Annotated in this window: 45 protein-coding genes and 1 pseudogene (1 of these 46 only partly in view); 32 read left to right on the top strand and 14 right to left on the bottom strand. The window is 44.8% G+C overall.

Features of this window, described 5'->3' with window-relative positions; all coding sequences use genetic code 11:
• A protein-coding gene (locus L4C34_RS12460; RefSeq protein ID WP_428789663.1) for a DUF7793 family protein crosses the window boundary here: on the bottom strand, window positions 1–12 show its beginning. Its footprint begins 399 nt before the window's first position; only the first 12 of its 411 coding nucleotides appear in the window; the start codon lies at window positions 10–12; the stop codon falls past the left edge of the window.
• Between the two features lie 179 nt (window positions 13–191).
• Here L4C34_RS12460 and L4C34_RS12455 point away from each other — a divergent pair, with 179 nt between their 5' ends.
• Together L4C34_RS12455 and L4C34_RS12450 are read left to right on the top strand one after the other, a co-directional pair.
• On the top strand, window positions 192–1,202 hold the full coding sequence (locus tag L4C34_RS12455; protein ID WP_428789662.1) for a methyltransferase: 1,011 nt from the start codon (window positions 192–194) through the stop codon (window positions 1,200–1,202).
• A gap of 134 nt (window positions 1,203–1,336) precedes the next feature.
• Window positions 1,337–2,200 (top strand): AraC family transcriptional regulator, encoded by an 864-nt coding sequence (locus L4C34_RS12450; RefSeq protein ID WP_428789661.1) that lies wholly within the window; start codon window positions 1,337–1,339, stop codon window positions 2,198–2,200.
• Window positions 2,201–2,368: 168 nt separating this feature from the next.
• Here L4C34_RS12450 and L4C34_RS12445 read toward each other — a convergent pair whose 3' ends face one another.
• Window positions 2,369–3,754, bottom strand: a complete 1,386-nt coding sequence (locus L4C34_RS12445; RefSeq protein ID WP_428789660.1) for an MATE family efflux transporter — start codon at window positions 3,752–3,754, stop codon at window positions 2,369–2,371.
• A gap of 480 nt (window positions 3,755–4,234) precedes the next feature.
• Between L4C34_RS12445 and L4C34_RS12440 the strand changes: the two genes are divergently transcribed.
• Window positions 4,235–4,372 carry a hypothetical protein gene (locus L4C34_RS12440; protein ID WP_428789659.1) on the top strand — a complete coding sequence of 46 codons (138 nt, stop codon included), beginning with the start codon at window positions 4,235–4,237 and terminating at the stop codon, window positions 4,370–4,372.
• A gap of 9 nt (window positions 4,373–4,381) precedes the next feature.
• Window positions 4,382–5,251 carry a hypothetical protein gene (locus tag L4C34_RS12435; RefSeq protein ID WP_428789658.1) on the top strand — a complete coding sequence of 290 codons (870 nt, stop codon included), beginning with the start codon at window positions 4,382–4,384 and terminating at the stop codon, window positions 5,249–5,251.
• Between the two features lie 295 nt (window positions 5,252–5,546).
• Here L4C34_RS12435 and L4C34_RS12430 read toward each other — a convergent pair whose 3' ends face one another.
• Together L4C34_RS12430 and L4C34_RS12425 are read right to left on the bottom strand one after the other, a co-directional pair.
• Window positions 5,547–6,359, bottom strand: coding sequence for an alpha/beta fold hydrolase (locus L4C34_RS12430; RefSeq protein WP_428789657.1), 813 nt, complete (start codon window positions 6,357–6,359; stop codon window positions 5,547–5,549).
• Between the two features lie 112 nt (window positions 6,360–6,471).
• On the bottom strand, window positions 6,472–7,857 hold the full coding sequence (locus L4C34_RS12425) for an MFS transporter (RefSeq protein ID WP_428789656.1): 1,386 nt from the start codon (window positions 7,855–7,857) through the stop codon (window positions 6,472–6,474).
• Between the two features lie 272 nt (window positions 7,858–8,129).
• Between L4C34_RS12425 and L4C34_RS12420 the strand changes: the two genes are divergently transcribed.
• Complete coding sequence (locus L4C34_RS12420; RefSeq protein ID WP_428789655.1) at window positions 8,130–8,555, top strand: GNAT family N-acetyltransferase; 426 nt, start codon at window positions 8,130–8,132, stop codon at window positions 8,553–8,555.
• A 61-nt stretch (window positions 8,556–8,616) separates the two neighbouring features.
• Here the strand turns inward: L4C34_RS12420 and L4C34_RS12415 are convergent, their stop codons facing one another.
• Window positions 8,617–10,383, bottom strand: a complete 1,767-nt coding sequence (locus tag L4C34_RS12415) for a hypothetical protein (RefSeq protein WP_428789654.1) — start codon at window positions 10,381–10,383, stop codon at window positions 8,617–8,619.
• A gap of 1,351 nt (window positions 10,384–11,734) precedes the next feature.
• Here L4C34_RS12415 and L4C34_RS12410 point away from each other — a divergent pair.
• From L4C34_RS12410 to L4C34_RS12320, 19 genes and pseudogenes are all read left to right on the top strand, one after another.
• Entirely contained in the window at window positions 11,735–12,109 is a 375-nt protein-coding gene (locus tag L4C34_RS12410) for an NADH-quinone oxidoreductase subunit A (RefSeq protein ID WP_428789653.1), read from the top strand.
• Window positions 12,106–12,657 (top strand): NADH-quinone oxidoreductase subunit B, encoded by a 552-nt coding sequence (locus L4C34_RS12405; protein ID WP_428789652.1) that lies wholly within the window; start codon window positions 12,106–12,108, stop codon window positions 12,655–12,657. Before L4C34_RS12410 ends, L4C34_RS12405 begins: the two co-directional genes overlap by 4 nt.
• A complete protein-coding gene (nuoD, locus tag L4C34_RS12400) occupies window positions 12,658–14,355 on the top strand; it encodes an NADH dehydrogenase (quinone) subunit D (RefSeq protein ID WP_428789651.1) in 1,698 nt (565 codons plus the stop codon). It begins immediately after the preceding gene.
• A 116-nt stretch (window positions 14,356–14,471) separates the two neighbouring features.
• Window positions 14,472–15,041: an NADH-quinone oxidoreductase subunit NuoE gene (gene nuoE, locus L4C34_RS12395; protein WP_428789650.1), complete on the top strand. Its 570-nt coding sequence runs from the start codon at window positions 14,472–14,474 to the stop codon at window positions 15,039–15,041.
• The gene (gene nuoF, locus L4C34_RS12390) at window positions 15,041–16,324 is read left to right on the top strand and encodes an NADH-quinone oxidoreductase subunit NuoF (RefSeq protein ID WP_428789649.1); all 1,284 of its coding nucleotides are present in this window, start codon (window positions 15,041–15,043) and stop codon (window positions 16,322–16,324) included. The genes nuoE and nuoF overlap by 1 nt, the downstream gene beginning before the upstream one ends.
• Window positions 16,325–16,326: 2 nt before the next feature.
• Window positions 16,327–18,693: an NADH-quinone oxidoreductase subunit NuoG gene (gene nuoG, locus L4C34_RS12385; protein ID WP_428789648.1), complete on the top strand. Its 2,367-nt coding sequence runs from the start codon at window positions 16,327–16,329 to the stop codon at window positions 18,691–18,693.
• Window positions 18,693–19,670 carry an NADH-quinone oxidoreductase subunit NuoH gene (gene nuoH / locus L4C34_RS12380; protein ID WP_428789647.1) on the top strand — a complete coding sequence of 326 codons (978 nt, stop codon included), beginning with the start codon at window positions 18,693–18,695 and terminating at the stop codon, window positions 19,668–19,670. The genes nuoG and nuoH overlap by 1 nt, the downstream gene beginning before the upstream one ends.
• A 28-nt stretch (window positions 19,671–19,698) precedes the next feature.
• Window positions 19,699–20,232, top strand: coding sequence for an NADH-quinone oxidoreductase subunit NuoI (gene nuoI, locus L4C34_RS12375; RefSeq protein WP_428789646.1), 534 nt, complete (start codon window positions 19,699–19,701; stop codon window positions 20,230–20,232).
• A gap of 15 nt (window positions 20,233–20,247) precedes the next feature.
• On the top strand, window positions 20,248–20,769 hold the full coding sequence (locus tag L4C34_RS12370) for an NADH-quinone oxidoreductase subunit J family protein (RefSeq protein ID WP_428789645.1): 522 nt from the start codon (window positions 20,248–20,250) through the stop codon (window positions 20,767–20,769).
• Complete coding sequence (nuoK, locus tag L4C34_RS12365) at window positions 20,766–21,089, top strand: NADH-quinone oxidoreductase subunit NuoK (protein WP_428789644.1); 324 nt, start codon at window positions 20,766–20,768, stop codon at window positions 21,087–21,089. The genes L4C34_RS12370 and nuoK overlap by 4 nt, the downstream gene beginning before the upstream one ends.
• The gene (nuoL, locus tag L4C34_RS12360; protein ID WP_428789643.1) at window positions 21,089–22,972 is read left to right on the top strand and encodes an NADH-quinone oxidoreductase subunit L; all 1,884 of its coding nucleotides are present in this window, start codon (window positions 21,089–21,091) and stop codon (window positions 22,970–22,972) included. Before nuoK ends, nuoL begins: the two co-directional genes overlap by 1 nt.
• Window positions 22,973–22,989: 17 nt before the next feature.
• Complete coding sequence (locus tag L4C34_RS12355; protein WP_428789642.1) at window positions 22,990–24,507, top strand: complex I subunit 4 family protein; 1,518 nt, start codon at window positions 22,990–22,992, stop codon at window positions 24,505–24,507.
• Window positions 24,494–25,951 (top strand): NADH-quinone oxidoreductase subunit N, encoded by a 1,458-nt coding sequence (locus L4C34_RS12350; protein ID WP_428789641.1) that lies wholly within the window; start codon window positions 24,494–24,496, stop codon window positions 25,949–25,951. Before L4C34_RS12355 ends, L4C34_RS12350 begins: the two co-directional genes overlap by 14 nt.
• A 946-nt stretch (window positions 25,952–26,897) precedes the next feature.
• Window positions 26,898–28,097, top strand: a complete 1,200-nt coding sequence (locus L4C34_RS12345) for a hypothetical protein (protein ID WP_428789640.1) — start codon at window positions 26,898–26,900, stop codon at window positions 28,095–28,097.
• 198 nt (window positions 28,098–28,295) lie between these two features.
• Window positions 28,296–28,391, top strand: a pseudogene (locus tag L4C34_RS12340) (IS1 family transposase); the annotation flags it as partial.
• Between the two features lie 114 nt (window positions 28,392–28,505).
• On the top strand, window positions 28,506–29,234 hold the full coding sequence (locus L4C34_RS12335) for a substrate-binding periplasmic protein (RefSeq protein ID WP_428789639.1): 729 nt from the start codon (window positions 28,506–28,508) through the stop codon (window positions 29,232–29,234).
• Between the two features lie 723 nt (window positions 29,235–29,957).
• Window positions 29,958–32,681 (top strand): glycosyl hydrolase family 18 protein, encoded by a 2,724-nt coding sequence (locus L4C34_RS12330; RefSeq protein ID WP_428789638.1) that lies wholly within the window; start codon window positions 29,958–29,960, stop codon window positions 32,679–32,681.
• Between the two features lie 169 nt (window positions 32,682–32,850).
• Window positions 32,851–33,606: a substrate-binding periplasmic protein gene (locus L4C34_RS12325; RefSeq protein WP_428789637.1), complete on the top strand. Its 756-nt coding sequence runs from the start codon at window positions 32,851–32,853 to the stop codon at window positions 33,604–33,606.
• A 93-nt stretch (window positions 33,607–33,699) separates the two neighbouring features.
• Window positions 33,700–34,089 (top strand): hypothetical protein, encoded by a 390-nt coding sequence (locus L4C34_RS12320; RefSeq protein ID WP_428789636.1) that lies wholly within the window; start codon window positions 33,700–33,702, stop codon window positions 34,087–34,089.
• 422 nt (window positions 34,090–34,511) lie between these two features.
• Here the strand turns inward: L4C34_RS12320 and L4C34_RS12315 are convergent, their stop codons facing one another.
• Window positions 34,512–35,771 (bottom strand): amidohydrolase, encoded by a 1,260-nt coding sequence (locus L4C34_RS12315; RefSeq protein ID WP_428789635.1) that lies wholly within the window; start codon window positions 35,769–35,771, stop codon window positions 34,512–34,514.
• A 127-nt stretch (window positions 35,772–35,898) separates the two neighbouring features.
• Window positions 35,899–37,116: a multidrug effflux MFS transporter gene (locus L4C34_RS12310; protein WP_428789634.1), complete on the bottom strand. Its 1,218-nt coding sequence runs from the start codon at window positions 37,114–37,116 to the stop codon at window positions 35,899–35,901.
• 153 nt (window positions 37,117–37,269) lie between these two features.
• Between L4C34_RS12310 and L4C34_RS12305 the strand changes: the two genes are divergently transcribed.
• The 4 genes from L4C34_RS12305 to L4C34_RS12290 all read left to right on the top strand — a co-directional run bounded on the left by L4C34_RS12305 (window position 37,270) and on the right by L4C34_RS12290 (window position 43,285).
• A complete protein-coding gene (locus L4C34_RS12305) occupies window positions 37,270–38,148 on the top strand; it encodes a LysR family transcriptional regulator (RefSeq protein WP_428789633.1) in 879 nt (292 codons plus the stop codon).
• Window positions 38,149–38,303: 155 nt separating this feature from the next.
• Window positions 38,304–39,437, top strand: a complete 1,134-nt coding sequence (locus L4C34_RS12300; RefSeq protein ID WP_428789632.1) for an exonuclease SbcCD subunit D — start codon at window positions 38,304–38,306, stop codon at window positions 39,435–39,437.
• A gap of 23 nt (window positions 39,438–39,460) precedes the next feature.
• Complete coding sequence (locus L4C34_RS12295) at window positions 39,461–42,523, top strand: SbcC/MukB-like Walker B domain-containing protein (RefSeq protein WP_428789631.1); 3,063 nt, start codon at window positions 39,461–39,463, stop codon at window positions 42,521–42,523.
• A 237-nt stretch (window positions 42,524–42,760) separates the two neighbouring features.
• Window positions 42,761–43,285 carry a hypothetical protein gene (locus L4C34_RS12290; RefSeq protein ID WP_428789630.1) on the top strand — a complete coding sequence of 175 codons (525 nt, stop codon included), beginning with the start codon at window positions 42,761–42,763 and terminating at the stop codon, window positions 43,283–43,285.
• A 122-nt stretch (window positions 43,286–43,407) separates the two neighbouring features.
• On the opposite strand, the gene L4C34_RS12285 is transcribed toward L4C34_RS12290, so the two are convergent.
• Together L4C34_RS12285 and L4C34_RS12280 are read right to left on the bottom strand one after the other, a co-directional pair.
• Window positions 43,408–44,214 (bottom strand): hypothetical protein, encoded by an 807-nt coding sequence (locus L4C34_RS12285; protein ID WP_428789629.1) that lies wholly within the window; start codon window positions 44,212–44,214, stop codon window positions 43,408–43,410.
• Window positions 44,215–44,396: 182 nt separating this feature from the next.
• Window positions 44,397–46,058, bottom strand: coding sequence for an APC family permease (locus tag L4C34_RS12280; protein WP_428789628.1), 1,662 nt, complete (start codon window positions 46,056–46,058; stop codon window positions 44,397–44,399).
• A 1,357-nt stretch (window positions 46,059–47,415) separates the two neighbouring features.
• Between L4C34_RS12280 and L4C34_RS12275 the strand changes: the two genes are divergently transcribed.
• A complete protein-coding gene (locus L4C34_RS12275) occupies window positions 47,416–48,609 on the top strand; it encodes a NupC/NupG family nucleoside CNT transporter (RefSeq protein WP_428789627.1) in 1,194 nt (397 codons plus the stop codon).
• A 90-nt stretch (window positions 48,610–48,699) separates the two neighbouring features.
• Here the strand turns inward: L4C34_RS12275 and L4C34_RS12270 are convergent, their stop codons facing one another.
• Window positions 48,700–49,608: a LysR substrate-binding domain-containing protein gene (locus tag L4C34_RS12270; RefSeq protein WP_428789626.1), complete on the bottom strand. Its 909-nt coding sequence runs from the start codon at window positions 49,606–49,608 to the stop codon at window positions 48,700–48,702.
• 115 nt (window positions 49,609–49,723) lie between these two features.
• Between L4C34_RS12270 and L4C34_RS12265 the strand changes: the two genes are divergently transcribed.
• Entirely contained in the window at window positions 49,724–50,122 is a 399-nt protein-coding gene (locus L4C34_RS12265) for a GNAT family N-acetyltransferase (RefSeq protein ID WP_428789625.1), read from the top strand.
• 63 nt (window positions 50,123–50,185) lie between these two features.
• Here the strand turns inward: L4C34_RS12265 and putP are convergent, their stop codons facing one another.
• Complete coding sequence (gene putP, locus L4C34_RS12260; protein WP_428789624.1) at window positions 50,186–51,673, bottom strand: sodium/proline symporter PutP; 1,488 nt, start codon at window positions 51,671–51,673, stop codon at window positions 50,186–50,188.
• A gap of 717 nt (window positions 51,674–52,390) precedes the next feature.
• Between putP and L4C34_RS12255 the strand changes: the two genes are divergently transcribed.
• Window positions 52,391–53,176 (top strand): SDR family NAD(P)-dependent oxidoreductase, encoded by a 786-nt coding sequence (locus tag L4C34_RS12255; protein WP_428789623.1) that lies wholly within the window; start codon window positions 52,391–52,393, stop codon window positions 53,174–53,176.
• 78 nt (window positions 53,177–53,254) lie between these two features.
• Here L4C34_RS12255 and L4C34_RS12250 read toward each other — a convergent pair whose 3' ends face one another.
• Entirely contained in the window at window positions 53,255–53,884 is a 630-nt protein-coding gene (locus L4C34_RS12250; protein ID WP_428789622.1) for a LysE family translocator, read from the bottom strand.
• 183 nt (window positions 53,885–54,067) lie between these two features.
• Complete coding sequence (locus tag L4C34_RS12245; RefSeq protein WP_428789621.1) at window positions 54,068–54,976, bottom strand: LysR family transcriptional regulator; 909 nt, start codon at window positions 54,974–54,976, stop codon at window positions 54,068–54,070.
• Window positions 54,977–55,086: 110 nt separating this feature from the next.
• Here L4C34_RS12245 and L4C34_RS12240 point away from each other — a divergent pair, with 110 nt between their 5' ends.
• On the top strand, window positions 55,087–56,316 hold the full coding sequence (locus L4C34_RS12240; RefSeq protein WP_428789620.1) for an MFS transporter: 1,230 nt from the start codon (window positions 55,087–55,089) through the stop codon (window positions 56,314–56,316).
• 127 nt (window positions 56,317–56,443) lie between these two features.
• Here the strand turns inward: L4C34_RS12240 and L4C34_RS12235 are convergent, their stop codons facing one another.
• Window positions 56,444–57,403 carry a TerC/Alx family metal homeostasis membrane protein gene (locus tag L4C34_RS12235; protein ID WP_428789619.1) on the bottom strand — a complete coding sequence of 320 codons (960 nt, stop codon included), beginning with the start codon at window positions 57,401–57,403 and terminating at the stop codon, window positions 56,444–56,446.
• Between the last annotated feature and the right edge of the window lie 268 nt (window positions 57,404–57,671).

The raw sequence follows: 57,671 nt of genomic DNA, 5'->3' as shown, positions 1-57,671 counted from the left end.
GATTATGTGCATGATATAACTACCCAGTTAAATATTGGCATTGGATAAAAGCAAGTCGATGTGTCTCACAGTAGCTTGCTTTAATTGATGCAGTAATGGTAGTTCAATATCTCCGTTTTTTCTCTGTTTGAACGAGTCTAGGGGAGACGAGATTTAGGGAATTAACTGAATCTATACAACAGGCGAAGACTATGTCAATTAGGGATGTTTTATTTGGTTACTACGGCACACAGTGCCTCAATACCGTTGTTGAGTTGGGTGTGGCTGAGTGTCTTGAATCTGGCCCAAAATCTATTGAAGAGCTTTCATTCGCGACAAACGCCAATACGGATAAGCTCTATCGGGTACTGCGTTATCTGTCAGCAGCGGGTTTGTTCTATGAACAAGAAGCAAAAGTGTTTGAATTGAATCAAGAGTCGAGACAACTGATCGGCTCTACCTCTGGTAACCTGAAAGAGTTTGTCCATTTACATGCGAATTACTTTTATCGTGGGGCGGAGAAAATCGGTGACAGCATGCAGGTAAACACCTCGTCTTTTGAATTGAACTTTGGTGAAAAGGCGGGTCAGTATTTTAAGCGCGATAGAACGGCTGGAAAGATATATAACGATGCAATGAAAGAAAACTCTGAACTCTTTGGGCGATTAATCGCCGAGTTGTACGAGTTTTCTTCCTATAAATGCATTGTAGATGTTGGCGGCGGCCTAGGCAGTTTGCTGGCTAATATTTTGAAAAAGAGTCGAGATTCAGCCGGAGTAAACTTTGATATACCTGAGTTACAGAGCCAGTCGGAAACCTATTTGCAGGCGTCAGGCCTATCTTCTCGCTGCCAGTATATACCCGGTGACTTCTACACTTCTATCCCCCAAGACGGCGATATCTATTTAATGAAGGCGATACTGCATGGCAAGACTGATGATGCTGCTCTTTTGCTGCTTAAAAACTGCAAGCAAGTATTAAAAGACAATGCCAAGCTGTTAATCATAGAGCATATAGTTTCAACTGACTCGAAAAGGTACCTTGAGGCATGTGTTAATGATATCAACATGTTGAATGTGACGGCTGGAAAGGTGAGAACATTGGACGAGTTCGAGCAGCTGATCTGTAAGTCAGGTCTAACACTGACTCAAACGATACCCATTTATGATGCACTTTTCTTAATGGAAGTTGAACTGAAAAATGTAGCACCTTCATTAAGATAAATAGTGCCGTGACCGTTAACTCACGTAGTCTTTGTTGCTGAGGTATAACTGGTCATTAACTTAGCAAAAATGGTCAAATGTAGCGGTGGGGTACTGGTATAGACTGCATTTCGTGGTTTGAAGAGGAGAAAGCAATGAACTACGAAGAACGTATTGATGCGGTGGTCGATAGCATCGGGCAGAATCTAGATGAAGAACTGTCTCTTGATGACTTGTGTGAAATCGCATGTTTTTCAAAGTTTCACTTTCACCGAATTTTCACCGCATATACTGGATTATCCCTGCAACAATACATACGTTGGTTGCGATTAAAGCGCGCTGCCCATCAACTGCTTATTGATCAGAAGGCAACGGTTCTCAGTGTCGCGATTACCGCTGGTTTTGAATCGCATGAAGCATTTTCTCGAGTGTTCAAGAAAGTGAGTGGTATGACGCCGAAGCAATTTAGAGCCAATGGTAGCTGGGACTTTTGGGATAAGTCGCCCTATACATTGTGTAAAAGAAGGATTAAGTTCGTGCATGTAACTATTGAAGAAAAAAGCTCTCGCCGTTTAGCCGTTGTTGAACATCGAGGCTCCCCTAAATACGTCGCTCAGAGTGTTAATAAGTTGATAGATTGGGCAAAAAAACAGCCCATTGACCTAAAGCCGTCACCGGGTAATGCCTTTGGATTTGGCTATAGTGACCCCAATACAACAGAGCCTGAAGAGTTTAAGTTTGACCTAGGGAGAGTGGTTCCAGAGAGCTTGCGACTAGATGATTCTAGTATCGTTGAAAAGCGTATCCCAGCAGGAAGATATGCGATATCAGTGCACAAGGGATCTAGAAACAATCTTGGGGACACCATCTACCCAATTTTACGAGAGTGGTTGCCTTCTTCTGGCGAGACCTTGGCAGACTTTCCTTGCTTATTTTGCTATCACAATTTTGATTACGAGGTAGCAGAAACAGAGTTAATTACTGAAATTTGGTTTTTGCTTGAGGCTGAACCTGCGTAGTTTGGCGAGAGCGGGAAGATAAACAAATCCGTGCTGCAGCGTGTGTTAAAACGCAGCAGCCACCGTATATGATTTTATCAAAGTAGCGTGATTCGCCCGAGCGATTGACGATACGTACTCGGCCTCACCCAATATGACTATATTTCTTAGAATCAATCAACTAGGTTACTAAATATTAGAAAAGGCCTCTCTGGCTTTCTGATTAGATAGAGAGGTCATTCTCTGTAGATAGACTTTTCCTAAAATTAGAGTGGTGATCACTATCCCTATAACAAACCCAATCTTTAGGCCTACAGGACCTAAGCTTTCAACAAATCCTAAGATATAAGCTAATGGCAAAGAGATCAACCATAGCGACAGAGTCCCTATAAGCATGGGGGTACGAGAATCTTGAAGGCCACGTAAAGCACCTGATAGTAGGTTTCGTGTTCCATCAATAAACATGGTTATCGTAGTTATGATAAACAGGTCTATAGTCAGATTAATAATCGATCTATTGTCAGAGCTCAACACGTGTAGATAAGCATTAACAAAAAAGCTGGGCTTTATTGAAAATGCTAAACTAAATAGTATAAATATAGCAATCATTAATAATAATGATGATTTTATATAGTTATTAGTTAATTCTGTTTTTCCCTCGCCATGAGACTTGCTTGTTAGAATTGATATGGATTGGGACAGGCTTGCCGTGAAAATTACCGTAATCATTGTATATTGAGAAACAATCTCAGAAGCTGTTAAGGCTACTAATCCAAAGGAACCCATCATGTAGGTTGCTACTGCGAGTGCCCCGATCTCTCCAGATTTTTGAATGCCAATAGGGTATCCTACTTTAACTAATTCTTTGCATTGTTCCCAATCTATCCGTAAGAAGTTAGAATAAACTTTATATCCTTTTATTTCTTCGTTTATATAAATGTAATATAAAATCGTCAAACAACAGAGAGTTTGTGAAATTAGAATTGAACAGCTAACACCGGAAAGTCCCATCGGGGGGGTGTATATGGACCCAGAAATTAGAAAGTAGAATAATCCTATGTTTATAGGGAGTTGTACCAATGATGATATTAATATAAATCTAGGCTTACCAATACCAATGAAAAACTGTAAGAAAGCTACATTAATTAATGCTGGGAACATCATGAGAGAAGAGTAATAAAAGTATCCTTTTGTAATTACCACAATTGATTGTTTTTGACCAACCAACATAAGAAAATCAGGACCAAAATTCAGAAGTAAAGATGAAGGAAAAGCGAAGATAACAGCAAGCCAAAACCCGTTCTTGACCCAAAGTCCAATACTAGGAGGAGACTCCCCGGCTCCTTTTATATGGCTGATTTTTATACCAACCGAACATAGTATTCCAAATGTCAACGTGGTAAAAATTGCGACTGTAACGATTGCTAATGACCCAGCAGCTAGTTGGTTATTCCCCATGCCAGATACGAACAGCACTCCTATGAAATTAGACACCATACCAAGTAAGCTACTTATTACTATAGGTGAGGAGAATTTAATTATAACTTTGGCATCCTGAAATATGGTGTGTTTCATTTTTCCTCTAATGATTATTAACGTCCACTTGTGTTGGTATAGTATGTTCTTGAAAGAAGCAATTCGGATATAAACGTATAACGTTATCTCAATTTGATATTTAAAACAATTAAACTATGTATTAACCTAACAATCGTTCAACTTCTTTACACTACATTGGTGTAACCTGTTTGAAAGGTAGCCACCATTTAACCTTTTACATCTGTATCCTAACGTTACGAACTTTCACTACTACTGGTACATCCTAGCGGCTACACTTGCATTGACAAATCAATTAGCCTTCAATTAATTCCATTCAGATAGCGAATATTATAAATTAGATAAATAAAACCTCGCGAATAATAACATATTATCTAAGGTCTATACGGCAGTATTTAACATTAATAGAAAAGTCAGTTGCATATGTTTCACTTTTAAGATAATTATATGTCCCGTAGTTCCCAAACCCTTAATAATTGAAAGTTTCAGGAGAAAGTGAAAATGGACAATCTAGATAGACTAATTGATGAAGCAATGGTTTTAGTTACTGAAAAAGAAATCAACGACGCCAAAGATAATGCTGATAAAGTAAACAAAAAAATGCAGCCGGATTTTTGGGCTACACCAATTTGTATATAATTAGAAATTATGTACAGACTACTCTCATCACAATCTATTGTTGATAATGTAGTAGTGTTACTTGCTCCTTACCTCGATAACTCAGGTCAGGGGCAAAGTATCCATTCTTTAAAGAAAGCCTACATTTCATTCTTAACCAACCTCAATCACACAGTCCCTAATAAATTAGGCCAATTATTCGAGTTCGACGTTTCTTTTGAAAAATCCATTCATAATTTTTTCAATTATAAAGATGAGAATATTGGTGCGGTCGTACGGAATACTCGTGCCCCAGAACATACAATGTCAGATTTGCATGATCCTGAATCACGCAACAAGCAATTGGAGTCCGCCTATGAAGGGTTTCAATCAATTGACCCTGTTTTTCATTCTTTATTTGGATTAATTATCAATAAAGTCTTGTCAACTTCGAACGAAAATGACCATGCAACAGGATCTGCATCTAACCCAAAGTTTCTTGGTATCGTCACGGTAAGTAAAGACATAGTAGTGACTTCTCAACGAGGAATACGAGAGGTTTTAGTGCATGAATTTACACATAATGCATATTTATTAGATGAGCTTAGGTGGGGGTACTTTAAAGACATGGCCAAAGTTCATAGTAAAGAAAACTATATAAAGTCATCGTTATTTAGTCGAATGCTACCTCTACCCCGAACTTTACATAGCCTACTCGTCGCTTGTGAAATCTTACTCTTAAGGAAGTCACTAAACTATCATCCTGAGCAATTCGATGGTCACCCTATAACTGAGACTATTTTGGAAAAAGCAAAAGTAACCAATAAGTTAATTATAGATAACAAACGCATCTCTAAAAATTTCACGCCACGCGCAATGCAGATCTTATCTTTGTGTGAAGAGACTATATGCAGTTATTAGGCGAGCTTTTCGAAGTCAATATTAGTTTAGTTTGAAATTTGGTCATGGCTTCAACTCATTGAAATGTAGCGTAATACCATGTTTAGGGAATAAACATGGCCAAGTTGAAGTACTCTGCTGATTTTGTGACCAGACTAAACCAGTGATAAAACATGATATAGGCACATTTATTGAACACGAATATGATCTCTAGAAAAGCGCATTAGTGTCACCATTGCTTTACTAGAACGTGAAGATGCAATACATCTGTGCTGCAGCGTGTATTGAAACGCTACAGCACGATTCGCTTTAGTGATTAAGCGTTAACCTTTAGGAAGTCCCGTAGCATTTTGGTCACCAAGGCTGGTTGTTCTAGATTGCTGATATGGCCAGCTTCGGGTATTTGCACCAGTTGACTGCCTGTGATGCAGTCATGCATTAGATACGACTCAAGCACTGGGCGAGGAATATCTTCTTGGCCCACGGCAATCAAGACTGGCAGTGCCAGCTTCTCGACATCTTCAATGATATCTCGGCGGCCAAATATCATGCGGCCAATTCGGGCGACTTCAATGGCATCTTCTCCCTTAATAGCAGCAAGCTGCTGGCGAAAGTTATTGACTAGTTGTGGGGACTTCTCAGCGCCATTTCGAGCAAAGAACAATGGGACGACAGCTTCTAGAATTGGCTCTGGTACGCTTTTCGCCATTGTAATGGTATCCAGCATTCCGAAGTACTTGTCTTTCATTACCTCTGGTTCGAATCCGACAAAGGTATCCATCATGACTAAGCTTTTCACGCGCTCGGGGGCAGCAACAGTAAGCTCTGCTCCCCACATCCCACCAGCAGATAGGCCGACAATCGAAAACTGGTCTACGTCTAAGCTATCCATTAGGGCCAGCATATCTAATGCGACACCCTTTAGATTACGTGTTTTTTCAGGTGCGCAAGAGGATTGGCCGTGTGCCCATAGATCGGGCACAATGCAGCGATAGGACTGGCTCAAGGCTTCGACCTGAGGAGTCCACATTTTGTGATCCCATAAGTAACTGTGACCGAACAGAACCACAGGCCCTTCCCCAACATCTAAGTAGGCCAGTTCGCGACCTTCGATGGAAAATGTCTTCATTTTTAATTCCAATAGCTTGAGTTATAAAATCAAAGATCACTACTACTAACATAAATCGCGATCTGGTGGAGTACATTCCTGCGCAAACAAATGCGTCAATTTGTCTAGATGTTTAGTGCAATTTTACGTCATTGTTGGCTTCGCTAATATGACTCGTGCGCATGCTTAATGCGATAACAACACCGACACTCATTAGTGAAAATAGCAACCAAGCGGCATGGTGGAAGCCTTCTAAAAAGCCACCTTGCGCTGAGCGGGCGAGCAATAAACATAAAGCAGCGCCGAGGTTTCCGCCGAGTTCTTGAATGGTGGAGTAGGTGCCTGTTGCAATACCGGCTTGGTGAACGGAGAGGGTGGAAACAGCAACTGTCGTCGTTGGGCCCCAAACGAGCGCGACAGCAACACCAAAACAAGACATCGCAGCGATGACCATGAGAGGGTTGGCATTGTGTTGTATGTTCACAAGAATGAGTGCGGACAGGGCGGCAAAGACAAAGCCTCCTGCTATCCAATATTTAGCATGATGTATGTTGTATAAACGCGCGACGATTGCAGACAAGAGTATTTGTGGTAGAGGCAAAAAGATCATCACTAACCCAACCTGAACGGCAGTGTAGTGGGCAATGTTTTCTAAAAAGAGTGGCACTAATAAAAAGGCACTCCAAATAAAGAAAATCAGTAAACCACTGTTGATCGATGCCTTGAGAAATAACGGATTACTCAGGAGGTCGGCGCGTAGTATCGGCATTTCAGTGCGTTTTTCTACCCAGAATAGGCTTAAAAAGCTTGCTAGGCTGAATGTTACCGCAAAGCCAATCCATACGTTGGGTAAAGAGCCATATTCAACGATTGAGAGGACTAAGCTACCGACTCCTAGTGTTAGCAATACCGTACCCCAAATATCTAATTTGGCACTTTCTTGCTCATTTTTACTTTCACTGGCGTATTTCGCGACTAAAAAGCTAGAGGTAACGGTCATTGCTAACACAAACCAATAGATAGAACGCCAGCCTAGATACCCAATTAACATGCCACCGACAATCGGACCCGCGGCTAACGAGACACCAATCACGGTAGCCCAAAGGCCGACGGCTTTGCTGCGTTGATGTTCTGGGAACTCCAATGCCATCATGGCCTGAGAGGCCGATAGCATGATGGCATTGCCAAGACCGGTGAGAAACTGCAAGGCAATAATCACGGAGATACTTTGGCTAAAAGCATCACCAATCATCGCCGTTGAAGTGCAAGCCAAGCCGATCATAAAGACTCTTTTCCGGCCAAAAATATCGGAAAGGCGGCCAAAGGTCACTAAAAAGGCGCAGCCAACAATGCCAAAAATATTGATGATCCATTGCGCTTGGATCAAGCTCGCGTGCATTTCTTTAGTGATGGTTGGCAGTGAAACGTTCATCATCGGATAGAAAATACTAATTGCCATAATGCCGATGCAGATGCCAAGAATACTTGGGATATTCAGCGCAGGGTTCACTTTACCCATAATTTGGTTCTCTTCTCTAGATATAGATGATGAAAAATAACGAGCAGGAGTACGTCTCAAGCCCAGTCGTTAGGTTTGGTCGCTATTATACGAGAATCTTGTTAGTACTGTATAGAGGTATGTAATATTAGTGTTTTTTATAACTTGTTGAAATGTAAAGGTTGAGGTATTTTTGATTGTGATTTTATTATTACACAATCAAATTTATGGCGTTAATGACCATTACTAGATACAACTTAGTATTTTTTAGAGCAAGTTTAGGAGCCTAGTTTATGAATAGAGTGAATATCACCCAACCTGCTCCTCCGAGCGAAGATCAACTTGAGCAACTGAAATGTGGCCTCGGTGGCTATAACCGTATCCACACTGGTGAGCTATTTCGTGAAAAAACGTCGACGTTTATTGAAACTGAAGATGGAAAAATATTGGGAGGCTTACGAGCTGAAATAAAATGGGGCTGGCTGTATGTAGATGCGTTATGGATCAGTGAAGAAATCAGAGGTGGAGGGTGGGGGAGTCGATTATTAAAGCAAATGGAAGACTATGCGTTGAGTAAGGATGTGACTAACTTTCACCTAGAAACCACGACTTTTCAGGCACTAGATTTTTATCGCAAGCAAGGGTATTCGGTATTTGGTGAATTGCCTGACATGCCACCGGGTCACACGTCTTACTTCTTAAAGAAGCAAGTGAAGTGATGGAATGGAATAAAAAGAGCGCTTTGGGTAAAGCGCTCTTTTGAAGGTATATCAGGAGTGATTACTTGTTATCTGTCGGAACCACAGCCCAAGCTGCATCCCAAGCGCGGCCTTTTGGATCTAAGGCGTAGGCACCACCTTGTGAACACCAACCGCCTTCGATGCACTGATAGACGTTGGTCTTCTCGCCTACATAAACATAGTCACCTGTTTTGTAGTCAGTTTTACTGGCATCGTAAGGTAGCGCGGTATAATCACCTTGCGCTGTAGACGCGCTAAACTGCGCGCCTGTCGCCTGTTCAACATTACTAATCGCAGCGTTGATAAGTTTGAACATCTTAGTGCGTTGACCAGAATTATTTAGGTCAAACACTTTCTTCGATGGGAAGCCTAACGTTTTCTTCGCTTGTACAAACGCATCGCTCGCTTGAGCAGATGTAATTAATTTAAGATCACCAGTTTTTGCATCTTTGTATGACAACTGCTGGAACGTTTTCACAAATACGGGCTTAAGATCGCCTACGCTGAATTGGACATTGTTCGTTACTTTCAATCCGTAGCTAGACAAGTCTTTTCCGTATACTTGATCTGTGTAGAAAGAGGCTTGACGCGTGTAGCGGTAGTAAGTATCGCCGCCAGTGTCAGTCGTACCGAGTGCTGCGCGATATTCATCTGGTGACAAGCTGTAATCGTTAAGGTGCGCAATGGCATTCTTATCCATATTGTCACAAACATTTAGGTAGCTTTTCAGTGGTGAGCTGTAAGAACCTGCATTGTAGACTACATTCATGACCACATCGGTGAGGCGGTTTGCGTCAGTCTTCGCGATGGAGTCATCCTGCAAGTTGGCAAAACAGACGTTCCAAGCTTGCTGGTTTTCATACCAGTCATTGCTAGCCAGTGTCTGGATTCGATTGACGTCATTAAAGTGGTAAAATGCAGTTGCCATTGGGGCGAAGTAGACATCATCCAATGCACTTGGGCCAGTCTTGTCGTTTTGTGCTAGGGAATCTTGATCATTGATGCTGTAGCCCAGTGTGGTGCGTACGGCGTCGTAGTTGATTAATCCTAGCGCACCGTCGGAGGCTTTGTTGTAAGGGAGGCGTTTGGCGTAATCATTGATCTGATAAGGTCCACCTTGGCCTACCGATAAGTAGATACCTTTAGTGGTTGGATTATTGATGGCCTGAGTCGCGGCATCTGGGTCAAAGTCTTTATTGATCACCGCATCTTCCAGCCCACCTTCTTGCATCAACTGCCCTAAAATCGTGCCGTACAAATAGTCTTTGTTGAATTGCAGTTCTGGGTATTTCTCATGCAGTAGGTGACCGTACATGACACCGCCAATCAGGTTAGACATGATGACAGTATTGGCGTACGGCGTACCGAGGTGGAAAATATCAATAGTGGATTCGCTGTCGCTATATGGGAAGGTCACATGGTGAATAACCGCATCTTTGGTTGGGATGGTTTCACCGCCGCCGCCACCTGAGCTACCTGGTGTGAAATCAACAACGGCGGTGAAGCTTGGCCAATCGGAGCTTGCGACAGTCGGTGAGCTGAGCCCTACAGAGACTGTACTACCGTTAGAGAACGGAGCCTGAGCGGTTTTACCGGCAGGAAGTTGGGTGTCAGAGGCTAATTGGATGGTGTATGACCATAGGTCTTTGACTTGAGGGTCATTAGAGCCGTATGTACAGTAGTAGGCGTTGACACAGCTGGAGGTCGGCGTGAACGTGAGAGTCTTTTCAATCACACCAGTTTGACCAGCGTACGCAGAGGCAGAACAAACGGCGCTGATAAGAGCCGGGAGTATAAGTGCGCGCATAAGAGCTTTTCCTTTTTAATCCTATTTTTTTTATTGAACCAATAGACAGCTCTAAATATTGCTATTTATGACTCCTCATGAATTGCAATTAATTGCATTTATGAGTGTATTGATCATAAAAAAGCAACATTTCCCTTACGGACGGAGCCACGTCCTTCCCTAACGAAAGGGAACAGAATTCCAATCGTTCTATTGATTATCCTGTGATAATTCAAACAGCTGAATGTTTCAATTTGAGTACGCCATTCGAATTAAATATATTTTTGCCGCAACCGATTTCGAAACACAACTGAAAGTTTGTTCATCAAGTAAATTAACATTTAACTGACTGTGTTAATGGTTTAGTGGCGTTACACTTAGCGGTTAAACAATAAAAGCCACTTGTTTTGCATGGTTTTTATTGTTTCTATTATCAGTTACTTATGTGTTTTGTCAGCGTCTGGTTATAGCTTGGTTTGGGTTTGTTATCTTGTAGTACTGAGCCGGAGTTTCTATGGGTTTTAAGCAAAAAATGCCCACAGAATCGATGTATTCTCCGAGCGTTAATTTAGCCTCCGAGGTTAAGGGATAAATTAATGCTCGGTCGATATAAGTGGCGCTTTTTCTCAGTTACTGGCCTGTGGTTGTGCAGATGCATATGCTGGCTTTATGATTGCTTTTTTGTAGGGCAGCTGAAGCTTCTATTTTATTCCTGAAAACATTGATTACTGAGACAGTGTTCACTGGCCCTCTTTCCTCCTTTTTATCGAAAACCTTGCCTATTTAGTGCATAAATTGAGCTGAATTTGCGCATAAATATTGCGAAATCACTAAATCGTTTGCTTATGCATTTTTCGCACGAATCTGTGGCGATTTTATGGCGTATTTATCTTAATAATCGCTTGATTTGTTATTAGGAGTTGTTAGAGTGACACCCGCTCTCTGGTACATTGGTCTGACAATCTGATTACATTTTTGTCACTAGGACTAATAAGTAAGCGAAGGGTGCTTTACATCATATTTCGTTATGAAATTTTTGTGGAGTGGCGCTAAGAACGTGACCGATACCTCGGTTATGCTCTTCCAGAGTACACCGTTTAGGTGTAAGGAGACTGCTAAGGATGTAAATGAAAGGCAAGGAGGTCAGTAATGGTCGACCGACCTTTTATTTTGTTGCAGTTAAACTTAACAGGGTGGGTATAAGACGCTTTCCTTTATATAAGGCAGAGCGCTTTGTGCGTAACCTAGGTTGGTAAAATCAAAAGGAACGCTGGACAAATACGCTTGCGAAACGCGGTGTTTTGTTGAATTCAGTTGTCATCAGACTGAAATAGCGCACTCAATGGACGAGTTATTATTAGGAGTTCAGTAAATGAGTGGCTTTAGTCCCGGCCTGATGATCGGCATCTTTACAGTAATCGTTATTGCTGTGATCGTTGCAATTCTATTTGCAAGCAAACTAGTCGGTGGATTCAACCGACGATATGAAGACGAACAACCTTTCGAATGTGGCCTTCTTCCTTCCGGTACCACCAAGCATAACTTTTCCATTAGTTACTACTTAATCGCTGTCGCGTTTCTTATTTTTGAACTTGAAGCCGCCATCCTTTTAGCGTGGGGTGTGGACTACTGGCAACTTGGTCTTGCTGGTGTCGGTGCTGCCGTGCTTTTCATCGTTATCCTTCTTTTAGGACTTGTATATATGTTGCGTAAAGGCGCATTTAAGCTCGGAGTGTACGAATCATGAGTGACATTATCCCAATTGTAGATCCAGGGACAGAGCAAGTGGATAAGAGCAAAAACTTTATGACTAACATTGTCGGTAAAGTTGATGATCTTATTGCTTACAGTCGTAAACATTCTCTTTGGCCATACAACTTTGGTACATCTTGCTGCTTTGTAGAAATGATGACTGCGGCGACGCCACGTTACGATATGGCGCGTTTTGGTTCAGAGGTTCTTCGTGGTTCACCGCGTCAAAGTGATGTATTGATCACGGCGGGTACTTGCTTTGTGAAAATGGCACCACTGATGAAGCACATCTACGACCAGATGCTGGAGCCAAAATGGGTGATCTCTATGGGATCGTGCTCTAACTCGGGCGGTATGTACGACATCTATAGTGTGGTACAGGGCGTAGATACTATCTTACCTGTGGACGTTTACATTCCGGGTTGCCCACCTCGTCCAGACGCATTGTTAGAAGGCTTGATCATGTTGCAAGACTACGTGAAAGCAAACCCAATTTCTATTCTCGAGAAAAACCGTAAGCCTCTTGGCCTAAGGGTGGAATAAATGAGTTCAGAACTAACACAAATCTTGACCTCTCGCTTTGGCGCAACTTTGCTGCCAAATGCCGTATTGGGTACAGAAAGTCTGCAAGTTGAGTGCGATCAACTGATCGACATGTTGACTTACCTGAAGAAAGAAGCGACGCCTAAGTTTGAAATGCTATTCGACTTGTCGGCGATCGACGAAGCAGAACGTGGTGGTGGCTTAACGGTCGTCTATCACTTGCTGAGTATCTCGGGCAACCAGTTTATTTCTGTTCGTACCCACATTAAGAACGATTCTATTGAAGTACCGACGGCTGTCGGTGTTTGGCCAAATGCAGATTGGTATGAGCGCGAAGTGTACGACATGTTCGGCATTAAGTTCCGCGGTCACCCTGATCTTCGTCGAATCCTTACTTTTGATTTTTGGAAAGGCCACCCGTTGCGTAAGACGTACCCAGCGCGCGCAACGCTAATGGACGAACCGTTTGACCTTGATGGAGAAGACTTCCAACGTGTGATGGAATCTTACGAAATCAAAGGCAAGCAAGAAGACGGCTCTATGGTGCTAAACATTGGTCCGAACCACCCAGGTACGGATGGTGTTATTCGCTTGAAAGTAAAAATGAAAGGCGAGCGCATCGATGAGCTAGACCAAGAGATTGGCTTTCACCATCGCGGAGCTGAGAAGCTTGCGGAGCGTCATACTTTCCACAACTACATCCCATACACTGACCGTATCGATTACCTTGGCGGCGTAGCAGGCGAATTGCCTTACCTACTAGGCTTGGAATCCATGACTGGCATTGAAGTGCCAGAGCGTGCTCAAACGATGCGCGTGATGTTGTGTGAATTTTTCCGAATGTCTAGCCACTTAGTATGGTTCGGTAGTATTACCCACAACCTTGGCGGTATGGCACCGGCGTTTTATGCCTTCACAGAGCGCGAAAAAATCTTTGATGTGATCGAGCTTATCTGTGGTGGTCGTATGCACCCAGCATTCTTCCGTATCGGTGGTGTATCGCAAGACTTGCCACATGGCTGGCGCGAGGCGGTTGATGTCGCGTGTGACGCAATCGAGAAGTTAATTCCGGATCTAGAAAAGCTGACGACCAAATCCTTGATCTTCAAGGCTCGTACCCAAGGTGTTGGTGTATATAGCCAAGAAATGGCGTTGGATTGGGGGTTAACAGGACCGAACCTGCGTGCAACGGGTATCGATTATGATGCACGTAAGAAATTCCCATACATGGGTTACGAAAATTACGATTTCGATGTACCGGTAGGTCAAGACGGCGACGCTTACACGCGTACAGTTTTGCGTATTGCTGAAGTAACGGAAAGCTTGAAGATCATTCGTCAAGCAGCGGATCGCATGCCTGAAGGTCCGATTTTGGCAGATAATGTGCCGAAATACGGCTTCCCGCGTAAAGCGAATGCTCTAAAAGACATCGAAACCTTGATCCACAGCTTCGTGGATACAGGGCGTGGCTTCAACTTCCCCGTTGCAGAAGTATTTGCGGCGACGGAAACGTCGAAAGGCCTAACGTCTTATCACACGGTAAGTACTGGCACAGGCTGTCCGTACCGTGTACGTATTCGTACTCCATCCTTTACTCATTTCCAGTCTGTCAAAGCCGTTTCAAAAGGTGACTTGCTGGGGAACATTATCTGTTTAATCGGTTCAATAGATTACGTATTGGCGGATATCGACCGTTAAACAGTCAATGATCGGCCCAAAGAGGCTGACATGAGACGCTTTTTTTACCGCTGCCATAAGACAGTGGAAAGCAAAGATACTGGTCGATGTAATGTCGGACCAATGTGAGGAAAAAAATGTTAACTGATCAAGAAATCGCGCATTTGGAGGAGCATATTGCTCATTATCCGGAGAAGCGAGCAGGAGCCATCTACTGCTTGTATTTCGTCCAGGATAAATATGGATATATCACCAAAGAGGGTTTAGAAGCTGTTAGTGAACTGACAGAGCTTTCAACGACCCAGCTCGACGAAATTATTACTTTCTACACGCTGCTGCGCCGCCGACCTGTTGGCCGCAACGTAATGCGTGTTTGCGATAGTATCTCTTGTCATACCCGTGGTTCGAAAAAAGTGCTCGAAGCTGCGAAAAAAGCAACGGGTAAAGAACTCGGTGAAATCGCAAACGAAGGCAGCGTGACTGTTCTTCCAAGCATCTGCTTGGGCCTTTGTGATCGTGCTCCAGCAGCGCTTATCAACGATGACCGCGTTGAAGGCGAGCTTACTGAAAGCAAAATGCGCGACATCCTAGCCCAACTTGCGGCAGAAGAGATGGCACTGGCAGAGAAGCCAGATTACCGCAGCATGATCGCAATGCTGACTCCGCAAGATGAGCCTAGTAAGCCATTAGAATCGGAGAAAGCGTAATGGAATTAGTACTGAGCCGTAACTTTCATAACGAAAAACCGCTTGACCTTGCTGGCTATAAAGCGGCAGGTGGATACGCAAGCTTAGATACAATTATTGGTAATCCACGTGAGCCACTATTAGAAGAAATCAAAAACTCCGGCCTACGCGGCTGTGGTGGTGGTGGTTTCCCTACTGGCATGAAATGGGGCTTCCTAGCCAAAGATGCCTCTCACCCAGTTTACCTAGTAGTCAACCTTGATGAATCTGAACCGGGCTCTTTTAAAGACCGTCAGGTTCTATACCGCGACCCGCACACAATTTTAGAAGGCGTGATTGCAAGTAGTTACCTACTTGGCGCAGATAAAGCGTTTGTTTTCATCCGTGGTGAATACCGCGAAGGCGCTCGACTACTTGAAAAAGCAGTCGAAGAAGCACGTGCGGCTGGCATGGTCGGCAAAAACGTAATGGGTACTGGTTGGGACTTCGACGTCGACGTTCACTTGAGTGCAGGCCGTTACATTTGTGGTGAAGAAACAGCACTATTGAACGCACTTGAAGGTTACCGTGCTAACCCTCGTTCTAAGCCACCATTCCCTATCGTGAAAGGTCTTTGGGGCCAACCAACCATCGTGAACAACGTTGAAACGGTTTGTCATATCCCTTGGATCGCCCACAAAGGCGCGGAGTGGTTTAAGTCACAAGGTAAAGGCAAGGCTTCTGGTAGCCATATTTACCAAGTTTCTGGCCCAGTGAAAAAGCCTGGCTTCTTTGAGCTGCCAATGGGCACTACGGCTCGTGAGCTTATTTTTGAACACGCAGGTGGTCTGCTAGATGACCGTGAACTGGTTGGATTCTTGCCAGGCGGTGCGTCGACTCAATTTATGCTGCCTGAGCATTTAGATGTGCCACTTGACTGGGAAGGTCCTGGAACCGTTGGTTCACGCTTGGGTACGGGCGGCATTATCGTTATGGACGATTCTATTTGTCCTATCGATTTTATGATCAACCTAACAGAGTTCTTCGCTCGTGAATCTTGTGGCTACTGCACGCCTTGTCGTGACGGCTTGCCTTACTTGGTTCACGTGATGGAGAAATTTGAAAAAGGTGACGCTAAGCAAGCGGATCTCGATTTGCTTCATGAGTTATGTGAAACCATTTATCCGAATACTTTCTGTGCGTTAGCTCCGGGTGCATTGATGCCGGTTATGGCAGGCCTGAAGCACTTCAAACATGTCTTTGAGTCTCATATTGCGGCGAAATGTTGCGATCATGAGAAGCAATGTGAGTTAGAGGAAGCTTAATCATGGGTACGATTTATATTGATGATAAAGCGGTTGAGTTTAAGCAGGGCGATAACGTTCTAGATGCTGCTCGCCGTGCTGGCATTGAAGCGCCGTACTTTTGCTACCACCCAGCATTAGGTGCAGCAGGTTCATGCCGTATCTGTGCGATGGAAACTGTGCCGCAAAAAGAAGGCGAACGTCCACGCACTGTGATGACTTGTACGATTCCGGCTCAAGACGGCCAGCGTTACAAGTTCCAAAGTGATAAAGCCAAGCAAATCCAAAAAGGTGTGGTTGAGTTCTACATGACGAACCACCCGAACGATTGCCCAGTGTGTGATGAAGGTGGCGACTGTCACTTACAAGACACGACAATCAACGTTGGTCATGCTTACCGTCGTTACGATGGTATGAAGCGCACGATGCCAGACCAATACATGGGTCCATTGGTTTACCAAACCATGAACCGCTGTGTGACTTGCTACCGTTGTGTGCGTTTCTACCAAAACTACGCGCTAGGTGACGATTTTGGCGTAATGGGTTCAAGTAACCATGTCTTGTTCCGCCGTACTGAAGATGGCGCATTCGATAGCCCATTTTCAGGCAACCTAGTCAGCGTTTGTCCAACAGGTGTATTTACCGATAAAGTTTATCGTCGTAAGTACAGCCGTACTTGGATGCTCGAAAAATCCGATTCAATCTGTTCAGGTTGTAGTGTGGGCTGTAGCATCGAAGCGGGTGGCCGCGAAGGTACGCTGCGTCGCGTGGTTCCTTCTGAAAAATCAGAAGTAAACCCATACTTTATCTGTGACCGTGGTCGTTACGGCGCGCACGGCACTGAAGCGAAAGATCGTCCACTGCAAGTGAAAGTTGCTGGCGAAGTAAAAGCCGCTGCGAATCCATCTCAAGTGCTTTCGAAAGCATTGGGTGAAGCGCAAGGCCGTGTCGGTATCCTAGGTTCAGTCGAAGAAGACTTGCTAACCAACGTTGCATTGCGTCAGCTTGCTGGTCAACTTAACGCTCCGTTCTCACCGTTTATCTCAGCAGCTCAAGAAGCGCTAACTAAAGCAGCAGTGGCAGCGAACACCAATGCAGCAAGTGTCGCTGATATCGAAAAAGCAGACTTGGTGCTAGTGGCCGGTGAACTAACTGAACATGCGGCAATGCTTGATTTGGCTGTACGCCAAGTCATCAAAGAGAAACGCCCAGTTTACATCCTTCACTCTACAGGTTCTCACCTAGTGACGGCTTCACGTAAGTTGCAAAAAGGGCACAGCCACGCGGCGAACCCAGCGCAATGGGGTGAGGTCTTGGCTGACGTTAGCCGTGCATGTGCAGGTGAAACAGTCAGTAACGAATGGGCAACTTCTTTCGCTAACGTAGCAAAAGAAGCGAAGAACGTTGTGGTTCTTGGTGTTGCTGAGCTTCTGCATGTTGCGGGTATCAAAGCAATGCAAAACATTGCAACGACTATCGGTGAGCCAGCGAAATTGACATTGGCACTTCCATCAGCGGGTTCAACAGGCGCAGCGCTATTGGCTGAATCTGATTCTTGCCACAACCTGATGGAGCAGCTGAAGCAAGGCAAACTCGATACATTGCTTGTCGTAGGCAGCGACCCATTTGGTGATACGGCTCATGAATGGTCTGCACTGCGTTCAAATGTGAAGCAGCTTATCGTTGCTGATAAGGTGAACACCAAAACGCTGAAAGCAGCGGATATGGTGATTCCTCTTGCTGCATGGCCTGAGCGTAACGGCATGACTATCAACTACGAAGGTCGTCTACAGTCTTTTGCTCGTGCATTTAAACGCGAAGAGCAGCTGTTTAGCGCAGAAGTCTTGATTGAGCAGATGGCCGATGTCGACCAAGCAGAAATCAATGAGTACCTAAGTCAGCTAACGGAGACTCATCCACAAGCGGGTTCTATGGGCGTGCATTTGGATGCGAAAGCAATGGCCGTTTCTCTTTCTGCGAAAGAGCAGCAAGCAGGCTTTGCTTACACTCAACCAACCGCGACTCAAGCGGCACTATCGCGTTGGCACGGTGAAGGTTATGTAGCGAATCACTCAGAATCTTTGGTGTCTTTGAAACCGTCTAACTCTATCCATATCGGTGAAGCAATGGCTAAGCGCCTGAGCATCGCTAACGGCGATCGTATTGCCGTGCAATGTGGTGGTTTGAAAGTAAACCGAGTGGCAATTGTAGATAAGCAAGTGGCTGAACAAACTGTTGCTATGTCTCGTGCGGATCTATGTACGTTGAAGGCAGATATCGGCGCTGCATTGGACGTAACGAAAGCCCCAGATCTGTTTATTGATGCAAGCTTGAAGATGGCTGATGAAGGCAAGACTCAAGACGCTCAAGAATTGGTAGGAGAAGCGTAATGGATGCGTTGAGTTATTGGATTATGGTGGCCATTGGGATGGTAGTAACTATCCTTGGCTTGATCCTTGTTGCGGGCTACACCGTATTGTTTGAGCGTCGCGCTTTGGCGCTCCTTCAAGACCGGTATGGACCAAACCGTGCGGGGCCTTTCGGTATCTTTCAGGCCTTGTGTGATGCAGCAAAATTGTTGACTAAGGAATACTTCCTACCAGGGTTTGTGGACAAGAAGCTTTATGCTTTAGCGCCGATCTTGGTCGTGGTTTCTATTCTTGTGAGTTTTGCGCTACTTCCTATTGGTAAAAATATCTCATGGGCGGGAGACTTTAACATTGGTCTTCTATTCCTAATGGGGTTGAGCTCCATTCACGCTTATGGTGTGTTCCTTGGTGGTTGGGCTTCTAGCTCTAAGTACACTATGTTGGGTGCGATTCGTACCATTGCACAGCTTGTCAGTTACGAGCTAGCAATGGGTGTCGCGTTGCTTGGCGTGGTGATGCTATCAGGTACCTTTAACTTGAGCGAGATTGTCGACAAGCAAACTATTCCTTACATCGTACTCCAACCAGTGGGTTTCTTAGTCTTCCTGATTGCAGGTATTGCTGAGACACACCGTTTGCCATTCGATATGCCAGAAGCTGAGAACGAACTGAATGCAGGTTTTAACACCGAATACGGTGGTATGCCATTCGCAATGTTCTTCTTGGGCGAATACCTAGGTGTCATCCTTGTCGGTGCAATGACCACGACTCTCTACCTTGGTGGCTGGCATGGTCCTTGGGCTGAAACTCATCCTCTAATGGGCGTGTTTTGGTTTGTGTTGAAAACCTTCTTCTTGGTGTTCTTCTTTGTTTGGATGCGCGCAAGTGTGCCACGTACTCGTTACGACCAATTAATGGCGTTTGGTTGGAAATTCCTACTGCCAATTGGTCTAGTGAATATCTTAGTCACCGCTATCGTCGGGGCCTTCTGGATGTGATCCGGGCAAAGTTGAACGAGAGAGAATCATGAAAATATTAAAAATACTCAGTGAAGTTACCGGGGCATTTGGAGCGACAATTAAGCACGCTTGGGCTCCCCGCGATACGGTTTTATACCCAGAGGTAAAACCGGATTTACCAGAGCGCTGGCGTGGACGTATTGTCCTGACCAAAGATCCAACGGGTGATGAGCGTTGTGTAGCCTGTTACTTATGTTCATCTGTGTGCCCATCAAATGCGATTACCATTCAAGGTTCTGAGCGTGAAGATGAGCGTCGTTACGCGAAGAAGTTCCAATTGGACTTCAGCCGTTGCATCTTCTGTGGCATGTGTGAAGAAGCGTGTCCGACTCTATCGATTCAATGTACAACTGATTTTGAAATGGGCAAATACTCCCGCGATAAAATGGTGTACCAGAAAGAAGATCTTCTGATTGATGGGCCGGGCAAACACCCTGACTTTAATTACTACGAGCAAGCTGGCGTAGCGATCAAAGGTAAGGCCATTGGGGATGGTGAGCTTGAAAAGCCACCTATCGACGTCTACACATTGCTGCCGTAAAGGCGAGGTAAATCAATGTTAACCTGGAATATTATATTCTATGCCAGCAGCGTGATTATGCTACTTGCTGCGATTGGCTTGCTATTTGTCAAGGATCCAATGCATGGTGCGGTCTACCTGACCACATCTTTGCTGGCCCTAGCCGTTATCTTTTATTTGCTAGGAGCGCCATTTGTTGCTGCTCTGCAATTAATTTTGTACATCGGCGCAATCATGGTGTTGTTTGTCTTCTTTATTATGCTGAGTCCAGCGAGCGAAAGCTTTCCGATGACGATGAATAAAAGCATCATTTTCCCAGTGATTTTGATGGTTGTCATGCTGGTAGAAGGCCTTATCGTAATGCAGCATTCCTTGACCATAGATTCGGCGAAAACCATTGAAATGATCAGTGCGAAAGCGGTAGGTAAAGATTTGTTCGGCCACTACAAAATGGCGGTTGAATCAATCTCTACCTTGCTACTAGGTGCTTTGGTTGCGGTTATCTACTTAGCTGCGCACGTAAAACCTGAAGCGGATTCAGCGGAGGAACAAGCATGAGTGTGTTTACCGTTTTAACCTTGTCAATGCTGATGTTCGTCATTGGTCTATTGATTGTTTTGGTTCGTCGCCAGCTGCTTTTTGTCTTGATGGGCATTGAAGTGATGCTAAACGGCGTCGCGTTAGCGGCTGTTGGGGCAGGACAATATTGGAACGACCCGACTGGCCAGATCATTGCTCTATTTTTGATGATTGCGGCGGGCTGTGAACTGTCGGTGGTATTGATGCTTTCTATGCTGTCATACCGTCATCTGAAGACGACTCGTATCGATAAGCTTAACCAGCTGAGCGATAAGCTAATTGCGGAGGGTGAGCTGTAATGAATAACTGGTTATGGTTAATCCCAGCAGCTCCTTTGTTGAGCGCTGCGATAATCGTGTTGCTGGGCGGGCGTATGCCTGTGCGTGCCAGCGGTATTTTGGCAGCAACATCTGTCTTTATTTCTGCCATTTTGGTTGGTTTGCTTTGGATCAACAGCGACTTCAACCCTGACTACCACCAAGCTCTTTGGACTTGGATGTCGGTCGGGACATGGAACGTTAAGATTGGATTAAGTGTCGACAAATTGTCTCTTGTGATGATCACAGTGACAACTTGGGTTGGCTTCTTAATTCACTTGTTCTCAGTGCCTTTCATGCGCAAGGACTTCGGTGAGCGTCGTTACTTCTGTTACTTGAACTTGTTCGTTGCAGGCATGTTGATGTTCGTGATGTCTGACAACTTGATCTTGTTGTACACAGGTTGGGAAGTGATGGGCCTATGTTCTTATGGCTTGATTTCTCACTACTACAAGCAAGAGAAAAACGTTTACTCCGGCCGTAAAGCATTCGTGGTGACCCGTATTGGTGATACCTTGCTTGCGATTGGTATCTTGCTAACGTTTGTTGTCTTCAAAACCGTTAACCTGAACGAAATCTTCCATATTGCCACGACGCAGCCAATGGACTTGTGGCTAATTGGCGCAATCTGCTTGCTCTTTATGGCGGGTGGTATGGCCAAGTCGGCACAGTTCCCGTTCCACGTATGGCTACCAGAATCAATGGCAGGCCCGTCAACGGTTTCCGCTCTGATTCACGCGGCGACCATGGTAACGGCTGGTGTGTATCTGATTGCTCGTACACATGTACTGTACAATCTGGTTCCTGATATTGCTTGGTGGGTATCGTTAGTTGGCGCGTTCACAGCGTTCTACGCAGCGACTTGTGCTGTGGCGCAAAACGATGTTAAACGTATCCTTGCTTATTCAACCATCAGCCAAATCGGTTACATGTTTGCCGCGCTGGGTGTCGGTGCTTACGATCTTGCGATTTTCCACGTTGTGGTTCACGCATGCTTTAAAGCGCTGCTGTTCATCAGCTCTGGTGTCATCATTGACATGTTCAACCACGATCACGACATCCGCAAGATGGGTGGTCTAGGCAAGCGCCTACCTTGGTTGAAGTGGACGTATCTAGCCGGTTGTGCAAGTTTGGCCGCACTTCCTCTGATCACTGCAAGTTTCTTCTCGAAAGATGCAATCATTGCAGCGACAGACACTTCGCCACATTACGGTTGGTTGCTAGCAGGTCTTGGCTTAGTTGGCGCATTGTTTACCAGTATCTACAGCTTCCGTATGTACTTCATGGTATTCAACGGCAAAAACCGCACCGAGTTCAGCAAGCCAGCTTACATCAGTGAGAAAGGTCTACCTTGGCAAATGAAAGTGGCCACGGGTATTTTGGCTGTTGGCTCTATCGCGATTGGCTGGATTCAGTTCCCTGCTGATTGGTCATTCGGTCCGCACCTATTCTTCCCTTGGTTAGAGCCACTTCTTGGCAAAGCGCCAGAGTTAAGTTCTTCTATGAGCACAGTGCTTGAAATCCTAGGCTCTGCAATAGCAATTGCGGGTGTTTGGATTGCACACGTGATGGTGAAGAAAGAGCTGAAATCAGGCCGTGGCATTGGTGATAACGCCTTCTTGAATGCTGCATGGCATATCGATGATCTGGCTAAGTTCATCTTCGTTGGAAGTTTTAAAGCACTTACCCGTGTACTTGAAACTGTCATCGAACGCTGGATTCTGAATAAAGCGATGGTTGGTGGTGTGTCTGCACTGCTTTCAAACAGTGGTGAAGTCCTGAGTGAAGGACAAGGCAATCAACTATCACGTTATGTGTTACTGATGATTGTTGGTGCTGTGTTGTTACTGTTTTATGTGGTTTGATCAATATAGGTTTACTTATGCTTAGTTTATTGATTTTCTTCCCGCTGGTCGCTGCGCTGATAATCTGGTTAGGTTGCCAGCGTCAGCCAGCGTTGGCGCGCTCGCTAACGCTGGGTGCAGTGGTTGTCGAAAGTATTATCGTGGCTTGGATGTTCACATCTGGCCATGTACACGGTTTCTCCATGACGGAGCGACTTAACTGGATATCAGATTTTGGCATCCAATACCTAGTGAGTATTGATGGCATTAGTTTGAGCATGATTGGCTTAAGCTGTGCGCTGTTCTTGGTTTCAATCCTAACGGCTTGGAATCACGTCGACCGCTGGAATGCATTTGGCCCATTAATGCTGGCTACGTTGGGTGGCATTGTGGGCGCGTTCCTAGCGCTTGACCTGTTGCTGTTCTACGTATTCTGGGAACTAATGCTGATCCCAATTTACTTTATGCTCAGCTTCTGGGGTTCGAAAGGCTCGAAGAAAGCGGCGATGAAGTTCATGCTAGTGACCATTGCAGGCTCACTACTGATGCTGGTTTCACTGATTGCACTTTACCTAGTACATGGTAACCAAACGGGTAACTATACGTTTGATTACTTTGCTTTGGCTAATCACCCATTGGTGATGCATGGCGCAATCTATATCCTAGCGGGTTTCTTGATTGCCTTCTTGATCAAGGTTCCGGGTTTCCCATTCCATTTCTGGGCACCAGATACTTACCGTGAAGGTAATCCAGCTGTTGTTATGCTTCTATCTGGTGTGATGGCGAACGTGGGTGCTTACGGTATCCTGCGTTTCTGTTTGGCAATTTTCCCACAAGCAATGCATCAGCTGACTGATGTCGGCATGGCGCTGGGCGCATTGGGTACGCTTTACGGCGCATTCTTAGCGTTCCGCCAAAGTGACCTTCGCAGTGTGATTGCTTATTCAAGTGTGAGCCACATGAACCTTGTGGTGATGGCAATTTTTGCTTTGCAATTGCAAGCGCTAAACGGTGCGGTGTTGCAGTTGGTTGCACACGGTTTATCTGTTGCTGGTCTCTTTGCGGTTGTCGGTATGCTGCAAGCTCGCGGTTTCCAAGGCGAGATGAAGGGCATGGGTGGTCTATATAAGGTGATTCCGGGTATCGGTATTTTCTTAGTTTTCCTTGTGGCTGCCAGTGTTGGGGTTCCGGGTCTTGCTAACTTTGCCGGTGAGATTCTACTGCTTGTCGGTAGCTTCACCACAAACCCAGTCTGGGCAAGTGTTGCTGCTTTCTCAATCTTGTTCGGTGTCGTGTACTTCTTGAAAGCTTACGGCCGTTCAATGCTTGGTCCAATTTCGGATGAAGTACAAGCGCGTACAATCACTGATTTAAACGCTCGTGAAAAAATGATTGCGGCAGTGCTTGTGATTGGTTTGTTCTGGGTTGGTGTCGATCCTAACTACCTATTGCAAATGATGGCTCAATCTACGTCACAGCTTATCGCTGCGACGAGCCCATCGGTTATTACTGTGACTCACGCTATTGTTAAAGGGGTTATCTATGTCGCTCCATGATTTTACATACCTGCTGCCTTATGGCTTGACTGGGATCGGGGCATTGATCGTTTTATTGCTTGGCGTACTGCCGGGCAAAAAAGACAACCAAGTTCCTTATATCGGTTCCATTGTCATCTTGCTTGCGACCATGTTCCAAATAGGTACCTTGTTTGGTCATGAAGCGCGTATAGAAAACTTTGTGGTCATCAACCATTTCACTTTGGTGGCGTTTGAACTGTTTGCTGCTGGTGGTCTTGCGACTATCGTGATGGCGCAAAATTACCCAGCCCTAAATAAGCATGTTGATGAAGAGTTCTATGGCTTGATTCTGATTGCTGTGCTTGGCACTTTCTTGCTGGTTTCAGCAGTGAACTTGCTAGCGGCCTTTATTGGTATGGAGCTGATTGCGATTCCAATGTTTGCTCTTGTTGCGTGGAATCCACGCCGCAAAGGCGCAATTGAAGGCGCAATGAAATACGCCATTACGGCGACAGTGGCAGCTGCGTTCTTCATGTTTGGTCTGGCGCTGATTTACTTCGGTACTGGGACTTTGGTTATCGATCAAATCCCACAAGCGCTTATCCACGCTCATGCTATACCAGCATTGGCCGTGATGGGTATCATTCTACTGTTTGTCGGTATCGCGTTTGAACTTGCTTTAGCGCCGTTCCATAGCTGGCTGGCTGATGTTTTCCAAAGTGCGCCGGCTCCTGTGATGGCGTTCATTGGTAGTATTGCCAAGATTGCTATGCTGACGTTCCTGATTCACCTTGCGATTTTGATTGAGCCAATTTGGACAAGCTTTGAAGGTGTGTTGTGGGTTCTAGTATTACTTAGCATCATCTTTGGTAACCTACTGGCACTGCGTCAAAGCAATGTAAAGCGTATCCTTGCGTACTCTTCGGTTGCGCAATTTGGCTACGTGATGATGTCTTTGGCAAGTGTTGCAGAGGGAAGTGCAGCATCGATGGACCACGCGGTTCGTGCAGCCGCTTACTATGGCTTTAGCTACGCAATCATGAACATGGTGGCGTTTGCAGTGGTCGCGATGATGGCGAAACATAACCCAACAGGTGAGCTGAAAGGCTACCGTGGGCTGGGTCGTCGTTACCCGCTAGCAGGCGTAGCAATGGTGATTGCTGTTCTATCATTGGCGGGTATCCCACCAACGGCGGGCTTCTTTGCTAAGTTCTTCCTGTTCACTACCGTGATGGCTAGCCAGCATTTAGGCTTTGTCTTGATTGCAGCATTAGGCTCAGCAGTTTCTGTGTTCTACTACCTGCGCATTCTATTGGCATTTTTTGCCAAAGAAGAGCAGCCAGCGACCATGCAGCTTGCGCATGATGGTAGCCAAGTTGTCGAGCCAGTTGATTTTGGCTCTGCCGCGGTTATCGCAGTGTGTGCAATCGGTACTTTGGCATTTGGTATCTTTGCTCAAGCGGTAATGCACTACATGTTCTAATACAGTAGTAGCGCTTCTATTTGCTAATTAATGCATGAAACCCCATCGAGTTCGATGGGGTTTTTTTAGTGATAATTTACGATAAACCGCTTGGATAGAGTGGTATGTATTACGGTTGAGCGAGGCAGGGTTTTCTATTTTTTAGCGCCGTCAAGCAAGCTTGATAAGTTTCGTCATAATCGTCGAAATATTGATTGAAGTCTAGCTCTGAAATGTTGCTGTTGAGCTGTTTAATCGCGTAAGGCTATAATTTGTTTGGAAATAACAAAAGCGCACATGGTGGCATTATGTTGTTTCGCCCAGTTAGTGACAATCTGATGAGATTCCATATTGTCTGGTGAGGAACCTTCCCACCGCCTGTAATCAATGCAGATTACTCATGGTGTTGAGACGCTTTTAGGAGCTGTTAACAAATTCGATTTAAGCTCCTCGAACCAAGCGAAGCTGGCCTCTGAGTTTGTTGAACCCTTAAAACTCGCCCTCCAGTACCATGCTCCACTGACCATGTATGTCTCTTGCTGGCATTGTTTTCACTCCATGCGAGGCTACTCACCCAATTATAGGTCTAATTGGATAACGGTTCATGAGTCTCCCAACTTTGTCATTAGTGGACTTGCCTTTTCCCTTTTACTTATGAGGTCATTTTTGCAACAAGCTCAGGGATTGGGCCATCAGAAAATGTCTTGGTTGCATTCATTATACCCAAAGTGAGATCAATATACGGAGTCACACGGGGGACTCTTTACAAAGACTGGAGTCTGGTTGTTTACTGTACACAAGCAAGAGCGGAAAGTGCTGCGCTTTAAGTTTATTTTCACCTAATGCTTATTGGCCTATCAATTATTATGCACCCGTCAATAGGCAAAATATCGCAGCAATAAATTTCTCAATTCCTCGAACTGATTACAACGTACTATCTAATATTCGACGCTATAAGGAGCGCAGTATGGCGATATTTACAGTATTTTTTTCTGGTACAGGGGCACATTCAGAAAAGCACATACACAACGATTATATTAACGGAGAGCTGATTTCCGTCCTCGCGAAGAATGCTGTTGGTCAGGATATGCTTGACTACATTCAGGTTGATGGCGTCGGAAGTGGTAATAGATTTGAATGGCGTAAGCATACTAAAGACGACACCTACCACAAAATTCGCGGTACGCTGGGCTCTGGAATTGATAGCAATCTAAATCATGTCCTCAATGTGATGCGTGGCTATGAGGAAGATAAAGGTGACTATCTAACACGAGCCAAAAACTTGATGCACGATACTCAGCCACAGAAAAAAGACAGCTTTTGGAGTTGGGGGACTTCGAGCGCCTATCAGCACTGGTTACAAGAAGCGAAGCTACTATCTCTTGATCTCAAAGATGCTATGTCTATGGAAAAGGCAAATATTAATGCAGAGCGGGCTATCAACCCCATTACATGTGTCAACATGGTTGGATGGAGCCGAGGCGGGGTGAGTTGTTTTGAGCTTGCCAACAGAATGAGTAAGGATCGTAAGTTGTGCAATATTCCGGTGAATATATTCGCTTGCGATCCGGTTCCAGGAGGTACTAATAGTTTTAAAGATTACAAGACTCTTGCAAAGAATGTTAAGAGTATCGTGTGCTTTTTCGCTGAAGATGAATCATCTCTAGGGTTTAAAGCGAGAATGCCTCGGCTGCACAAATCCACAAAATATTATACGAGTATGATCCCAGGGCGTCATGCCACTTTGGTCGGCAATGCACATACCTCTGGTGCTTCCAGCGGCGGTGACCTTTTATCTGGACCAGGTTTAATCACTAGAGACTTTGCCGAAAAAGTATTAGTAGGGTGGGGGAGTCGATTGAAACAAGGCTCTATGTTGAATCTAACAAGAAATAACGTGTTGGGTCTTTATCAGCAAGTAATGGGTAATAGTGTCCACTTTAATAACATGAGTCAACATACCTATACCGTTAAAGACCGGAGACTGTGGTCGAGTCGAATTGGGCAAAAAAGAGAAAGCTGGTTTGGTATTCCAACATCTAGATTTCACTTCCCTGGAATTAATAACGAGTACCCAGCAGCGGTAAATCGTCATCATTCCGATGTCTTAGATGGCAATTTATTTGCAGTGCATGGAATATCCGAGGCAATTGGTTCGGCTATATAAAATGTATTAGTTGATACCAAACCTGGCCTGATACTTAAATTTTAAAGAAGAGAGTTACTTATTTGGCTTAAGATATTCAAACTTAAATTAAAGATAAGAGTAATTCTCATGCTTTATTTTAGTCATTCCTCACTACACAGAACGTTGGCTAGGTAATCCTCCCTTTAATAACTGTACCGTTTTACGCACCAATCTCACCTACGAGCGCGATTAAAACGATTGGTGAGAAAAACCATAGGCTTTTCCCAGCCAGAAATCGTGCACGATAAGGAAACAGGGACTTTCATAGAATGAGAGTATTGCCGTTAGTTCAACCACTTGGAGTCACCAGCGTAAAATAAGCTCAATAAAATAATAGGCATGGCCTATTCTTAAATACGATGTGAATCGTTACCTTGGAGCAATGTCATGAAATACGTCTTCTTTTTACTTCTTAGCCTAACATGCCTTAATGTGAGTGCCGCAGAGCTAAACAAACTGAAATTCCTCACAGAAAGTTACCCGCCCTATAACTACAGAGAGAGCGGAAAAATCGTAGGTTTGTCCGTTGATGTACTCAATGCTGCAAGTAAAGCGGTCGGTGACCCAGTAAAAAAAATAGAACTCCAACCTTGGGTTCGCGGCTATAAAAGCGCTATCAGCGGCCCGATGGTAGTTCTATTTTCGACGACTCGTAACAAGGAAAGAGAGTCTAAATTCAAATGGGCTGGGCCGATAAGCTCAACAGAAATTGTCGTGCTGGCTAAAAAAAGTAAAAACATAAAAATTAGCAACCCGAAAGATTTTGATAAGTATGCAATAGGGGTAGTACGAGAGGATATTGGGCAACAATTGTTAACCTCTTTAGGGGTCATCCCAAAATCAATAAAAGCAGTTTCGAGGCCAGACATGATTATAAAACAATTGGAACATGATAGAGTCGATATGATTGCATATGAGAATAATGTTGCCAAAACAATGATGACCAATGCAGGCATGACACCTTCCGATTACGAAACTGTATATGTACTTAGTAAATCTTTCTTGTATTTTGCTTTTAGTTTAGATACTCCAAATGAGTATGTTTCCAAGCTTCAAAAAGGTATCGATCTGATAGAAAGTAACGGAAAATTAGAGTCGATAAAGAGTAAATACTAATTCAATCACTTGGTGGCTGTAAGTATCTCTAGTGTCTATTCATCTTGAGCATCTTTCAGCTTATCGAGGCATGCTAGGTATTCAAATGAAATCTGTACGATATCTTGACCAGCTAGCCTTTTCTCGGTTGCGAGGTGCTAAAGCTAAGTTGAATAGATGAGTTGGGACAATACACAGTTATGCGCCTCTAGACAGTTAACTCGCTTATTGGTTACTTTCCATACAGAACCTAGTGAGGCCGTTTCCCAAGCTCGTCCGTCACACGGTGTGCTCCTATCGCAGTACAGCCGATAGGGCGTTAATACCCACCTCTTCACATGATTATATAGCGCCCTTATAGTCAGGCTAGCCACAGCCAGTGATGAGTTTTTCTTTGTGCTAAAGCAAGAATTGGCCACGTTTCGTGCGGCCTTTTGTCAAATTAACGCGTAGTGTGATATCTGTTTCATACTGACAAATATTGGCGTTATCAAATGAACCTATTTGTATATATTGACTTGGCAGCGGTGCCTACCTAGATACAGCGACCTCGTATGAATTAAAGGGGGGAGTCTGTAGCGGCGTGATCGTAATTTTGATGCTGTCAGTTGGCCAACAAGCTCAGATTATTATTTTGTTGCTGCTACGTCTTGTTTGCTGAATCTATCAACTCCTTGCTGTTGTTTTTTAACTTGCTGATTTTAAAAATTATTACTGCCAAATTAGAATTCAAACGGGGTTCATATGAAAATTAATTCTCTAACAGTTGCGATGCTATGTACGGCTTTTACTAGCGCATCATACGCAAGTGAAGCGCCAGACTTAGGGCGAAGTCCTACCACTGAGTCGGTTAACTATGTTTTAAACACCTACCAAGCGGATCCCTCGCTCCCGCACATTACTTCCTACGTGTCTAACTGGGGCCAATATGGCCGCAAGTTTAATATTGGAAAAGTTGCCAATGGTTACGACCGGATTATTTTGTCTTTCTACGGGATGTGTGGGACCAAAGTGGGTGACCCGACGATTACCAGTGCGGTGGATTCGTTAAAAGAAATTTGTAGCTTAGCGGGTGCCAAAGATTTTGAGGTCATTAGTACTGACTTATGGGGAGATTTGGCGACAACGGCTGGTGGCGCGTTGACGTCACAAGATTTGGCCGATGCGGGAAACCCTAACTGGGATTCGCTGCAAAAGCTTGCGCAGCGCTGGTATAAGGGAGAAGACTACGCCGCGGGTGTGATGGGTTATGCCAAAAAAGCTAAGGCGGAGAACCCGAACTTACACATAGGTTTCAGTGTGGGTGGCTGGTCGTTGTCGGAACCTTTCTCTCGTATGGCAAAAGATGCGGCAAGCCGTAAGGTGTTTGTTGATAGCATAGTGAAGATCTTTAAATTGTATCCATTTTTCGACCAAGTCGACATCGACTGGGAATACCCTGGTGGAGGCGGCGCGGAAGGCAACAGTGTCGACAATCAGGATGGCGCTAACTACGCGGTTTTGATCAAAGAACTGCGCACAGCCCTCAACCAAGCGAATTTAGACGACGTTAACATTGCCATCGCGGCGGGTGCACCGAAAACCAAACTGGATGCGTCAAATCTGAAACAGCTGGTGGATAATGGTGTCGATATTATTCACTTAATGACGTACGACTTCTTTGGCACAGGTTGGGCTGAAAAACTTGGCCACCACACCAACTTGATGCACTACGATCAAGACGGATTTTCAGCTGATGACTCGATTAAATATATGACCGACGTATTAGGCATCGACCCGAAAGTAATTTATTTAGGTTACGCAGGATATACTCGTAACGGTGCTGGTGCGAATATCACGTCTTACTCTCCACTGGCGGGAACCTACAATAAATCGGCGTCGAATGTAGCAGGCTCTTGGGAAAATGGTACAAGTGAGTGGTATGACATTACCACTAATATGGTTAAAGTGACTCCTGAATCGGGCATGACATTTGATAATCCTGATTACAAACTTTATACCGATGCCGTCGCTAACGCCGACTTTGTTTATAACGCTAATAATCACCTATTCATGTCTTTAGATACGCCACGAACTGTTTTTGCTAAGGCGCAGTATGCGAAAGAGCATGGCTTAGGAGGTGTGTTTAATTGGATGGGTGATTACGCCGATGGGTTATTGCTCAACGCCGCGAGAGAAGGGCTAGGGCAAAAAGTCATCGATCAGAAGATTGATATGCACAATATTATTTACCAATGTGGTGAAAATATTACTTCGCAGGAAGAGTGTGTCAAGCTGACCAATCAGTATGGCGACCAGTCGGTGACCAAAGCGAATGCTGGGCAAGATGTGACAGCGGCTCTGGAGTTTAATACCGATTATCAGTTGAGTGGCGATCAGTCCACCAGTGAGTTCGGTAATCTGACTTATCATTGGTCTCTAGGAGAAGTTGTCGGCATTACGAAGAGTGATGTTGAACTGACTCATGTGCATAAATCTGATGCACAGTTTAAGCTAGCTGAGCCAAGCGGCGATAAGGCTAAGAGCGCCAAACTCACATTCAACTTAACGGTCACTGACGAAAAAGGTAACCAATCGACAGACAGCGTGTCTTACACCTTGCAAGGCGAAAATGCGAAACCAGTCGCTATTGCAAAAGTGACGGATAACAGTGTCGTAGGTAAGCCATTTAATCTAGTGGGCAACCAGTCTTACGATGATGATGGCGATAGCTTGACCTGTCAGTGGTCTCAAACCGAAGGGGAGCATGTGTCATTAGCGCAAGCGGATAGTTGTGATGTTAGCAATATCTCGACGGCAAATTTATCTAACCAAGAGCAGCAATTGGCGTTTGAGTTAACCGTGAGTGATGGAGTTGATCAATCAACCGCTTCTGTGGACGTAGCCCTTCAGGCTAATGCGATTGATAACCAGCCACCAGTGCCGGTGATTAGTGTGCTTGGAGATTCAGTGGTTGGTGGCACAGTGAAGTTAGATGGCAACAAGTCAACCGATGACGGTGTGGTTGCTAGCTATCATTGGGCGGTGACGTTTAATGGCAGTGCGTTAAGTGTGGACAACTCAGATCACGCTGTCGCGAGTTTCACTCCAGAGAAAGAGGGCACCTATACGGCAATGCTCACCGTGACCGATAATTTAGGTGTTTCCGCCAACAAGAGTCAGCAGATTGAGGTGAAAGCTGCGCCGCAAAATACTTGGTCAGCGGACACGGTATACAATAGTGGCGACCATGTGATTTACAACGGTGATGAGTATGTCGCTCAGTGGTGGACGAAAGGCCAAGCGCCGGGGACCGACCAAGTATGGAAGATCCTAAGTGATGGGACGGTGAAAGATTGGTCTGCTAGTACAGTCTATGACAAAGGCGATCAAGCTATCTATCAAGGAGTGACCTATACCGCGAAATGGTGGACTCAGGGTAATGTCCCGGGCACCGAGCAGTATGGCCCATGGCAAGAAAACTCATAGTAGAGAATAAAGTGTGACCACAGAAGCCTATCTTAATGATAGGCTTTTTCATTTTTTAGAGGTGTGCTAAACCTTTGCCCAGAATGGCTAAATTCATTGAATTTGTTTATTTGCAACGCCAATACTAACCTTGTTATTGATGGAGATCTCAATTACAAGGTGATTACTCATGTTGAAGTTATGGAAAACACTGTTACTTTCCGCGTTTTTTTTCACGAATGCAGGGGTGTATGCCGCTGAAGTGGTGACACTGGCGAGCGGGGAGTGGGCGCCATACCAATCTAAGAACTTAAAAAATGGCGGCTTTATTTCTCAGGTAATCACGGAATCTTTCGCGGAGGAAGGTTACGAAGTGAAATTCGTTTATTTGCCATGGAAAAGAGGTTTTGAAGAAGCCAAGGCGGGCCGATATGACGGGTCATTTATATGGCGGGAAAATGAAGAAAGGAAAGCAGATTTTTTATTTTCAGAGCCAGTCATTTCTTTGAGTACGTCGCTTTTTCAGCAAAAGGGAAAAGATTTCACGTGGGATAAGCCGCAAGATTTGGCCAAGTTCAAAATCGGTGGTGTGGTTGGTTATGCCTATGGAATTGAGGAATTAGAGAAGGAAGGGGTGGTTAAGATTAGGCGGATCACCAACCCTGACAATAACTACAAAAAGCTCGTGTCTGGGCGGTTAGATTTTGTTCTAGAAGATAATGACGTGGGGTTGGAAACGATTAATCGATTAGGGATGAGTGATAAAGTTGTGGCCAATGCGAAGGCGCTGCAGTCTAACAGCTTCCATATGATTTTCCCGAAAAAGTCTGCTCGTTCGGTGCAGTTGCTTGAAGTGTTTAACCGTGGTTTGGCCAAATTGAAAGCCGATGGCAGGTTGCAAAAATATCGTGATGCTTCAAATCGTGGTGAATATAAGACCCAGTGACGATAGCCTGAGTTTTTTATAAGCCTCGCACTTTCTTAGGTAGTTGGCAGCTATCCAACATGCGTGTTTATTGGAATAATAAGGGCTGAGTGTATGGTTGTTAAAAATAGGCATGGTAGATTTGAGCTGTCTAATCAGAGCAATATTGTTATTTGGCAAGGCTTTGGATCTTGGAATGAAGAAACGACGCAAGATTTATTTGAAAGCGTTAATAGCCTTATTAAACAATTTGATGGAGTTGGTTGGGCATTTGTCGCTGACGCACGTGAATGGCAGTTAGCGTCGCCTGATACTTTGCAGCTCTGGCCGCCCGCTCTTAAAGTTATGGTCGACAATGGGTTAGTGTGTGGCGCGATTGTTATGGAGCGCAATGCACTAAAGCACAATATAATTATCAAGAACCTGCCCAAGAACGGAGCAGAGTATCAGACGTTTGATAATGTCGAAGATGCCTTACAGTGGTGTCAAAATACATTGGATTAGCTAGGTCTTGCGCCAACCGTTTCTTTTGCAATCTAATAGGTAACCGCTTAAATCTCGTTCATCGTGGCAGTCATACAATTTGACGAATGCCCATGCATTTACCTCAAGCAAAGCTGAAGGAGACATAAGTCGCAAATACCATTAATTGCTAATGATTATCATTTGTATTCATTGGCGTGGCGCGCTATGGTTATATCAATGTCATTGAAAAGCAAAGTATGCCGATATTCCCTTGTGCAATTGGCAGGTTGTATTTGGGAGTGAAGGCTTTGGTCTTGCGTGACATTGCTCGCTTTTGTTCCAGTGTAATTGATAGCTTTATTAAGCTAAGCGACATCAATTCTTCCCGATGTCGCTTTTTTCTTTCTCGCCAATCTATTCCTTCTCACCTCGCCGCTTGAAACCACGCAGCTTGATACGAGCTAACCGTTTGATGTGGAAGATTCAGTTAACGTTTGGCCATGCACCTGCTGACCTTGGTAAAAAGTGGCTCGCTGGATTGGTAAACGTGCCACCGATTCTGCAGAGCAGCTCGCGTCTATGAGAACGAAATTAGCACGGAAACCAACGGCTGGCCAAACACATTGCCCTTTATCATCGAGCGGTGTGATTCCGCCAGTTGCAATCGCAAGTGAGCGCGACAGGTTGAATTCGTCTGATCCTCGATACAGCTTGGCGTAAAGGTTGGCTTTTTCCAACATATCTCCGCTACCAAACGGTGACCAATGATCCATGATGCAATCTGATCCTGTGGTGACGTGTACACCTTTTTCGCTGAGCTCACGTAATGGCATGATAAGTCCCCCGAATGGGATCATTGATGTGAGGCTCACTTGCAACTCCGCCATTCTCTCGGCAATAGGAGCCAGTTGATAAGGGTTGAGCGTCGCCAGCGAAAACCCGTGACTGATGTTAACTTGTCCATGCAGCTGAGGAGAGCGCTCAACCGTATCTAGAATGTATTTAAGCGCCGCGACACCGGAGGGGCTGGACTCATGGAGGTGAATATCAATGCCTCGTTGATAATCCGCCGAAATTTGAAACATGGTATCGAGCGATTTTTCCATCGCCCCATCAATTTGAGTTGGATCGAGTCCGCCGACGTAATTTGCACCCAACTGCATTGCGTCACGAACCAAAGGCTCGACTTGGGATCGTAACAACCCATGCTGAGGGAAAGCGACAATCTCACAATTAAATTCGTTTTGGTTACGTTCTTTGACTTCGAGTAAGTGTTCCAAGAACTTGACGCCGCTAACTGGGTCTATGTTGCAGTGAGCTCGCGCCAACGTGGTTCCTTTGGATCGCAGTAAATTAATTACCTGTTCGCTGTGCTGCTGGCTGGTTTTGAGATATTCAGGGATGAGAGTTTGCTCCCGTTCAATCATCTCTAATATGCCACCTCGGCGCGGCCGAGGCGCTTGCCATTCACTGCCATAAAACCCTTTTTCCATGTGAATGTGCATATCCTGAAAGCTAGGTAGCATGAGCTGTTCATTTGCATCCAGCCGAGGTACTTCAGGAAGTAAAGGCGCACTTTTTGGAACAATAGCGATGATATTGCCATCTTTAATTTCAACGCTGAAGAGCTTGGTTTCGGTACCGATAACCGTGTTGCCATCGTAGACAAAACCTTGCTCAAGGCGAACGCCGGTGAGGTAGTAATGATTTGGTAAATGCATGTGAATTCCTATGTCGTAATATTCAAGTCGCAACGATTAAGTAGCATTGTTCAAGGAGGTAATGATCTAGTAGGAAGTGTCAGCCTAGCGAGGTGCTAGGCCAACTGAGCGTGGTGAACATTATCGGTTATGATGAAGTGACTTCTGAACCAAGGGTATGGCTTGATTTGCGGCTGAACTTGATGGCCAAAGAGAATAGCAAGATGGCACTGCCCAAGGTTATTTGAGCGATCGCTAGAGGCTCTGTGCTAGTGACCTCAAATTGCAGCACAAAAGTTGAGACAGCAAAGGCGATGGTAAATTGAAAGAAGCCAAATACTGCTGAAGCTGCTCCTGCCATTGTTGGGTAAGGTTCAATTGCGCCACCAGCCCCTGCACCCATCATCATTGAGCCGCCAATTCCCATTGTCATCATAGGGACGATAAAGCTGCTGATGGACAAGCCCGCAACAAGGTACCAACCCAGCATGCCTAAGCCGGAGAGTGCGACTAGCAATGCGCCAATTACAACGGTGCCGAAGGCGCCAATTTTGCTGGCGGCGTAACCGCTGATCAGGCTGCCAATAAAGAACACAATACCAATTAAGCCAAACCAAATGCCAAATTGTTCAACAGGTACATTTAGGATTGAAATCAGCAAGTATGAAGACACTGAAATAAAAATCATAAAGCATGAGAAGCCCGCTGAAGCGCTGAGTGCAAACAGCTTGAAGTGATTGCTTTTGACGATATGCAGGTAATCTTTGAACACTTTACGCGATAAGGGCACTCGATTTTCTTCCGTGAGCGTTTCTTTGGTTTTAAAGATCCCGAGTAGCAGTATTAGCGCTGACATGACGGACAAAAATACGAAGGTTGCTCTCCAATCATAGAATTTTTCCATGTAGCCACCGATGCTTGGTGCGAGCAGCGGAGATAAAGCCACGCCTGCATTTAAATAGCTGTATACCTTAGCGATAGTATTACCATCAAAGAGATCGCGCACCATAGCAAAGGTTGCCACCATCATAGCACAGGCCCCAAAGCCTTCAATCATACGAGCCGCGATAAGCGTTTCGATATTGGGAGCGAACACTGCAATGATGCTGCCAGCTAAAAATGTCGCGGTACCCACTAAGGCAACTTTACGTCTGCCAATACTGTCGGCAATCGGGCCCGCAAATAGTTGACCAATACCTGTGAGCAATAAAAAAGCACTGACAGTGAGCTGTACAGCAAACGGACTGGTGTGGAAATAGCCGGGAAGGCTAGGTAAGCTCGGTACGTAAATATCGAGCGCAAAAGCAAAGGTGAAGACAAAAGGTGCCAGCACCAAGACTTTTCTCAACAAGGAGGTGGTGTTCATAACAATGAATCCTGAGAGTTAACTATGCCAATAGATGGCGCTTAAGCGGTGCTTCACCGCCGTTGGATGCGACTAATATAATCGTGTGAGATATAGATTGATAATATATAATTTCGATAATCTTTATAGTAAATAGCTATGTAGTGGGGAGTTATGACCTTAGAACAGTTACGTATGCTGGTGAATATCGTTGAGCACGGTAGTATTTTGTCGGCTGCGAAAGCGATGTATCGTAGTCAGCCGACCATTAGCGTCGCGATGAAGAAATTAGAAGAAGAGTATGAAGTTCAGGTGTTTAACCGAGATAACTTTCGTATCGGCTTAACACCTGCAGGGGAAGCTCTGTATAAGCAAGCTCAGACGATTTTAACCCATGTGACTCACTTCGAGGTATTGGGTAAGCAACTCGGACAAGGCATTGAACCTGAAGTGTGTATCTCTTATGTTGCTTTTGCGCAAATTGGCCCGATCCTGAGTATTCTTAAAAAATATCAAAGCTTGTATCCGCAAACCAAGTTTACCCTAACGACTGAATATTTGGGCGGAGCGACAGAGCGGTTACTTGAAGGGGAGGCCGATCTGGCCATCGTTGCCAAATACGAGGACAATCCTAAGCTGACCGCGGAGTTTTTAACTGACGTTGGCTTTACTGCGGTTTGCGCGCCAGATTTTGTTGATCAGCACCACTTGAAGAAACGGGATTTAGAAAATTGCACCCAAATAGTACTGCGAGATAACAGTCAGCGTAGCGAGCTAAAAAGTGTCGGTTTGATTGCTAACGCTCCGCAGTGGTTTGTGACCGATCATTTTACTAAAAAACAGATTATTTTAAGTGGTATGGGGTGGGGGCGGTTACCGGATCATATGATTACTCAAGAGTTGGAAAATGGAAGTTTGGTGCCTCTTATCGCCCAAGATTATGAAACCTCTCTGCGCGCTGAAGTGCAATTAGCTCGGCGAGTCGATCAACCGCTTGGAAAAATCGCCAGCGAAATATGGCAAGATTTGTTGGTGGTCGCGCCAGAGTGGTAAGCGGAACCACCTAGAGCCTTACTCATATTAGTAAAGCCGCGATATTCGCGTCTTTGCTTTACCATGCTAGACATGCCGTAGCCACAAAGGTATAAGGCAAACAATAGCCTCTTTTAGCGGCGCCTAGCCAAGCTTATTTTAGCAAGTGAATTCGAATGAAATTTATCCATACTTCCGACTGGCACCTTGGTCGTCAGTTCCACAATGTCTCATTACTCGATGATCAAAAAGCGGTGCTTGAACAGCTGGTTGATTATATCCGAACTTATCCTGTCGATGCGATTATTGTGGCGGGTGATATTTACGATCGCTCCGTCCCTCCGACAGCAGCGATTGAACTGTTGAATCAAACGGTGAATCAGATTTGCGGGGAGCTGAACACGCCGATGATACTGATTTCGGGTAATCACGATGGTGCAGAGCGATTGGGTTTTGGCTCTGAGCAAATGAAAAATTCAGGTCTGCACATCATCAGCCATTTTGAAGATATGCTACGACCAGTCGTGATCTCAACGGAATCCGCCGGAGAGGTGGCGTTTTATGGTATGCCGTACAACGACCCTGAGATGGTTCGCTATGCCTATCAAAGCCCGGTATCAAGTCATGATGAGGCGCATAACCTGCTTTGTGAAATAATCCGTGAACACAGCTCTAACGAGCAGCGTCGGGTATTGATTAGCCATTGCTTTGTCGATGGGGCGATGGCCTCTGATTCAGAGCGACCGCTGTCGATTGGTGGCGCCGATCGAGTGAGTCATGAGCACTTCACCGATTTTGATTATGTCGCACTAGGCCACTTACATCAGCCACAAAAGAAGGGCGAGGAATATATTCGCTATTCGGGTTCTTTGATGAAATATAGCTTTAGCGAACAACATCAGCGTAAAGGGTTTACGGTAGTTGATCTGGACTCAAGTGGCTTTGTGTCGGCTGAACATATTGATCTAACTGCCCCTCACGAAATGCGTATTGTAGAAGGGCTGCTTGAAGATGTTCTGGCGTTAGGCCAGTCTGATGAAAAGAAAGACGATTATTTGCTCGTGAGACTGATGGATCAGCATGCCATTTTGAATCCGATGGAAAAGCTCAGAGCGGTTTATCCCAATGTTCTTCATTTAGAAAAGCCCGGAATGTTAATCGGTGTTGAGCAAGAAATGGCGCAAGCAAAATTGGCACGCAATGAAGTTGATATGTTTCGGGACTTTTTTTCAGAAGCGCAAAATAGCGAGCTCACGCGCGATCAAGATGACGCGATTCACGGCATTATTAGCCAACTTTCTCAGCCGTAACGACATTATTTTAAGGGACAACCGTGCGACCACTTAAACTCATCATGCAAGCCTTTGGCCCGTTTGCCCAGACGGAACAAATCGATTTCACTTTATTAGGGCGTCATCCGCTATTTTTGATCAATGGCCCGACAGGATCAGGGAAGACATCAATATTAGATGCAATGTGTTTTGCTCTTTTCGGCGAAACGACAGGAAATGAACGCCAAGGCATGCAAATGCGTTGCGATCTCGCCCCAATTACCACGCCGACGGAAGTTTGCCTAGAATTTGCGCTGCACGACAAAGTGTATCGAGTGACACGTTCACCAGAGCAAGAAGCGCCGAAATCACGCGGAGAAGGCACCACGACCCGTAAACACATGGCCTCTCTATATGAAATTACGGGTGAAGAAGTCCTACTGACCAGTAAAACGGCTCAAGTCAAAGTGGAAGTAAGTGCACTGATTGGTTTGAATGATACTCAGTTTCGTCAGGTGATGGTGCTGCCGCAAGGCAAGTTTCGTGAACTTTTGCTGGCAAGCTCTAAAGAGCGTGAAGAAATCTTTGGTCAGCTGTTCCAAACTGATATTTACAAGAAAATCGAAGGCGCCTTGAAAGACAAAGCCAGTGCTATCAGTAAAGCGAAAGGTGAGTTTGATAATCAAATTGAAGGGGCACTCAAAGTTGCTGGTGTAATGGATGAGCAAGAGTTGCTGCACAAGCGCGAAAATCTGAGTGGTGAGTTAACTGTCGTCACCGAGCAAGAAAAAGGCGCATTGCAGGTGCTGACTCAAGGTAAGTCTGAGTTGGAAAAAGCCAAACGACTGGAATCTGAATTGGCTCAGCGGCAAGGCGCTCGTCAAGCCTTGGCTGAGCACATCAAACGCCAACCTGAGATAGACGAGTGGCAAAAGAAGCAAGTCATTGCTCACGTTGCCGCCAAGCTTGAATTACCTTATTCAGACTGGAAGAATTCGATTAAACGCAGCGATGAATTGTATAAGTTGGTCAGTATTGGCCAATCTGCCCTCGACGCTGCCAACGCTGAGCAAGAATTATCAACGAAAGCGATGCAAAATGCGCAAGAGCAGGCGAAGCCGGTTCCTGAATTAAACGAGCAAGCAATCAAGCTAGAAGGCATCAGAGAGCAGTTAAATCAAAAAGGTGAATTACAAAATAAACTGGCTGCTGAAAAGACAAGGCATCAAAAATGCGAGATAGAGCTTGGTCGTTACATCGACAAAAAAAATGAGCTGAAACAAGCCTTTGATATGAAAGTCGTTGAGCTTGAGCGCGCTCAAACTCAGTGTATGGAGAAAGGTAAGGTCGAGACCGAGGTGAGCGATTTAACGCGCTTAGTGTCTGATCTGAACAAGTTGGCAGGCTTTGCCCAAGAAGTGCAGCGGCTTGAACAATTTAGCCCACAGTATCAACAGACCGCTGATAAAGCTCAGCAGGTATTAAAGCGCAAGCAGGAACACGCCAATCAATTAGAGCTTAGCTGGCATAGTGGGCAAGCGGCTTTACTTGCGCAAACATTACAACAAGGCGTTTCTTGCCCTGTCTGTGGCAGTTGTGAACATCCGTCACCTGCACAGGTGTCTGCAGAGCAAGTGACTAAAGCTCAAGTGCAGGCGGCTCGTGAACAAGAGAGCCAAGCGCTAGAAGTCGTTAACCTTCAATCTAATCAACTTGAGATCCATCGCGCCACACTCAAACAGGCTAGCCAGCGATATCATGACTTCATCTTAGAATTAGGTGATAGTGCCGTGAGGGATAGGTCGCAAGTGAGTCAGCAATTGACTGACGCTAAGATGTTGCTGAACAAACTCAACCTCATTGATTTAGCCAAGATGAAGCAAGAGCTTGATGCCTTATCGCAGCGCTGCGAAAAGGGTGAGGTCAAAATTTTGGAAAAGACCAATGAGATCGCAGCCAGCACAGCGACGGTCGACAGTTTACAAGAGCAGCTTGATGTAATGGGGCGGACGATTGATGCGAAGTTTGCGTCGGTGGACGTCGTTGAGCGAGAAATAACCAAGCTGAAAGAAGTAGCCAACAAGCTCAGCCGAGACTTGGATGCGGCTAAGGCGAAAACCCATCAAGCTGACGTATCGCTATCAAAAGCCGATGCGGAATTGAAAGCGTACCAGCAGCAATATACTGATGAGAGCCACCAACAAACGCAACTGCATCAAGTCTGGCAGGGTGCACTGTCGAAGACCGAGTTTACCAGTGAAGTCGATTACCTTGAGAGCAAGTCGTCAGAACAAGACATTCAGCAGCGGCAGCAGGTGATTGAAGATTATCAGCATATCAAAGTGAAGCTATCGCAAACTGTTGAAGACTTACAAACTAAGTTAAATGGTGTTGTCGCACCGGATACGATTAATCTAATGAGCTTATTGGAGCAAGCTCAGCAGGCCTACGATAAAATCCGCACTGAATTTAATGAGATTCAAGCCAATTATAAGAACTTAGACGAAGTTCGAACCCAAATTGAGCAGTTACACCAAGAAAATATCAAGTTAGAACAAGAGTATAAGGTGTATGGCACCTTGTATGATGTCGCGAGTGGTAAAACGGGCAGCCGTGTTAGTTTACACCGTTTTGTCTTGGGCGTTCTGCTCGATGATGTGTTAATACAAGCGTCTCAGCGACTCAATATGATGAGTAAAGGACGGTATCGATTGACCAGAAAGACGGATGGATTCAAAGGTTCAGCGGGACGTGGCTTGGATCTGGAAGTAGAAGATGGATACACAGGAAAAACACGTGATGTCGCGACGCTCTCTGGCGGCGAGTCATTCATGGCCGCGCTGGCGCTGGCGTTGGGATTGTCTGATGTTGTGCAGTCTTACAGTGGTGGTATTCGCTTGGAGACCTTATTTATTGATGAAGGCTTCGGCAGTCTCGATCCTGAATCATTGGATTTAGCGATTCAAACCTTGGTGGATCTCCAGCAAACAGGTCGCATGATTGGTGTCATTTCTCACGTATCAGAGTTGAAAGAGCAACTGACGCAAAGGATAGATGTTGTGGCCTCTAGGTTGGGCTCCACGGTGAAAGTCCATTCCTACATTCAAACGACGTCGATGCCGTAATAAGTGAAGCGGTATGGGCCTCTATTCGTTAGATGGAGGCCTTCACCTTTCCCTCTTCCCTTAAAAATCATATCCATTACCAATCTAAGTGCATATAATTCACTTTCATTGGCTTCCGTTGTTCACCCCTAAATATTTCGATTCGATTGAGCGAGATTGTAATTTTCACGCTTAGAATAGAGTGACGGAGCGGCACATGGGAGCGTTATTTTTGTTATATGGATATGAGGTTTTGTTTTGAAAAAGTTTGTAGTCTGCCTAGTTGCACTTTTTAGTAGTTATTCTTATGCCCAGACTTCGATGGGGCTATGTGAATATGGAAATGAAACGGTGGCGAATATTACGTGTTATGGAAAAGCCGTGCTGGACGGAACAAAGGTAACGGGCTCTCTGACTGTGATGGGCCCGTTGTTGATCAAAGGCGGCACCGTGAATGAGCTCAATGTCAAAGGACCACTAACAACAATCGGTAGCCATGTTTTAGGAGATACGGTCGTTTATGGTCCGATCAAAGCGGTAGACTCGAGTTATCAAGGCAGTGTAACGGATTACTCGGACTTTATGTCCGTCGAAAATTCTCAGTTTGCTCAGAAGGTAATCATCAATTCTGACTCTGACTTTCATGACGCAAAGTTGCAGGTTGGCAATCATTCTACCTTGTCTAAAGGCGTGCTGTTTGCCAAGCATAAAGGTGTTGTTGAAGTTGATCAAAATAGCCAGATCTTAGGGGAGATATCAAACGGACAAATGCTTCAGCACTAACGTGGCGAGAGTGTGAGCATTAGAAATGGCCGACTATTTCCAGGTGTTCTGACCTCGGAGTAGGCGGCCTGAATGCCTGGCAAAGGAACAGTAGAGAAAGCGTTATTAGCGGGATATCTCGGTTAATCATGCCCGTCGATGTATTGACTAACAATACGCTGATAGTCGCCATTCAATTGCATTTTTTCAAATCCTTGTACAAACATATCATGCTGTTGTGTGCATTTTTGGTCGAAAAAGATGTCAACGGGTATTGTTTTTATTGATTTTTTTGAATTTGAAAAAAGGTGCGCACGTTTAGGGTAGTTGGCCTTTATCGTTTTCCAACCCGCGAGGTAGCTTTCTAAAAACATGTCAATACGTTGCCTGTGTAACTTCTGAACGTTTTGCTTTGATGACTTCACTAAATCGAGATTGCTTTCTAGGCCATTTTCTTTGAAAAGCTTGTGAGTGACGCCTCCAATAATCGTACCTATTCGATAGGGCTTTAAGTCCTGAAAGTTGTCGAAGGCAACCCCTTCAGGGAAACGAGACTTAAGATAGAATAAGTAAATGTGCTCACTATACACTCGCATTGATAAGGTCGTTTGCCCAGAAAAAAACGCTGGGGTTCCTATGGCTATACACGCTTTCTTGTCATCAAAAACACGACCAATACGACCTATTGGCAAAGTGAAAAATTGCGCATTGATTCCCGATAGATGATACGCCTGTTGAACGAGATCTGAAATTAATGAGTGATGAGTGTCCATTAAAGGAGGAATGAGGGGAGTTGCGATAGAAACGTCAGAGATCGGCGCTGTATTATCGCGATTGGCGTGGCTGGCAGTAGAAAAAAGCATGATGTGAATAAGAACAAGGCTGAGCATCTTAAGCGGTGAGTTGATGCTTTCGGTCACCTTTTTACTTTCTTCCCTCATAAAGCCCATACGCTACCACTTCGCCAGTTTGTCCATCCGTGTCATAGCATGAGTGTAGTCTATCCCATTTGTACATCAGCAAACTGTCTGCATAAAAAAGAGCCAACTGATGCAGTTGGCTCTTCCTGAGTACGCTATTAAATAAGGGACCTATATTCTGACAAGGCTCTTATATTCTGAAGGTTTGGCTATCAGTTAGTCGCGGTGTTTAATTTTTCAGTCGTTGGCTCGTCGTCTTCGAAGAACTCGTTCGCTTCTTGCAGTTCTTTCTCTAGCAGAGGTGTTACCCAAGCGGAATTTATACCCCAATAGAAGAACACCAAACTCGATGCGGCAACTGCGGCCATACCGTAACCAAAGTGTAGGATGTTAAGGCCACCAAACTCGCTACTACCGATGTAAGATAGAAGCATCATAGTAAGGAAATAACATAGCATCCATGCACCAGCTTTTAGGTGCTTGCTGATGCCGTCCCAACCACGCTTGTTTTGGAAGTATATATAGACAACAAAGCCAAGCAGCAAGATAAAGATAACTTTACCTGTTAGTGGCCAGCGCGACCAATACAGTACCTCAGAAGAGATTGCAAAGCCCAACGGTGCTAGAAAGTTCATCGCTTTTAGGCGAATCGGACGTTTAACATCTGGGGCAATTTTACGCAGTGACATTGCAGACATTGGGCCCACGATGTAGGTCACAACGGTCGCGGCTGAAATGATACCCGCAAGCTGTCCCCAACCTCTAAATAGGTATAGGAAAATAAAGCCGACGATAAGGTTAACCCAAAGTGCTGCACGTGGAATGTGGTATTTAGGGTGTAGCTTCGACCAGCTCTTAGGTAAGTGGCCGTGCTCACTCATTGCAAACAGCATACGAGTGGTAGTGCCCATGTAGGTAATACCTGTGCCAGATGGTGATACAAACGCATCAATATAAAGCAGCATCACGATTAGGTTAAGGTTCAAAGCGATAGCAAGCTGTGCAAATGGAGACGCAAAGTTTAGGCTCCAACCATGTTTTGCGAGATCTGCTGGATCGATACCACCGATGAAGGCAGTTTGCAGTCCGAGATACAAAACCAAAGCAAAAACGAGCGTTAGAACAATCGCACGCGGCAAGTCTTTACGAGGGTTCTTTGCTTCGCCGGCAAAGTGCATTGGGCTTTGGAAGCCGTTATAGGCAAATACGATACCCGCTGTAGCAACCGCTGTTAACGCACCTGCCCAGCCATATGGGGCAAAAGAGTGGTTAACCGCTGTAAAGTTACCAGGGTGGAAGCCTGCCATCACAATTGAGCTTACACAGAATACAGGAACCAGCATTTTGAAAATAGTGATCGCTGTTTGTGATTTAGCAAATAGACCGACGCTCCAGAAGTTGAGTAAAAAGTAGAGGATCATCAGTACGGCAGCAATCATTAGCCCATACACAGACAGCGAGTGCGTATGCATGTTGAAAATGGTACTCGTGAGGGGCTGTACCCATTTCCATTCCCAAGAAGACATGTATTGCACTGAGGCTTCAGCTTCAATTGGGATAACCGTTACGATAGACAACCATGTTGCCCATGCGGCCATATAACCTACGACAGAGCCGTGAGTCAGCTCTAGGTAGCGAACTGGGCCGCCTGATTTAGGGAACAGTGTCGACACTTCCATATAGGTTAGTGCTACGATTAATACCGCAAACCAGCCAATGACCCAAGAAACTAATGAAGCGGGACCGGCAATTTTAGCTGCGTGGTAGGCGCCAAATAGCCAACCAGAGCCGATAACAGAACCGACACCAGTCATCGTTAGGGGAATTAACCCCATTCTTCTTTTGGGCTTAGAGCTTGAAACGTGCTCACTCATAAAGTATGTATCCTTTATTGTAATAATGATGTTTCTAAAACGGCAGAAGCAATGCTGTCGTACCGCTCAAATTATTATATTTCAGCATCTAGCAGAGCTGGTGCTGTTATTGTATTGGAGTGCAAGTTTTACTTACGGTAGACGTTTAGAGGAATTCCATGTCTGGTTGTGAACGGACAGATCATCATGGTGAGGCTTTGGACATGAACTAGATTGCCATTTTTTATTTCACCAATGCTATCTGACTGAAGCTGTGACAACCTCTTAGTTGCGCCAATTCCAATTTCCTGTATTGAGACTAAATGGTTCCTTGAACGGCAAGGAAGGCCAAGTCTCTGCTGTGTTACAGTCCTTCTCCGAAGGTCAAAATATGCAGCGTAATCGGTTAGTTAGACGAAGTTAATTCGATTTCCCTGCTAATTAAGCGGAAAACGTTACATTTTGTAACCATGTATGTCAATAAGTTTACTGGGGGAGTGAGTGGTACTTTGGGCGTTAGGTGAGATGTTTGTTAAATTCTATTACTGACTATTTAGTCAGAGTTCTAACACTGTCTTGCTCTATAAATATTATTTGTTTTGTGAATTATTTAGAATCTCGCATTCGTGATTAATTTCACTTTATCATTTATCTTCGCCTTATTATTTGCATTGTGAATGCATTTGCATTGATGTGTAGTATTTATTACTAGTTTGAGTCGTATTTAAGGGGGAGAGTTTGATATGTGTAGCACTTCATTAGAACTATGCTCAATATAATGTTTGGGTATGAACTAGATTAAAATTTGCCTTGTAAATAATTCACATTTGTGTGAAGCGCTTCACTGTTTATTACCCGCTGATAATTTATACAGTGAAAGTAAGTGCATGTGCACTTGGGTGAGCAGTTGTGGTGAGGGCTAATTATGGTAGAACAATTAGAGAACCAACCAAAGAGTAAGAAAGCGCGCATTTATATTCGTAGCATAATTCGGGCAATACTATTTATTGTCCTCGTTATTTTATTTGTTCAGTTTTTTGTATTGGACATCATTGTTGCGGCCGGGGAGTCTGTCCCAAGATAGCGGAGATGAGAAAAGGTAGAAAAAGAGAGAATTTTTGTCGCCTAGCCAAAAAATCCCTTTCACAGGTTGTTTGTCAGTATTTTGTAAAAATAACCTTGCAAATTCAATGGTTGCCTTTTGAGTATTTTATTAAATAGCTTATTGATTATGCAATTGGGCCAACAAAGTTAGTTACTAATTGAGCACAGTGATGAAACTATTGTTCAAAATGAGAGAACTATCACTTTACTGATGATGTCTTCGAGGGGATGATACACGCAAATTTAACCTCTATCACTTTTGGGCGCGTTAAACATGCAATATCTCCACTTTCTACTTGGTCTTGTCGTTGTCGCCGGACTGGCGCTGCTAGTGAGCAAAGATCGCAAAAATATCAAGCTACGATACATCATTCAGCTTCTCGTTATAGAGATGGGCCTTGCTTACTTTTTACTAAACTCTTCTGCAGGCACAGCCATTGTAATGAAATTTGCTGACGGCTTTACTAGCCTGATGTCATTTGCAGATATCGGAACAAACTTCGTGTTCGGCGGGATTAAAAACGAAGGTGGCTTCGTCTTCTTCTTGCAAGTATTGATGCCGATTGTGTTTATCTCTGCTTTGATCGGGATATTACAGCACTTTAAAGTGTTACCGCTTATCGTGCGTGGTTTGGGGTATGTCTTATCAAAGCTAAATGGTATGGGCAAGCTGGAATCGTTTAACGCAGTAAGCTCATTGACTATCGGTCAATCTGAGAACTTTATTGCTTATAAAGATATCTTAGGCCAAATGTCTGAGCGTCGTATGTACACGCTAGCGGCAACGGCTATGTCTACCGTTTCAATGTCTATCGTCGGCTCGTACATGAAGCTGATTGACCCTAAGTATGTCGTAGCGGCATTACTGCTTAACATGTTCAGTACTTTTATTATCTTGTCGATCATTAACCCATACGATCATGAGCAAGAAACCAATTTTGATGACATGCTAGCAGAAGGAATGGGCGAAAAACTGTCATTCTTTGAAATGCTGGGTGAATACATTTTAATGGGCTTTAAAGTGGCAGTGATCGTTGCGGCGATGTTGATTGGTTTCATCTCTTTGATTGCGATGATCAACAAAGGCTTCACGATGGAGTTTGGCATGAGCTTCCAACAAATGATTGGTTACATTTTCTACCCTGTGGCGTGGTTAATGGGCATCCCTTCAAGCGAAGCATTGCAAGCCGGTAGCATCATGGCAACTAAGCTAGTGTCGAACGAATTCGTTGCTATGCTGACTCTACAAAAAGAAATCGCGCAATTCTCACCGCGCACGATTGGTACTATCTCGATTTTCCTAGTTTCTTTTGCGAACTTCGCTTCAATCGGTATTATTGCGGGTGCGGTTAAAGGGGTGAACGAAGAGAAAGGCAACATGGTTGCACGTTTCGGTTTACGTCTCCTTTACGGCTCAACGTTGGTTAGCGTGCTATCAGCAATGATTGCAAACCTCATGCTGCACTGATCCAATACGTTATCGTCATTTTAAGAAAATCAGCACTTATTCGGTGCTGATTTTTTTTGCCCTCATATTTCTACCTCTATACACACCTATCTACATACGACTCTTTACGTCCGACTCTTCTTTCAACCAGTGGATAAATGCCTGAATGCTTTGGGTGTGGTAGGCGTTCTTACGGTAAATGGCCGCTTGCTGAATGCCAGAGGTGAGGGTGATATCAAAAGGTTTTACCAATAAGCCTCTTTGAATAAAGTCTCCCGCAAGGCTATCGGTTGCTGGGCAAACCCCGTGTCCGGCAACCACCGCGTTAATCCCCAAATCTAGCGTTGCGACTTCTAGCCATTGAGGGTGCAATGAATCGACGCAGACGCCTGCTTTTTCGAACCATTGCTGCCAAGAGAAATGATGCTTATCAGTGTCGGCAACCAGCCAGCAATTGAGCAAGTCTTTGGGCTCATCAATCTTGGTGTGTTGGAGGAGTCTCGGCGAACACACAGGGTAAATCTGCTCTTCAAACAACAGCTCGTAACAGTATTGCCGGTCATCGATATCATTTGGGGAAATTTCTCCCAATGCGATATCAGCGTTAGTGGGGAGACTCGTAAGTCGCTCATAACTGGAGTCGATTCGAATAGGAATCGTTGGGTGAGCCACGCTGAATTTCCACAGTCTGGGCATTAACCAGCGTGTGGCAAAAGAGGGCGTGGTATTGACGGTTAACATGGTAGTTTTAGCTGGTTGAACCTCGTCTAAGCCGCGGATGATATTTTCAAACCCTTGTCCGACTTGATGATGCAATTTAGCGCCTAGTTGCGTAGGTAGCATTTGTCGTCCTTGGCGGGAAAATAGTTGGCAGCCGAGGCTTGTTTCGAGTTGTCTTAATTTTTGGCTTACTGCCGCTTGGCTCACACAAAGTTCATCAGCGGCCTTACTGTAGCTTTTGTGTCTCGCGGCTGATTCAAAGTAGCGCAGAGCGGCAAGGTGGCGTAGACGTTTGTCCATAAACTGGTCTTGTAGTTCTCTATGAAAAGGTTGTTGGTGTGTCTAGCGTGGTGTGTGCGTAAATACCATACCGAATAAAGACAGCTATTGCAGATTAATAACGGAGATATTGAGCATGGATATTGAAATCAAACACACATTACCACTGGCAAGCGAGTATGTGGCGCTACGCATTCGCGCTGGATTAAGCCCAAAAACCCAACAAGCGGCTGAAAAAGGTCTACCTAATTCTCTCTATGCTGTGACGATTCGTCGGCGAGGTGAACTGATTGCGATGGGTCGAGTTATTGGTGACGGTGGCTGCTTCTATCAAATAACAGATATTGCCGTCTCGGCTGAATATCAAGGAATGGGGCTAGGTCGGATGGTAATGAAATCGATAGAACACTTTCTGGAAGTGAATGGCGATAAAGGCAGCTATATATCTTTGATTGCTAATGAGCCATTGTTCTACGAACAGTTTGGTTATAGCAATGTTACCCCACGCATGGAAGGAATGGGAAAAGTGCTGTAAGTATTGTAGGCACAAAAAAGCAAGGCTACAGTAGCCTTGCTTTTTGGATGAATGAGCGAGTAATTATTGCTGTTGAGTGGTTAGTTCACCACATTGGTGAGTAACGTCATCAAACTCTTTAAGCACTTGCTTACTAGGCTGTGCACCCATCAAGCTAACCGTAACTAAAGCGATACAGGCTAAGGTGAAGCCTGGGATGATTTCATATAGATTGAATACGTCTGAGTGAGGCCATTGGCCGTGCCCCCAAATCCAACCCAGTACCACGATAGCACCGACCACCATACCCGCGACTGCACCGTTAGCAGTGCAGCGACGCCAGAATAGCGAGAACAAGATAACCGGGCCAAATGCCGCGCCCATCCCTGCCCAAGCGTGGCTAACAATCGAAAGAATGCTGCTTTGCGGGTTATTAGCAAAAATCATCGCGACCAAAGAAACGGCAACAACAGCGGCACGGCCAAACCAAACTTTAGATTTCTCAGCAAGGTTGATATTGAAGAAGTGCGCGATATCTTCTGTTAGTGCGCTGGAAGAAGCAAGCAACTGTGCGGCAATAGTACTCATGACGGCAGACAACACAGCCGAGAACAAGATCGCAGCAATCCATGTAGGGAATAGGCCTTTCGCTAGCTCTAAGAACACCATCTCATTGTCAAAGCTATGAGCGTGTGAGGAGTAGTAAAGTGCGCCAGTGATACCAACGGCAAATGCGCCCATCAGCGACACAACCATCCAGCCCATACAGATACGACGAGCAACAGACATGCCTTCTACGTTACGGATCGCCATGAAACGTACCAGAATGTGCGGCTGGCCAAAGTAGCCAAGACCCCAAGCCAACAATGAAACAACACCTAGCATACTGGTATGGACACCAATTGTTGAGAAGTAATGTGCTGGCAGCTGTAAGCTGAGTGCTTGTGAGTGATCTAAGTGATACCAAGTTGCAAATGGTGTGATAAGCAAGGCAAAGAACATTAATGAGCCTTGGAAGAAATCGACCCAGTTAACGGCTAAAAATCCACCAATCGCAGTGTAGGCGACTAAGAACACGGCGCCAAACCAAACGGCTGTGTGATATGGAATGTGGAAAAGTGCTTGGAATAAGTATGCACCACTAACAAAGCCAGCTGCGGCATAAAGTGTGAAGAAAATCAGGATCACGACAGCTGTCATTAGGCGAAGAACGCGGTTTCCATTACCAAAACGGGCATCAAAGTAAGATGGGATGGTCAGAGCGTCACCGACATTCTCGGTGTAGATTCGTAGTTTTTTCGCCACAAAACGCCAGTTTACGTAGGCACCAACAGTAAGGCCAATTGGTAGCCAAAGCTGATCTAAACCTGAAACAAACACGGCACCGGGAAGGCCAAGTAATAGCCAACCACTCATATCAGACGCGCCTGCGCCTAGGGCAGTGATCGCAGGGCTAAGGCTGCGTCCGCCTAGAACGTAGTCGGAATTGTCTTTGGTTGCTCGGGCAGCAAATATGCCAATGGCAAAAATGATTATAAAGTAAATCGCTAACACGATGTAGAAAGTAGACATTGAATCTCCTGTATCGAATCTCCTATGCGTCACGCCATGTTAAGGTGGCTGTGTTTAAGCAGTGGGAGTTCGTCATGTATTTGTCTTTTATTACGACAACGCCATGATATTTTTATGGCCTATTTAAAGCTCTACTGGTCGTTGTTCGAAATTGGGCTGTAGGGATAGTGATGGAACTTTGTTCTATCTTAAAGGCATCCTTCGCGTCGTTATCCAGACATAATGTTATTAGTCAGTTTGAGAAGGGCAAAAATACTAACACTGATAACGTATTTTTAACAGCAGTAATGGGTCAATGTAATGTTTTGCTTTTATTTAGGCGCTCAATTTTATAGCCATTAAGATGTTTTTGGAAAAACTGATTAATAAGGTGAATGAGAGGATTCTGTTACACGGAAGTTTGGTAGCGATGATGCAAATGAATGCCCACGCAGCCTGAAAATTCCTCTCAGGCTGCTTGGGGAAGTGCGCTATTTGGCCTTTAAGACCTAGCTTAGTTTTTTATTTTTATTATTTCTGACGTTGCTCATAGAAATATGGTCGGTCTCCGCACAGTGTACAGCGAGGGGGAGACGCAGTCGCGTGCTGGCGACGGGCGTCAATGTAAGTGTCTACTCAAGTTAGTTCAATGATATTTTTGTAATTAAATAGAATATGTAATAGCAAATAAATATCAGTTATTTGCAGTTTATTGACACGTTATCGATCGAGGTTGATTTGAAAGTAAAAAAAGAGAGAGAAGACAATAACACGGCGTGTTATCCAAGTTTATGCGACAAGGTAGTTGTCATCTCCGGTGGCGCTGACGGCATCGGCGCTGATATTGCGCGAGCGTTTGCGACCCAACAAGCAAAGGTGGTGATCTTGGATATTGCCATTGACAAGGGGCGCGTATTGGCCAGCTCATTAGGAGGTCAGTTTTATCATTGTGACGTAACTGACATTGTTCGCTTACAAGAAGTCTTTACTCAGGTGAACGCAGAGCATGATGGGGTGGACGTATTGATCAATAATGCAGGAGATGACCAGCATCACTCGTTTTCTGGATTGACGGAAAGTACGTTTGATGAGTGTATCAATGTCAATCTGCGCCATCATGTGTTCGCGATTCAAAGTGTCTCTGCAAGCATGGCGAAAAAAGGGCAAGGGGTGATCATCAATCTCGGCTCCATTATTTGGCGGCGGGGTAAACCGGGGCGAGTTGGCTATTCGATATCCAAAGCTGCGATTCATGGTTTAACGCGTGCATTAGCACATGAATTAGGCGAGCAGGGTATCAGGATCAACTCTTTGGTTCCCGGAGCAATTAAAACCGATAAACAACAGGCCATGTGGCAACAGCTCGATCCAGAAGCCGAGCAACGTTTTCTCGATCAGCAAGCACTTAAAGTGCGTCTTGATGGGCAGCACTGCGCGAATATGGCATTGTTTCTCGCCTCCGACGAATCAAGCGGTTGCACAGGGCAGGATTTTATTGTCGACGCGGGCTTAAGTATTAATTGATTAGTGATTAGTGATTAGCGAAAGTGAAATAGCATCCCCTCAACCTACATAAGGAGATGCTCAGATAAGGCGGAGTAATTAGGTTAAGGCAATTTTGCTGGCGAGTAGACACAGCATGGTACCCATTACTCTTTCGACCCAGACTTTCACTTTGTCTACTTTTCGTAATACTGCTTTTGTCGATAGTAAGTATGCAACGAGGCTGAACCAAATTAGATGCGCAATGCTAATGATAACACCGTAGAGAACTTGAATTGATAAGGGTGTATCCACGGTAACGACTTGCGTAAAAATACTGAGGAAGAACAGTGTTGTCTTCGGGTTTAGAGCATTTGAGATAAATCCAGCACGGAATGCAGTAAAGTTAGAAATAGCCTCACTCTTCTCTTTGATTTCTGTACTGTTGGAGCCTTCTTTCTTGCTAAATAAGGCTTTTATACCTAAATACGCCAAATATGCAGCACCTGTGTATTTAATTGCACCATAGAGCACAGGGGTATGGAGGATAATAAAGGCGATACCAGCGAGTGAATAAGTCACATGTAACCATACAGCGGCACTGATTCCTAAAGCGCCCATTAATCCCGCTTTTCGTGAATAAAGAAGCGAATTTCGACTAATCATAGCGAAGTCTTGCCCTGGGCTGATCACCATCACCATGGCAATTGCCGTGACAGTTGCTATCCCTGCGAAGTATTCAGGAAACACTAGATAAACTCCTTATAAGTTTGTTAAAAGTAACAATATACTGCATCAATGGGTGTGTATTACGACCCGGCTCTAGGGTATAGGTTTACGCTAGCAAGGCTCAATGTCCTTATGGCGTTTTCTGTCACAAATACTTTGGTAACAGTATGAAAGGAAACGATGTTCTCGCATGCGATGTCGTATTTAGCATTCTTCGGCGTCAATCTGTTGAGTTAGGTTATCTAAAAATGCTCGCACTTTTCTCGGTAATAAAGTTCGCGATGAATAGTAAGCGTGCAGCTCAAGATCGAGCGGTTTGGCATTAAGCTTAATGTCTACTAAGTTGCCCTTAGTTAAGGCTTGCTGGCAGCTTTCTTTCGTTAAAATCGCCAGCCCGATACCTGCTAATACTGCGGAATAGGCCATCGTGCCGCTGTTGATTCTGAATTTAGATTCTACTTTAACGGTGATAGGTGCAGAGCGTTCGCCTGTACCTTGAAATACCCAAGGCGAACCATTGAGTGCCGTGGCGGTGGTGATGCAAGGGAAGTCTTTTAGATTTTTTAGCTCCGTTGGGCAGCCATATTTATCGATGAAACTCGGGCTGGCGGCCACGATGCTTTCCCATGCCATGATTTTCTTTGCGATCCAGTTTTTATCGGCCAAATAGCCGCGATTAAAGCTAAGAATAAGATCGTAGCCATCTTGCAAACTTTCTTGAGGGTTTAGGCTGGTTTCGCAGATTAGGCACACGTCGGGATATTGGATAGCGAATTCGGTGACCACCTTGGCGAAAATAGATAAGTCAGGCAGCAGTATTCTCAATGGGCCACTAATGGACTGAGCGTCTCCGCTAATGTCTTCAATGACTTCCTCTAATGCCTCTGTAATGGGGGCTATACGTTGATAAAGTGTGATTCCGGCTTCTGTTGGCACCACTCGTCGGGTGCTTCTTTCAAATAGTCGCACTCCCAAATGTTGCTCTAGCAAGCTTACGTGCCGACTGACATTAGAGCTTGGTAGCAAAAGTTTCTGTGCGGCAGCGGCAAAACCATTGTGTTGATAAACGCTCTGGAAGCTGGCTAGCCAGCGGTGGTCGATAAGATCTTTCATCTAATTATCCCATTCTATGGGTTTATGTATCCATTCCTGACTAGTTTATCTCATTGTTTGTTATCAATAAGATGTTTTTTCTTTGAGAAAAACAGGTTTGGATGAACAAAGTGAAGAATAAACGATTTTTATCAAGCATGACTAACCGCACACAGCAAATTCGTTTGTGTCTATTGGTGCATTTCTTTATTGCATTGGATTCGATAATCGTGATCCCACTAGGGACTGATATGGCTAGATCTTGCAACGTTTTACCCAACCAAGCAGGGTATTTCACGGCGAGCTATGCCTTGACTGCCGCTTTGGTGGGTTTCTTGTTGAGAAGAAAAGTGCGCTATCGTGCCATTGAATTGAAAATTGGATTTGTGGGCTTAATGGTATCTACCTACGCATTAACGATGACTAACCAATTTATTATATTACTTGTTTTCAGGGCGTTGGCAGGTGTATGTGCAGGGGCGCTTGCAGTGATGAATTTTAATCGATTGTTGGCGCTGAGTTCAGATGAAGATCGAAAGGCGAATATTGGCGCATTACTGTCGGTTTTTCCACTCACTCTGTCAATGGCGGTGCCTCCTTGTCTCTTTATTGCCTCTCATTGGGGTTGGCAAAGGGTGTTTGAGGTGATGGCTCTAGCGATGTTAGCCTTACTGATTTTGCTTGGGTACAAGGCTAAAAATGTGACACCCTCAGCTCTGAGTAACGCCAATAAATTGTCCGATAACGGCCCACAGGTACGATATACCAAGACATTCATCTTTTGTGTTTTGGCGGTGTTTCTCGCGGTATTTAGTACCTTTCTTGTTTCTACTCAGTTCCCAATACGCTTGATCGCTGAACTGGATATTCCAAATTTGGCGCTGAGTCTGAGTTATATCTTGGGTGGGCTGGGATGCTTTTATACTTTGAAGCGACATACAATGCGATCAGGCGAGGGGGTAGAATTGAAAACCATCTTAGTTTTGTCTCTTTGTATGGCGCTTGTTACCACCATAGGCTTATTAACTTCCAACGACGGGATAGGTATGAGTATGTTTTGCGTCTTTTTGGTGGCCAGTGCGAGCCGGACATTGATTATCAATACCGACATTTTATGCCTATTAGATATCGAACAACGATCTGAGTTGATCGGTATTCAGGGGGCGTTACAGCAGTTTGCTATGGCTAGCGCGGGAGCAGCTGGTAGCTATTTGTCGTCGATGACATGGGGCTTACCAACTCACGGCGCTTGGCCCTATTTAATATTGGTCATCGTTGCTTCAATATTCATGCTTTTGGTTCCTGTGCTCTGCAAGTTAATTAGCGTAGGCCGCAGGCGAAAACTCTTGCTAGGAGAGTAGCAGGCGGCTAAAGCGACCTTTTATTTCGAAGGGCGGGGGTAGTATCAAACCCACCTGTGAAACAGGTGGGTTTTTACGTGGGTTTTAATTCACTTAATTAATGAGTTCCAATGCCTTAAAAGAGTGTCTATTTATCGACACTGATTTCTATCGCTGACGCTAGTTTTCTCTGTTTATACATAGAAGCGATAACTGCAACTGTCATCGTAGCCAGTAATACGGTTAATGACAGTGGAGTAGGAATTTCCCACGGAGATCCCACCAATGTCATCTTTATGCCGATGAAGATCATAATGAAAGACAGCGCGGGTTTGAGGTAAATAAATTTGTCCATCATGCCCTGCAACACGAAATACAATGAGCGAAGCCCAAGCAGAGCAAACACGTTAGCAGCCAGAACGAGAAACGGTTCCTGCGTGACGGCAAATATCGCTGGGATTGAATCAAGAGCAAACATCACATCCATAAATGCAATAACACCAATCACGATCGCCATTGGTGTAACAAAGCGTTTGCCTTGTTCTACAACAGTCAGAGAGTTACCACGGAAATCCTGCGTCACATTGGTCCACTTTCGAAGTAGTTTTTCTGGTAGTGGATTGATTTCTTCTTCGCCTTTGTCACGGGCTAACTGAATACCTGTCCAGATCAAGAACAGCGCAAATACGTATAGGATCCAGTGGTATTGAGCTAATAGGTGGGCACCGACCACAATCATAATCGCGCGGAGCACCAATGCACCAATCACGCCCCATAATAAGGCTCTTGGTCGTAATTTTTCCGGCACCATGTACTGGTGGAAAATGATGGCAAAGACAAATAAATTATCGACGCTGAGCGACTTCTCTAACAAGTAGCCTGTTATGAATGAGACCGTTGCTTTTTGAGTACTGTAGTGGCTGTCTGGCGCATAAATATCCCAGAAAAAATAGATGCTGACCGCGAATAGAAAAGCGAGTAAGAACCAGAATAGGCTCCAAATTGCTGCTTTTTTGATGGTGATGCGTCCGTTGCGAGTTTGCCATATATCCAACGCGACCATTAACAGCGTCAGAAGGCCAAAAGCAAGGTATGTAGATAGAGTCATTGTTCCTCCAGAGCGGAGGGATCAGATACGTGTTTGACGACCCCTCCGCAAACAAAACTAACCTGAAGCATTACTGCTCAGGACATTTGATTGCGTTGGTCTCGTCGAAATGCCGATGCTGTTATACAGCTTCTACATTTATACTTACCGGATAGAACGATGTCTAACGAGATGACGATAAGTAAACTAGAGGCGACTACTCCCCAAAACAGATTGAATTGTATTCCTCAGTCGCCTTGGTGTCTATAGCTAAACAGGTCTCTATAGC

Source organism: Vibrio profundum (assembly GCF_050337555.1).
GTDB lineage: Bacteria > Pseudomonadota > Gammaproteobacteria > Enterobacterales > Vibrionaceae > Vibrio > Vibrio profundum.
The sequence above is the reverse complement of the archived record's forward strand: the minus strand, read 5'-3'. Positions and strand labels throughout refer to the sequence as shown.

What these genes read in the sequence shown, in the direction of transcription:
- L4C34_RS12345 (WP_428789640.1), top strand. Translation starts at nt 26,898, where the DNA reads ATGGCGATATTTACAGTATTTTTTTCTGGTACAGGGGCACATTCAGAA.
- nuoI (WP_428789646.1), top strand. Translation starts at nt 19,699, where the DNA reads ATGAAAATATTAAAAATACTCAGTGAAGTTACCGGGGCATTTGGAGCG.
- L4C34_RS12315 (WP_428789635.1), bottom strand. Translation starts at nt 35,771, where the DNA reads ATGCATTTACCAAATCATTACTACCTCACCGGCGTTCGCCTTGAGCAA.
- L4C34_RS12350 (WP_428789641.1), top strand. Translation starts at nt 24,494, where the DNA reads ATGTCGCTCCATGATTTTACATACCTGCTGCCTTATGGCTTGACTGGG.
- L4C34_RS12370 (WP_428789645.1), top strand. Translation starts at nt 20,248, where the DNA reads ATGTTAACCTGGAATATTATATTCTATGCCAGCAGCGTGATTATGCTA.
- L4C34_RS12425 (WP_428789656.1), bottom strand. Translation starts at nt 7,857, where the DNA reads ATGGGTAAAGTGAACCCTGCGCTGAATATCCCAAGTATTCTTGGCATC.
- L4C34_RS12320 (WP_428789636.1), top strand. Translation starts at nt 33,700, where the DNA reads ATGGTTGTTAAAAATAGGCATGGTAGATTTGAGCTGTCTAATCAGAGC.
- L4C34_RS12245 (WP_428789621.1), bottom strand. Translation starts at nt 54,976, where the DNA reads ATGAAAGATCTTATCGACCACCGCTGGCTAGCCAGCTTCCAGAGCGTT.
- L4C34_RS12280 (WP_428789628.1), bottom strand. Translation starts at nt 46,058, where the DNA reads ATGAGTGAGCACGTTTCAAGCTCTAAGCCCAAAAGAAGAATGGGGTTA.
- L4C34_RS12440 (WP_428789659.1), top strand. Translation starts at nt 4,235, where the DNA reads ATGGACAATCTAGATAGACTAATTGATGAAGCAATGGTTTTAGTTACT.
- nuoK (WP_428789644.1), top strand. Translation starts at nt 20,766, where the DNA reads ATGAGTGTGTTTACCGTTTTAACCTTGTCAATGCTGATGTTCGTCATT.
- nuoH (WP_428789647.1), top strand. Translation starts at nt 18,693, where the DNA reads ATGGATGCGTTGAGTTATTGGATTATGGTGGCCATTGGGATGGTAGTA.
- putP (WP_428789624.1), bottom strand. Translation starts at nt 51,673, where the DNA reads ATGTCTACTTTCTACATCGTGTTAGCGATTTACTTTATAATCATTTTT.
- L4C34_RS12310 (WP_428789634.1), bottom strand. Translation starts at nt 37,116, where the DNA reads ATGAACACCACCTCCTTGTTGAGAAAAGTCTTGGTGCTGGCACCTTTT.
- nuoD (WP_428789651.1), top strand. Translation starts at nt 12,658, where the DNA reads ATGAGTTCAGAACTAACACAAATCTTGACCTCTCGCTTTGGCGCAACT.
- L4C34_RS12355 (WP_428789642.1), top strand. Translation starts at nt 22,990, where the DNA reads ATGCTTAGTTTATTGATTTTCTTCCCGCTGGTCGCTGCGCTGATAATC.
- L4C34_RS12420 (WP_428789655.1), top strand. Translation starts at nt 8,130, where the DNA reads ATGAATAGAGTGAATATCACCCAACCTGCTCCTCCGAGCGAAGATCAA.
- nuoF (WP_428789649.1), top strand. Translation starts at nt 15,041, where the DNA reads ATGGAATTAGTACTGAGCCGTAACTTTCATAACGAAAAACCGCTTGAC.
- L4C34_RS12305 (WP_428789633.1), top strand. Translation starts at nt 37,270, where the DNA reads ATGACCTTAGAACAGTTACGTATGCTGGTGAATATCGTTGAGCACGGT.
- L4C34_RS12435 (WP_428789658.1), top strand. Translation starts at nt 4,382, where the DNA reads ATGTACAGACTACTCTCATCACAATCTATTGTTGATAATGTAGTAGTG.
- L4C34_RS12450 (WP_428789661.1), top strand. Translation starts at nt 1,337, where the DNA reads ATGAACTACGAAGAACGTATTGATGCGGTGGTCGATAGCATCGGGCAG.
- nuoE (WP_428789650.1), top strand. Translation starts at nt 14,472, where the DNA reads ATGTTAACTGATCAAGAAATCGCGCATTTGGAGGAGCATATTGCTCAT.
- L4C34_RS12275 (WP_428789627.1), top strand. Translation starts at nt 47,416, where the DNA reads ATGCAATATCTCCACTTTCTACTTGGTCTTGTCGTTGTCGCCGGACTG.
- nuoG (WP_428789648.1), top strand. Translation starts at nt 16,327, where the DNA reads ATGGGTACGATTTATATTGATGATAAAGCGGTTGAGTTTAAGCAGGGC.
- L4C34_RS12325 (WP_428789637.1), top strand. Translation starts at nt 32,851, where the DNA reads ATGTTGAAGTTATGGAAAACACTGTTACTTTCCGCGTTTTTTTTCACG.
- L4C34_RS12335 (WP_428789639.1), top strand. Translation starts at nt 28,506, where the DNA reads ATGAAATACGTCTTCTTTTTACTTCTTAGCCTAACATGCCTTAATGTG.
- L4C34_RS12415 (WP_428789654.1), bottom strand. Translation starts at nt 10,383, where the DNA reads ATGCGCGCACTTATACTCCCGGCTCTTATCAGCGCCGTTTGTTCTGCC.
- L4C34_RS12430 (WP_428789657.1), bottom strand. Translation starts at nt 6,359, where the DNA reads ATGAAGACATTTTCCATCGAAGGTCGCGAACTGGCCTACTTAGATGTT.
- L4C34_RS12445 (WP_428789660.1), bottom strand. Translation starts at nt 3,754, where the DNA reads ATGAAACACACCATATTTCAGGATGCCAAAGTTATAATTAAATTCTCC.
- L4C34_RS12300 (WP_428789632.1), top strand. Translation starts at nt 38,304, where the DNA reads ATGAAATTTATCCATACTTCCGACTGGCACCTTGGTCGTCAGTTCCAC.
- L4C34_RS12455 (WP_428789662.1), top strand. Translation starts at nt 192, where the DNA reads ATGTCAATTAGGGATGTTTTATTTGGTTACTACGGCACACAGTGCCTC.
- L4C34_RS12285 (WP_428789629.1), bottom strand. Translation starts at nt 44,214, where the DNA reads ATGGGCTTTATGAGGGAAGAAAGTAAAAAGGTGACCGAAAGCATCAAC.
- L4C34_RS12235 (WP_428789619.1), bottom strand. Translation starts at nt 57,403, where the DNA reads ATGACTCTATCTACATACCTTGCTTTTGGCCTTCTGACGCTGTTAATG.
- L4C34_RS12410 (WP_428789653.1), top strand. Translation starts at nt 11,735, where the DNA reads ATGAGTGGCTTTAGTCCCGGCCTGATGATCGGCATCTTTACAGTAATC.
- L4C34_RS12405 (WP_428789652.1), top strand. Translation starts at nt 12,106, where the DNA reads ATGAGTGACATTATCCCAATTGTAGATCCAGGGACAGAGCAAGTGGAT.
- L4C34_RS12330 (WP_428789638.1), top strand. Translation starts at nt 29,958, where the DNA reads ATGAAAATTAATTCTCTAACAGTTGCGATGCTATGTACGGCTTTTACT.
- L4C34_RS12270 (WP_428789626.1), bottom strand. Translation starts at nt 49,608, where the DNA reads ATGGACAAACGTCTACGCCACCTTGCCGCTCTGCGCTACTTTGAATCA.
- L4C34_RS12265 (WP_428789625.1), top strand. Translation starts at nt 49,724, where the DNA reads ATGGATATTGAAATCAAACACACATTACCACTGGCAAGCGAGTATGTG.
- nuoL (WP_428789643.1), top strand. Translation starts at nt 21,089, where the DNA reads ATGAATAACTGGTTATGGTTAATCCCAGCAGCTCCTTTGTTGAGCGCT.